Raw genomic sequence first — 57671 nt, forward strand, 5'->3', positions numbered from 1 at the left:
ACCTTGGTTTCTCTCTTCTTCCAATGTAAGTGATATCCGAAACCCAAACCTGATTTGGTCTTTTTATATCAATATTTAGGATTAGATTATCATGCTTTTTAAACCGATGTTTAGAGTTTGTAGTTACATGATAACGGCGTCTTGGCTGAATAAAAAGATGATTTGCTTTCATTATCGCAAAGAATTTATCTCTGCCAATATCAAGACTTTGTAGCTCTTTATTTAAGATATAGTATAACTTTTTGCCACCAATCATTGGCATCGTTTTTCTAACTTCTAATATCATATCCACAACTACTTCGGCTTTAAAAATCTTGACCTCCTTTCTTTTTATACTCCTGTAATACACCTGTCTATCAATCCCGAACAAATGACAGGCAAAACTCAAGGTTTGGTTTTCTTCTTGTCTAAATTGATCGATTGTTCGGGTGAGGAGTTTTTTCGGATATCAATTTGATATTCTTTTTCAGCTAAATTTATCATCATATCAAAGATGATTGCTTTTTTATCTGAAACATTGGCTAAATGTTCATAATAAGCTCTTTGTTTTTCTAAAAGCTTAACCTTAGCCTCAAGCTCCATTATTCTTTGCTCAGGTGTTTTCGGCATATGAGATGGCGTTTGATTTTCCCAATCAAAGTTACCGTATTTTCGCAGCCAAACTGTAATTGTCGCTCTACCTTGTATCCCATATTTCCTTTGAGCTCCACGAATTGAAATTTCTCCACGTTCAACTTCATGAACTATCTGAAGCTTTAAACTCATACTGTAATCTTTTTGACTACGCTTAACATAATTTACTCGTTCTTCCATTTTGATACTTTTTTGTGTATCGCTATTTCAGGACAAGACATTTTACCCAAAAAAAGAGGCTGCCTACTTATCAGTCAACCTCTTTTTGAATGTTTCACAGGAAACCTACTATGTTTATCCTTTTCTAGCGGCTAGAAAACCGCCTTCTCCATCAAATGTCACAAAATAAAGGTCAGTACCAAGTTTGATAATCACCTGATAACTAACCAGTTTTTCAGCAACAACAGACTTTGTACCTTTTTGATAAACATATCCCGAATATTTTTTATCTAGATATTCCTTTGCCTTAGCGGGAAGGTCTGTCACTTTTATCTCTTTTATAGAAATCATAGTATCATTTATTCCCGTACTATTTACTTTAACGGTTTTGGCTTTATCATCCATAACATATTCGTAAAGCATATTGTCGGCTGAAATGAGTATAGTAAAAGTTTTACCTTCACTTTGTGTTTTAATGAGCACCTTAAGCACCTTGTACTCTTTATGTTTGGTAGCTAGGTAAGTTACTATTTCTTTAGTCAGATCTTTTTCATCACCTACTTTAGTGGTAGCGGCGTCAGCTATAACAGTACCCAATTCAGATTTAGCAATTAATTTAAACTTGTCGTCAAATTTTAAATTTAGAACTTTGCCATTGTGTTTAACTATTATTTGATAATAAGCAATCTTTCCATCTTTTTTATAAACGGTTCCTTTTTGGTAGAGATATCCGGCAAATTCTTTAGTTAATAAAGATTTGATGTCTGCTGGAAGATCTTTTTCGGCTATTTCAACTATTTGATTACTACTGTCTTTTTGACCTGAGCTAGACTCCTTTATTAATGTACCATCTTCATTGTAAACCAACTCATAAACAGTCAAGTCTTTGCTTACGACAACCGTATATGTTTTTTTGGTGTCTTGCTTTAGGAGTAATGCCTTGATAAATTTATAATCTCCCAATTTGGTTTTAATGGCCGTTTTAATAGCAGTTGGAAGATCCGCTTCCGAAACCATAACCGCCTTGTTTGCATTGTCTTTTGAAGTATTTACTTCCTTAGCGTCTTTAGGCAGCACCATAAGAAGCACCAAAGTTCCTTTGGCATCAAAAACCAAAGTTATATATGAACCCTCTTTGGTTAATATCAGTATTTTATGACCATCAGATGCCTTGTTTTTGTCGAGGTTTTCAATAACTGACTTTACCGTACTTCCGGGATAGTTTTTATCAATAAACTCTTTAGCAGAGGCTGGAAGCTCGGCATTGGTTAGAAATTTAGAATATTCAGATATTATTCCCGAATTATTAATAACAAGACCCATGTCTTTGGCTTTCCATTTGAATCGGTATTCCCAAAGTTTTTGTTTTTCAATTTCTTCATATTTTCCATCAGTAGCATCTGGAAATTCAGTTTTCACTATGTTAGAGACTAAATCTGGTACCGATACTGAATCTGTAGGTGTTAAGGTTTCAGTTTTTGTGCAGGCAAAAATTACTAGAGTTAAAAATAGACTTAAGTATTTCATTTTAATAAGTTTTATGATGTTTAAAGCCGCAAAAATCTTTCCAGAAAACGAATTTTTTTAAACAATATTTAAAAAAATAAGAATTGGAAATTTTTTAAACTTCTCAGCTTTTGATTTCTGAGTGTCATAAACTTAATTCAGGAGCTATTTTAATCCGAATTTCCTGTTTTTTATCCATAAATCCACCATAATCCTTTCTATCAAAAACAACGTTTTTATCAACATTTCTTTCAAACTTTCCGATGGTTTGGCTCGGCATTAAAAGTACTTCTATTTCTGCATGTTTGTTATTAACTTTATTTTTAAGATTGGATAAAATCTAAAGGATTATTTCTTTCTGTATACCCGACACTCGTGCTCCGCCACAAAATCAACAGAAGAATAGACAAGCTCGAAATTATCCTTTTCAGAAAAAGAAAGCATTTCTACAGGATGAAAATTAACCATAAAGCAATAATTCCCAACGCTCCATTCAGCCACAAAATTGGTTTTAGACGGCTTTGAAATCCACTTAAAATCTGCAAATTGGGTTTCTTTTTGGATGGTTTCGAATAGAAGCTTCATTTTTTCTAATTCAGCAAAAAGGCCGTAGTTTTTGCCCCAAATAAAAGGTCCGTGGGTCACTTTATCGGTTTCGGCGTCGTCGTTTATCTGAAAAACGTAGAGTTTGGTATATTCTTCGTTCAGACCACGTTCGAGGTGTGCGTTGCGACATTCAAAGCCCAAAGACATGTAGGAAGGAAGAATAGGTAAGAAAAGCCCTACAAAAAATCTCAAATGATTGCCTTTTTTGTAAAATTCATCAAATCTGGGGTCGTCTTTGTCGGCCGTAATCATCGTGAAATTTGGTGCGAATTTTCTATTTTCGGCCAACGAAATATATTCCTCTAACTGAGTCATAAACACATCTGAACCTACCGGCGAGGCTTGAAGGTCCCCAAGCGTACTGTCGGCTTCTATGGCTTCTAGGTGGTCTATTTCGTTACCATAACCCATGGTGTCGGGTGGAGCGATGAAGGTCTCTGCAAAAAATCCGAAATGCTTTACGCCATTGGCTACTATATAGTTTTTGATTGCTTTCAGCGGGTCATAAAACTCACCTATTTCGCTTGGAACACCTCCTGACCTTGGCTGCACATGTGCCATATCGCCACGCATAAAATCAAAGTTATAAGCTTGTTGGCATTCGTAATATTTCTGACATACGTATTCCCAAGCGGGTACGTTTGGATTGTCAAATTCTAGCTCTTGATTATGTTCTGCATGATAAAACTTGTATCTGGCCAGTGGCCCAAACACCCTAGACATGGCTTCGGGCCTATCAAATTGGTAGTTGTACCATTTGTTGCCCATTTTGTCATAAATGAAGTCTTTCTCTACCAAATGCAGTCCTCTGTAGGGCGGTGCCATCGTTACAGGTAGGGTTTCTAGGCCATGGTAGAGCAACTGTTGCATCATCTCAAGTCTCCTGCTTAGTCTTTTATCTCGCTCATCAACCCGCCCAAACAGAATTTCGAGCCTTTGTTGTTCGCTAAGAATCGGATTCTTGAAATCAAAAAATACCGATTTGCTGTAAGAAATCAAACTGCCATTAGCTGTGCCATTTTGGTTTAAATATGCCCAAATAATATCTTCTACTTCAAGCCCATTTTGGGTATTTACTGCTAAAATGGTATGCTCTTTTCGTTTTACCCACTCAAACATTTGTGGATGCAAAAACACCAACTCCGAGAACCTATCGGTATGCGGAATTACATCCAATCCCACCGATTTTCCCATCATGTGGATTAAGTTCGTCACCACTTTCAGTTGTTTTTCTACAGTATCGAGGCTTGGGATGGCATTTTTTAATTCTTCGCTAAAAAATTCGGGGTTGATATTCCAGCTTATTTTACCATACAAACTGGACACTACGCCAGGCTCCCAAATGGGCAAAATATGAATGGAATCGTGGCCGCTGCCTGTAGTTAGTAAATATTTTATAAGGTTAAAGAAATTGCCAATTGTCCGAATATTCACACCAACCATATTGCTGGTTTTTAGCCAGTCGCCGTTTTGTTGGCCTTTTAGCGGACTAGGATAGGTAACACTCGGGTTAAGAGCTTGTCCAAGTTTATCAGTTCCGAATCTCGATTGAAGAATTTGAAATATGTCGAACACATTCAGTCCTACCGCAATTTCGGGAATGAGCTGCTTTACAAAACTTGTTTCATGATTAGAATAGGCAATCTTATATACAGAATGGCCATTTCTCCACACATCAAAGGGACTTTGAATGGGGTTGTTTTCCATCGTTTCTTTATTATCATAGGTATTTAATAACAAAACTATCAATTATTGAGAAAATCTGACACATATTTTGATTTTTTTGACTTTCTATCGACTGAGAAAATCGGGTTGAGGGACAATAAATCTAAAGATTCAGGTAGAGATTCAGCTAATATTTTGTGCTTTTTTTTGATTACATAAAACAAAAACTACCTTTGAATATTATTTTATCTAGAAATTTCGTTTCTCTCCAATACTTATAAATTCTATAAATGAAGGCCATTCTCACAGGTTTGCTTTTTGCAGTAGTTTCACATTTTTCATTTGCCCAAAACAATTCCGAAATTATAGTCGGTAAAAACTATTATGGCCAAGCTATAAACGAGCGTGAAATTTGTAACTGGGTGGCGTTTTCGACTCGACCAGAGGTTAGCAAAGCCATAGAAAACATTGTGAGACGTTCGGGCTTAAAGCAGAATTTTTATGTGATGGAATGCCCGAATACCGATAATTGCTTTGCCGCAACCCGAAATGGCGAGCGTTTGATAGTTTATGACCCCAAGTTTATTAACAAACTCAGCAACGTAACAAAAACAGACTGGGGGGCTTTGAGTATTTTGGCACACGAAATAGGGCATCATTTGCAAGGACATACCATCAAACAAGGCGGTTCAGAGCATGAAAAAGAATTGGAGGCGGATGAGTTTTCGGGCTTTGTGATGTATCAAATGGGTGCAAAACTGAAGGAAGCCCAATCGGCTATAGCGAGTTTAACCACCGAATATACCACCTCAACACATCCTCCGAGAAGTTTGAGGCTGAAGTCAATAGAGAAGGGCTACATGAATGCTCGTGAGTTATACCCTGACATTCAAGGGAATAAATCAGAAAGAAAGCCAGAGGTTCCGGCTGAAAAAGTCATGGATGAAATTATAATTGAAACTACAGTATCCAACGACCCGGAGACGTTGCCAGTTCGTAAAAAGGGCTGCGTTGATGGCAATTGCCTTGAGGGATTTGGTGTAGCTATTAATTCTAAAACGTCTGAAAAATTTGAGGGGAATTGGCACATGGGTAAACGTCATGGTCAGGGTGTAGAATATTACAAAGACGGTAAAAAGAAATACGAAGGCTCGTTTGCTAACAGTTTATATAATGGAAAAGGCACACTTTTCTTTAAAAATGGGGATAAATACATTGGAGGATTTTACCAAGGTAAAATGCACGGCTACCAAAGTACCTACATTTATAGAAACGGCGATAGATTAACAGTTGACTACATTGCTGGCCAAAAACAAGGAAAAGCCAAGGTGATTTATTATGGCGGGGTAGAGGGCACAAAATACTTCAAAAACGACGAAGAAATTTTCTAAATTAATTTGGTAATCAATACTTTTTGCAGATTATTTTTCTTCTAAAATATTATTAAGAGCTTCAGTGGTTTTCAAATAAAAAACCAGCTTTCTGCATTTCGAGCATAAAATTTCTTTTATATTTGCCCCTCCAAAATCTTACCATTTTATGTCTTGGTTTAGAAGAACTGAAAAAGGGATTAACACTCCTACTGAGCTCAAACGCGAAACTCCTGACGGACTTTGGTATCAATGTCCTGAGTGTAAAAACGTAATGCATACCCGTGAACACAAGCAAAATGCCTTTACATGTGTTCATTGCAACTATCACGACAAAATTGGTTCAGAGGCATATTTTAACCTCTTGTTTGACGAAGGGGCTTTCACGGAATTAGACAAAGATATGATTTCGGGCGATCCCTTGAAGTTTGTGGATACCAAGGCTTATCCTGATCGTATTAAGACTACCGTAGAAAAATCGGGACTTAAAGATGCTTGTCGAACTGCATATGGCAAAATGCATGGGAAGGAGGTAACTATTTCCTGTATGGATTTCGGCTTTATTGGCGGCTCAATGGGCTCGGTGGTTGGTGAAAAAATTGCCCGCGGAATTAGCCACGCCATTAAGACCAAAACGCCATTTTTGATGATTTCAAAGTCTGGCGGAGCCAGAATGATGGAGGCTGGATTTTCATTGATGCAAATGGCCAAAACTTCAGCAAAATTGGCCCTATTAGAAGAAGCAAAACTTCCTTACATATCACTTTTGACCGACCCAACTACCGGTGGTGTAACGGCATCCTTTGCTATGTTAGGCGACTTCAATGTAGCCGAACCCGGCTCATTGATTGGCTTTGCTGGTCCAAGAATCATTAAAGAAACCATTGGAAAAGACCTCCCGAAAGGATTCCAGACGGCCGAGTTTATTCTCGAACACGGTTTTCTAGACTTTATCGTTGACCGCAAAGACCTTAAAGATAAATTAGCCAGTCTTTTAGCTTTATTGGCAAAGAAATAAGTTGCTTGACCTCGGTTCTTACTGCTTCGGTCTAGCCTTACTTTTGTCTATCACAGTTTCAAAGGTGCTTACTTTTGAAACAAAAAAGGCACCCAAAGCTTTTTTTGTTGACTTGCTGTTCAGATTAATAATGTTGGTAGGTATGTTACTCAACGGCGTAGCAAATATTCCTCCATTAGAAGATTCCTGCCTTAGTTGCAGCAGAAAGTAGTAAGCCTCTGTAGGAATAGAAAACAATTCTACTTTCAGTTTATCCTTGTCCGAAAACAAAGTTTGGTTCAGCGATTGTCGGATAGGCAAAATAAACATCAGACCATCGGACTTTGAACCTGGCGAAAATCCAGCATCGTAGGCCAGTGTAATATCTGTAGGTTTAAACCTCAAAGTATCGTTTTTGTAAGACCTTACCAGATAAGTATCTCCTTCACCCACGGGGTCATTGGCATAAAATTGTGCAAGAAAACCATCCTTCGGGCCGCCATTCGGGGGTGCAATTGGGAAACTAAATACCTCATACGCAATAGAATCTATTTTTGGGACCCTTTTGAGCTGGGAGAGGGAATAATACTGCTCATTTTCATATTTTACAGCTAATGCCACTTGCTCGTTTTCTTTTAAAAACTTTCCAGCTTTTGGTTTATAGGTATAAACACCGTCGTTGTTTGGGTCGGTAAAGACATGGGCGGTGCTGTCTTGGTTATATACGATTACCTCTGCACCCAACGCTGGTTTGGGGGCAGCATCCTCAAAATAGGGCTGCGAAATAGTTAGTTTCACGCTTTGTTCTTTGTCTTCGTCAGTAAGCCAAGCATCTACTACTAGCTGATTTACTCCGTCCTTTACTTCTAAATCTATTACTTCTTCACAAGAAAATAGAGCAGCGGAGACTATAAGTATTGATAATATTTTTTTCATGATTTTTTAGAATTTGAAATTGTATGTAACTGCAGGAATAATAGCGGCAAAAACCGAGTATTTTACTGCCTCAGTTTTGGAAGGGTCATCAGGATTTTGACGCACATACACCGAAAAAGGATTTTTTCTGTTATAAACATTATATACCGAAAACACCCACTCACTTTCGCCTTTGCCAAACAAAGCATGTTTATTTTTACGGGTAGCTGAGTAGTCCAGTCTATGGCTGTTTGGAATTCTATAAGTATTTCTATCATCGGTATAATTGTGAGGAAGTGCAATTCCTTGCCACGCAAACTTATTGGTCGGGAAACTTGCCGGGGTGCCACTGGAGAAGGATAACGTTGTACCCATAGACCATTTTTTGGTCAAGTCAAGAATTCCAACCACCGATATATTATGGGCTTTGTCAATTCTGCTGGCGTACCAATCGTTGTTATTTAGCCCATCAATTTTTCTTTCTGTTCGTGCTAGCGTATAACTCACCCAACCATTAAGTTTGCCTTTATTTTTTTTCACAAAAAACTCCGCACCATAAGCTCTACCGATACCGTACATGAGGTCGCCCTCAACTGCTGGATTAAGTAACAAATCCGCATTTCTTATGTAATCAATCTGGTTTTTTAGAGTTTTGTAATAAACTTCTACGGAACTTTCGTAAAGGTTTTCAGAAAAATTCTTGAATAAGCCCAAAGCTACTTGATCGGAGAGTTGCGGCTTGATGTTGTTACTGCTTGGTGTCCAAACGTCAAGAGGTGACGAAGCCACGGTGTTAGAGAGCAAATGAATGTACTGTGCCAATCTATTGTACCCTAGTTTTATAGAGGTGCTGTTGTTTATTCCTAAATTCAGGGCAATTCTTGGCTCCAAGTTGCCATAGTTTTTGATGGCTTCTCCTTTTTCAGACGTTCGAGTTGAGGTTATTGCTTTTCTCTCTCCAGGTGTAGTATTTTCATTAAAAGTGTAAACCGTTCCAGGTCCCATGTAGCTGTAGAAAGAATACCTCAGGCCATAGTTAAGAGTAAGTTTGTCAGTCAGTTTTTGCTCATTACCAACATACAGAGCCGATTCCATGGCATATTTACTATCTAAGCCAATGGAGCGAGATTGCCCACCCGAAACCGCAGTGGCTTGTCCAGGATTAAAAGTGTAATAGATTGCTTGTCCTCCAAAGGATATGGTGTTTTTGGAGTTTAGATAATAATTAAAATCAGGTTTTATGCTGTAATTCAATATGTTGGACTTCCATTCAAAAGAATCTTGGTCATTTTCATTTGACAAATCAGAGTCGAGTGAGTAGTCATAGTTTGAGTAAAAGACGGTTGTGTTCAGGAACAATTTATTGTTGAAAACATGGTTCCATCGAAAAGAAGTGGTGGAGTTTCCCCAGTTGAATCCAAAGTCAGCTCCGAACACATCCCGACCGAAGTAGCCAGAAAGAAAAATAGTATTTTTGTCGTTTATTTTGTAATTGGTTTTGGCCGTAAAATCATAGAAGTAGAATCTTGACCCTTTCAAGTCGGAGTTTAGAAATGGCTTTGCCAGAATGTCGATATATGATCTTCGCAAGGCGACTATAAAACTTCCTTTTTCTTTTAGGAATGGTCTTTCATAAGCAAATCTTGAGAAAATTGTTCCCAATCCACCCGAGAATTCAGGTTTTTTCGAATTTCCCTCCTTCATTCTTACGTCTAATATAGAAGAAACTCTTCCTCCGTAGGTGGCAGGTATTCCTCCTTTTATCAGTTTAACGTCTTTCACTACATCGGGGTTAAAAACCGAGAAGAATCCGAACAGGTGGGAGGAATTATAGACAGGGGCCTCGTCCAGTAAAACTAAGTTTTGATCTATTCCGCCACCTCTCACATTAAAGCCAGATGATCCCTCTCCAACGGAGCTTACACCGGGTAGAAACTGTATGCTCCTTATAACATCTACTTCCCCAAGAAATGCGGGCATCTTTTTGATGGTTTTCATTTCCACTTTATTCACCGACATCTCCACATTTTTCACATTGTCATCCTCTCGTTTTCCTGTCACTACTACTTCATCAAGAAGCTTTCCTTCTTCAGTGAGCTCGAAGTTCAGTGTTTGATTATTGTCTAGCGTATATTCTTTTGAAACAGAGTTGTAGCCTATGTAGCTTACAACAAGTGTGTATTTTCCTTGTGGTGCCGTGATGGAGTAAAAACCGTAAACATTGGTACTTGCACCTATTTTAAGTTCTTTCAAAAACACGTTTACCCCTATCATGCCTTCGCCATTTTTGGCATCACTTACTTTACCGCTTATTGTAAAATTAGTTTGAGCATTGCATGGATTAGCTGTGGCAAAAACGAAAAGGAAAAATAGAAAGTGCTTAAAATTAAAAGGTTTTGTAAAGTATGACATCTTTAAATATTTGGATTCTTTATAATCGCTGAGGAATGTATTTCTAACGTTTAACTTAAATAAATAGTTTTTGAATCTATTTTTTATAAAATTGTCACTATAAAATCTTTCTATTGTTCTAAATTGATTAATCACTTTTTAAATTATTTTAATAAGTGTGCCTGTTTAATTAATAATTGCTTTATTTTTGTAAAAAAAACACCTAATTGATTCATCATGAGTAGTCCTCTTTTCAAAGAACCCATTGCATACGAAAAAATACCAACTAGGATTTTTACTGATCCTCGTGAAGCTTCAAAATCTGTTGCTCATGAAATCGCGGAATTGATAAAATTAAAGCAAAGGGAAGGTAAAAGCTGTGTTTTGGGTTTAGCCACTGGGTCTTCGCCAAAGACGGTTTATGCCGAGCTTATTCGTTTACACCGGGAGGAAGGCTTGAGTTTCAAAAACGTGGTGTCGTTTAATCTCGACGAATATTACCCGATGGAGCCAGATGCCATTCAAAGTTATTGGCGGTTCATGAAAGAGCAATTGTTTGACCATGTGGATATTCCAAAAGAGAACTATTTTATTCCGCTCGGAGATATTCCTCAGAGCCAAATAGAGGATTTTTGTAAAAGTTACGAGGCAAAAATCGACAGTTTGGGCGGCTTAGATTTTCAGCTTTTGGGTATAGGTGGTAACGGTCACATAGGTTTTAACGAACCTGGCTCACTGATAAACTCCAAAACTCGTTTGATGATGTTAGATCATTCCACAAGAGCTGCTGCCGTTATGGATTTTGGAGGAGAACTCATAAAAGTACCAAAGAAGGCTATTACAATGGGTGTGTCTAAAATACTTCAGGCTAAAAGAGTGGTATTGCTCGCCTGGGGAGAGAGAAAAGCAGGAATGATAGCTGACGCCGTGGAGGGATCGGTTTCGGAGCATAATCCATCTTCATATTTACAAAGTCATGGCAATGTGCTTTTTGTTGTAGATACCGCGGCTGCTTCAGAACTTAAAAGAATGAAGTCACCATGGCTAGTTGAAGACGTCACTTGGGACAGTCAAATGACCAAGAAGGCTGTTTGCAGTTTGGCTTTAGATCTTAAGAAACCGATTCTTAAACTGACCAACAAAGATTATAACGACAATGGTTTGTCAGACCTTTTGGCAGGTTACGGCCAAGCGTATGAAATAAATATTGAGGTATTTAACCAATTGCAGCATTCTATTTCGGGTTGGCCAGGTGGCAAACCGAATGCTGATGATACCAATAGACCAGAGCGTGCATTACCAGAAAGGAAAAGAGTAATTATCTTCAGTCCGCACCCTGACGACGATATCATCTCTATGGGTGGAACTTTCCAACGCTTGGTAGATCAAGGCCATGAAGTACATGTGGCGTACCAGACCTCTGGAAATATCGCCGTTTCTGATGATGAGGCCATCAGGTTTATAGATTTTGTGGTTGACTTTAATCGTCAGTTTGGTATTAATAACGACGAGACCACCAAGATTTTTGAAGATGCGAAATCATTTCTTTTAAACAAAAAAGATAGTGAATTGGATACAGCGGAAGTTAGACATGTGAAAGGTTTAATCCGAAAAGGAGAAGCCAAAAACACTTGTAGATTTGTTGGAATTCCGGTCGAAAACGCACATTTCATGAATATGCCGTTTTATGAAACTGGTCAAGTACAGAAAGCACCGCTCGGTAAAAAAGACATAGAAATAACCAAAGAGTTGATTGAAAAAATCAAACCTCATCAAATATACGCAGCAGGAGATTTGGCCGACCCACATGGAACTCACAAAGTGTGTCTAGACGCCATTATGGATGCAGTGAAGGAACTCAAGCACAAAAACTTCATGAAGGATTGTTGGGTTTGGCTATACAGGGGTGCATGGGCTGAGTGGGAAATTCATGAGATAGAAATGGCGGTACCGATGAGTCCCGACCAGGTTATTCAGAAACGCTTGGGTATATTCAAGCATCAATCTCAAAAAGATGGCGTGGTTTTCCAAGGTTCAGATGCCCGTGAGTTTTGGCAAAGAGCAGAGGAGCGAAACGCTACCACAGCAGAACTTTATAACAAACTAGGTCTAGCCGAATATCAAGCTATGGAGGCCTTTGTTAGGTGGAAATATTAAATCAATTTATTTAACCCTAGATATACAAGTCTACTTCTTTTGAGGTAGACTTTTTTGCTTATGGTTATTCCATGGAAATATATCCGTCCAACTGGCTGATGGAAAACTTACGAGTCGTCGGGTTGATTTCGGTTAAGGCATCCTTATTCAATAAAAAAATTTTTAATTTGCCAGAAATACTAAATCTTTTTATTAATATTGGTAAAAGAATCAACCCTTAAGTGTTTAAAATCTAGATAAATAGGTTTTATTGAACTTGATTTCTAAAAAATTTATAATTTTTTTGATACCAAGCAACAACAAATTAGGATTATTCAAATAATTTATTTTACTTTACTGACATATGGTACGTTTTTTGTAATAAGTTCCTTGTGCTTTCAAATATAAGCGTACCTAACCAACCATTATGAAGAAAATAAATTTTTTTATGACCGTTCAATGGCTAATTTTTATGCCATTGATACTTCCATTAGGAATTATTACTGGTGCTTTCGAGGGTGTTAAGAAAACATTTGAGCAGGCTTCGTCAGACATTCTTGAGAAACAAGAAGTTGTTTCTTAATGAACAAAGCCGAGGTTTCCTAATTTGATTTCTTCGTCGTCGAGACTCAGGAACTCTTCCCAGAACGGCTGCTCAGGAACGGCCGCTCTACAAATTATTGGCTCGTTTTTTACGGGATGTATGAAATATATACGTCTTGCATGAAGATTTATCGATCCATCTTGATTTCCTCTTGGCGAACCGTACTTCACATCACCTTTGATGGCACACCCTAGAGATGCCAGCTGAACCCTTATTTGATGCGGTCTGCCAGTAATTGGGCTCACTTCTATCAAATGATATTTATTAATGTTACCCATGTATCGGTAAGTAAGTTCGGCTTTTTGTGAGTCAGGTACTTCTGTGTCGTAAGCTGTTACGGTGTTAGAGGAGCTATCTTTCTTTAACCAATGTACCAGTTTGCCTGCTTTTTTTTCAGGTTTTTTGTAGGTAATTGCCCAATAGGTTTTTTGAACCAGTCTTTTTCTAAAAATCTCATTCATTCTTGTAAGAGCCTTAGAGGTTTTTGCAAAAACCACAATTCCACTTACAGGCCTGTCGAGTCTGTGAATAGTACCCAAGAAAACATCGCCTGGTTTATTATGAGTTACTTTTATGTATTCTTTTACATAATCCTCTAGGGTTTTATCTTTGGTGATGTCTTCATGCACCAACACACCCGCAGCTTTGTTAACTATTATCAGGTGGTTATCTTCATATATTACGTGAAAAGGTTCTTTTGTCTTCATGTTATTTTATTTTGTTTAAAGCTGCTTGTCTTGTTGATTTGTCGGTTTCTATGTAATCTTCCAGAGAAGGCTTTTCTATAAAATTAATCGTCTGCATGCAGAACTCTATGACGTCTGACATTTCTAAAAACCCTATTTTATCTCTCAAAAACGCATCCACCGCAACTTCATTGGCGGCGTTTAGTATGCAGGGCATGTTTCCACCTTTTTTGAGTGCTTCAAAAGCAAGGCTTAAGTTTCTAAATGTCTCTAAGTCTGGTTTTTCGAAAGTCAGATTTGGGTAATTTATAAAATCAAACCTCGGAAAGTCAGACTTTAATCTTCTCGGAAAACCGAGTGCATATTGAATCGGTAACTTCATATCTGGCAGACCTAATTGTGCTTTTATGCTACCGTCCTCGAACTGCACCAAGGAATGGACTATACTTTGTGGATGGACTATGACTTCAATTTGTTCTGGCTTAAGGTCAAAAAGCCATTTGGCCTCTATAACCTCCAAACCTTTGTTCATCATGCTAGCTGAGTCGATGGTTATTTTTGCCCCCATATCCCAGTTGGGATGTTTTAAGGCTTGTTCTTTTTTTACATTTTTAAGAAAAGATCTATCTTTTCCTCTAAATGGTCCACCTGATGCCGTTAGTATAATCTTTTCGATAGGATTTATATATTCACCAACCAAACATTGGAAAATAGCTGAATGCTCAGAATCTACCGGTAAAATATCGATTTTATTTTCAATGGCCAGTTTTGTAACTATCTCTCCAGCAACCACCAAGGTTTCTTTGTTAGCCAAAGCGATGTGTTTTCCTGCTTTTATGGCGTTGATGGTTGGTATTAGTCCAGAATAGCCCACCAAGGCTGTTAAAACGGTATGTATATTTTCATTTTCTACCACCGAAGCCAAGGATTTTTGACCACAATACACCTTAATATCTAATGGTTCAAGGGCTGCGTTCACTTTGTCGTAAAGCGTTTCTTCACCAATAACCACCACGTTTGGTTTGAATTTAACGGCCTGCTCAATGAGTAAATCGGCATTTGACTGAGCGGTCAAAACTTCTACTTCGAAGATATCGCTATTGGCAGCTATTACATCTAAGGCTTGTGTTCCGATAGAACCCGTTGAACCCAATATGGCAATTTTTTTCTTCATCAAAAATCCTTAAAACTAAAATGGTTTGCAAAAGTAGTGGTTTTGTAGCTAAAAGTGGCTAGTTGTTAGGAATATGTGATAATGATTGGTTTGATGGCCCACAGATGACATTCCGATAGCTATCGGAACAAGTAACGCTGATTAACACGGATTAGATTGAAAAATGTGTATGTTCAATGAGTAATTTTATGGTTTTAATCTTGAAAATCCATCATCACAATATTCCAATTACTTTCTGTAAAACTGTCATAAAACGTATGAATCACTTCAAACCCACTTTTTTGGTGGGCTTTTAGTGAACGGGGATTATGTTCGCTTATGTCGGTTACGGCAAAATCGTATTTAGACTTTAGCTCTTCTTTATAAAATGCGTAGAGTTTTTCTACCAAACCTTGGCCTCTGTAGTTTTTGTCGATACAAAGTTGACCGACGAAAATGTAATTGTACCCGGTCATGGGGCGGTTTTTGTAGGTTAAACTTGCCACGGTAGAGAACAATTCATTAAAAACGGGCATGTCTTGGGCAGCACTTTCGACCATAGCTATGGCATAGGCGACAACTATATTATTATCAGTAATTACAACACATGGCTCAGAGAGATTGATTTTTTTCAATTGCTCAAAAGTATGCTCGGCCGTTACAAATCCCTGAGATTCTTTTTCGGTCTCTGACAAATATTTCTTGAGATTTCGCTTTTGTAAATCTAGAATTTGATTCAGACTTTCGTCTGTGAGTGCTCGCTCGAATTTCAACATAAAATAAAAAAACCATCCTCACCAAAAGTAAGGATGGTTCGTCTAAAAAACAATATTTATTAGTATCTGTACATTTCTGACTTGAAAGGTCCTTCAACATTAACGCCTATGTAATCAGCTTGTTCTTTTGAAAGCGTATCCAATTTGGCACCCACGTGAGCCAAGTGGAAAGCAGCAACTTTCTCGTCCAATGCTTTTGGCAACACATAAACTTTTTTGTCATAAGCCGCAGTATTGGTCCAAAGTTCTATTTGAGCAAGAGTTTGGTTTGAGAATGAGCAAGACATCACAAATGATGGGTGACCCATTGCACAACCCAAGTTCACCAATCTACCTTCTGCCAATATGATAATGTCTTTACCTTCTACTGTATACATATCTACTTGTGGCTTAATTACATTCTTGGTGCTGCCATAGTTTTGGTTTAACCAAGCCATGTCGATCTCATTGTCGAAGTGGCCGATGTTACAAACGATGGCTTTGTCACGCATTTTCAAGAAATGCTCGCTTCTGATGATTTTGTAATTACCTGTTGCTGTTACAAATATTTGAGCTCTTGTACAAGCCTCGTCCATGGTTACAACTTCGTAGCCATCCATTGCTGCTTGCAAAGCACATATTGGATCAATTTCCGTCACCAATACTCTACAACCTGCACCTCTTAGTGAATCAGCTGAGCCTTTGCCTACGTCGCCGTATCCAGCCACAGCAGCAACTTTACCAGCCAACATCAAGTCAGTAGCACGACGGATAGCATCTACCAATGACTCTTTACAGCCATATTTATTATCGAATTTCGATTTTGTAACCGAGTCGTTAACGTTGATAGCTGGCAACAATAAAGTACCATTTTTCATTCTTTCGTAAAGACGGTGAACTCCGGTAGTAGTTTCTTCAGAAAGACCTTTGATGCCACTTACTAACTCAGGATAAACATCAAAAACCATATTAGTCAAATCACCGCCATCGTCAAGAATCATGTTCAATGGTTGTTTTTCTTCGCCAAAGAACAAGGTTTGCTCAATACACCAGTCAAATTCTTCGGCTGTTTGACCTTTCCAAGCGTAAACCTGAATACCAGCGGCAGCTATGGCAGCGGCAGCGTGGTCTTGTGTAGAGAAGATGTTACATGAAGACCAAGTAACCTCGGCTCCTAGTTCTACCAATGTTTCTATCAAAACGGCCGTCTGGATAGTCATGTGTAGACATCCGGCTACTCTTGCACCTGCTAATGGCTTAGATGGGCCGTATTCTTTTCTGATTTCCATCAAACCTGGCATTTCTGCTTCGGCCAATTGTATTTCTTTACGACCCCACTCGGCCAAAGAGATGTCCTTCACTTTGTAAGGAACGTATGCATTTTCTGATTTCATAAAAAGGTATTTTATCTATAAATACTTATTAATTTGTTGCTATTGTCTAATAACTGTGCAAAATTAATATAAAATATCTGCAAAATAAAAGAATTTTAGTAAAAATGACTACTCGGGCTTCGAGTTGTTATTTTTTATGCTTAAAATCTGGGTTTTCGAATAACCAAAAACAAAAAAGACCCGGCCAAGCCGAGTCTTTTTCAGTGTTTAAATTAAATACAAAGACTACTTCCCGTTTACGGTAAGTACTTCTATATCAAATATCAATGGGGTATAAGGCGGTATGGAACCACTTCCGTTGGTGCCATAACCTATAGAAGAAGGGAAAATAATTCTAGCCTTTTCACCTTTTCTAAGTTTTGAAATCCCTCGGTAAATCCCGCTATGGCCGAAGAGGAGCCTATAACCACACCGAATGTTCCGCTATCAAAGCTGGTTTCATTTAGGAACATTCCGTTGTATTTCACAGTTACATTATCACCCGTTTTCAGAGAATCGTTAGTGGTTTTTGCATTCGTTCGAATAAAACGTAAGCCAGAGCTTGTTTTTTCGGTAACTGTTAGGCCTTTCTTTTTTACGTAATTATTGATTTTATCGTCCTCCGACAGCAAGTCTATTAGTTCTATTTCGGCCACGATAACTGCGTATTTCTCAATTCCAGCGGGAGGGTTTTCGTAGTAAGCCTGATAAGAAGGAATCAGGAATGTACCCTTTTCTCCTTCTTTTAACAGCAATAAGGCATATTTGAATCCGTCGAAAGCCTGAGTAGTGTAGAAATTGAACATGGCCGAGTCAGCGGCTGTTTTTTTTACGATTTCTTTGCCTTCAATAGTTTTTAAAGAATAAGCCACATGCAAGTCATAAGCCGACGAAACGGCCAAGCCTGCACTGTTGGTTTTTGAGATGTTGTAATATATACCTGTAGACGCGTTTTTGGTAAGTGTCAAAGAGTTGGTCTGACCATATTCTACCATCTTCAACTCCTCGTTTTTTGCCAAAACGTCAAGGTCAGTTTCGACGTACTTTCCTAAACAAGAGGACAATAAAACACTTGATACTATTAAAACCGCGAACCTTTTCAATAAAAACATTTCAAATACTATTTAAAAATAAAGAACGATAAACTCAAGTTATTATTTCTTGATATCATTTAATGTAATATCAAAAACTAGAGGTGTGTTAGGAGGAATTGGACCACCACCTTGCTCACCATAGGCCAATGCCGAAGGAATAACAAATGTGCTTTTGCCTCCTTTTTTCATTGTTTTCAGAGCAAGTTCCCAACCTGGAATCACTTTGCTTTGACCTAGTGGCACCTCAAAAGGCTGACCATTTGACTGGTCGAATATTTTGCCATCCATAAACTTACCTACATATTCTACTACTACGGTTTGTCCATCTACTGGCGTTGCCCCGGCACCCACACTATTTTCTGTGTAGTATATTCCTTCGGCAGTTTTTAGAGCGTTTTTCATGCTTTTGGCCGCAAAATCCGCAATAGTTTTTGGTTCAAGAGATTTTTTATCTGCCAATTCTTTGTCAAATTCGGCTCTTGTTTGCACTTTGTGCATTTTCACGATAAACTTCAAATCGCTTCCTTTTGCAATTCCCGGCGAAAGTGGTTGTCCCATTAGCTTAAACAATGAGTCAGCGTTTACTAACACCGTGGTGCTATCACCTTCGCCAATGTGATAAAGTGCATTCTCAAAAGAACCTTTAAACGCTCCTTTTTGAATAGGAACAATGAAGGCTTGTCCTTCTTTGTAACTGTCTTTAATCACAGAGTCAGTTGCGGTTTTGATAATTAAATCAAAAGAAATAATATCTCCGTCTTTACCAACTTTGCCCGATTTCCCTTTTTCGTGGATTTGCAATCTGTCACCGTCTTTGGTGGTGGTTACCTTGAACTTGTCACAAGAAACCAAGCCTAAAACAGCGAGGATTGTCAAAACGCTAAATGTAAATTTCATCTGTTTGTATTTTATGATTATAAAAATGTTAATTTGGTTGTAATTCTAATTGAGATTTTAAATAAGGGAGCAAAGTTAAGAATTTTTGGACAGTTTCTTCAAGAGATAGATTTGACCTACCTCCGGCAGCATTTTTATGACCACCACCTTCGAAGTAATCTCGGGCTAAATCAGCCACCGAAAAATCATGGACAGATCTAAATGAAATCTTTATGAGTCCTTCTTTTTCAATAAAAATGGCAGACATTACTGAGCCCGCGATGGACAAACCGTAATTTACAATTCCCTCGGTGTCGCCGTTTTTGGAATTGTATTTTTTTAATTCTTTTTCTGAGATAGAAGTATAGCAAACTCTGTACTCAGGCAAATAAGTCATTTTTTTGCTCAACACATAGCCAAGAAATTGGAGCTTCTCGAAATCGTTTTGGTCAAAAAGACTCCTATTTATAGATGAAGGTACCACGCCTTTGGCCAAAAGTTTTCCCGCAATATTGTGCACTTCGGGCGTAGTGGCCGGATATTTAAAAGAGCCGGTGTCTGTCAAAAGGCCTGTATATAAGCATGTGGCTACATCAAGGTCAATCATAGACTCATGCCCTAGTTTAACAATCATTTGATATATAAGCTCGCAAGTGGACGAAGCGTGCTCGTTCCAATATAGTAAATCTCCAAAGCTTTCAGGTTGTTCGTGGTGGTCTATGATTATTTTCTTGGAAAAAGAATTCAAGACTGCGTCTTTCATATCTTTCATTCGAGAACCCGACGAAAAGTCTGTACAAAAAATTAAGTCTGCTTCGGCAATGAGTTCGTTGGCAAGTGCTTTGTTTTTATTATCATAAACCACGATAGCCGGAACACCAGGCATCCACGCTATGAAATCGGCATAATCTGTAGGGCTGATGAAAGTTACTTTCTCGATATCAAATTGTTTGAGATAGTTCCAAAGTCCCAAAGCCGAACCAAAGGCATCGCCGTCAGGATTTTGGTGACTCGTGATTACAATATTTTTAGCTTTTTTGGTCCAATCTAAATATAAATCCAGCTTCTGTTTGTCGTCCGTAAAATACTCTACCATATTATTTTTCAATTCGTTCGCAATTTACGAAGCTATTTCTTTAAAAACTCTAGTTGCTACAAATAATAGAACTTGTAAAAACACAGCTAAAATGTATTATTTTTGCAAAAAAATAAATTAACATGCCGAATAATAGAACATACTCCATGGTAAAACCACACGCGGTGGCAGATAACCATGTAGGAGGAATTTTGAAAATGATAGAAGAGGGTGGATTTAGAATTGTGGCCCTGAAAAAAACGCAACTGACAGCAGCTCAGGCTGGAAAATTTTATGAAGTTCATGCCGAGCGTCCTTTTTACGGTGAACTGTGCCAAATGATGTCTGAAGGTCCTATCGTAGCTATGATTTTGGAAAAGGAAAATGCCGTTGCAGACTTCAGAGCCTTGATAGGTTCTACAGACCCAGCAGAGGCAGCTGAAGGAACAGTAAGAAAAGCCTACGCCAAATCAAAAGGTGAAAACGCTGTTCACGGTTCGGACTCTGACGAAAATGCGGCTATAGAAAGTGCGTTTTTCTTTAGTGGATTAGAGAGATATTAAAATTTTAGGAAATATCAGAAAATGGCATCTTTGTACACTAGAGATGCCATTTTTTATGAATAAATGATTCAAGATGAGACTTTTATTGTGTTTCGGGTTGGTTTTTTTACTTATTTCATGTGGCGAAACGGTTACTAAAAAAGAGTATCAAGCTCCCGATAAGAAATGGGGAGAGCTTTTTGTGGAGGTTCAAAAACAAAAAATCTTTGAGGATTCTAAAGTTTTTGCCGATGCCACTCCAAAGTTTAAGGCAGACAGTATTTTGCTAAAATTTGAAAAGCAAATGTCAACAGAAGGATTTGATTTAAAGAAATTTGTAATCGAAAATTTCAATTTGCCGAACTATGCTTTTGACGAAAAAAAGTCGACCTTAGACTTTGAGAAATACCTTGAAACCACCTTATTGTCACTAAAAAGAGAGCCAAATGATGACAATGGTTCACTTATTCCGACCCGAAAAAACTACTTTGTTGGAGGAGGTAAATTCGAAGAGTCAAATTATTTCCGTAGTTATGTGATAATAAGAGCTTTACAGTCAATAAAGGAAGATACACTGGCCGTAAATCAGGCTATAAACAATGCCCAATTTATCCAAGATTTTGGACATGTGCCTGCAGGAAATCGAACTTATTATATGTCGAGAAGCAATCCGCCAGTGTTTGCATTGATGATAAAAAAACTTGCCGAAAAGGACCCTAAACAATTGGAGATTTTTGGTACACAACTTATGCGGGAATACCAATATTGGATGTCTTCGGAGTCAAAGGAAGAAGTTTCGAAACAAAAAGAAGCACAAGGTAGGGGCGAAAAGTCGTTTCAAAAAGTAGCATTTTTGCCCAACAATAATCTTTTGAATAGATATTACGACAAGGAAAATGTTCCAATGGCTGAAATTTCTATTTCAGGAAAAACCACAAAGGGTTTTTACGAAAACCTGCGAGCAACTCATGAATCCGAATGGACCGAAGGGAAAAGATGGCTTTCAAATTCCGGTCTTACCCAAACCGCCGATATTTTACCAGTTGAGCTGAATGCCCTCTTATATTTCATGGAAACTACTTTGAGCGAGGTATATAAAGCCAAAGGAAAAGATGATTATGCGAAAAGCTTTGCTTTGTTAGCCGAAAAACGAAAAGCTATTTTCAACGAATATTTTTGGAACGAAAGCAAGGGTTTTTATTTTGATTATGATTTCATGACTCAAAAACAAAGGGAATCTTCAACTTTGGCGGGTGTTTTTCCGCTTTTGGTCGGGTTGTCAGATCAGAAACAAGCTGATAAGGTAGCTCAAAAACTTGAGAAGGACTTTTTGAAAACAGCGGGATTGGTAAATGAGTTAAATGGCTCAGAAATAGGCACTGCCGAGTTTCAGTTTTTTGCCATAGAAGCTCTAAAAAAGTACGGTAAAGCGGATTTAGCTCAAAAAATTAAAGACAAATGGTTGAAAACCAATCGAGAATATTTTGCAAAATTTGGGAAGATTGAGAGCAATTATAATTTACTTGAACCTTTAAGCCCACAAAAAAACTCCCATCAACAAAGAATTGACGGGAGCTTAAGTGTTTTACTAATACTTTTGAAGGAGTGATTAACGCAAATCCACCACTTCCACTCCGGGATATTTTGCCTTGTCGAAAGTGAAAAGGGCATCGGCTGCAGGTACGTTTGGCACAAATTTGTCGATTCTAAAAACCGTCTTTTTACCAGATTTATCCCAAACTTTCCAAGTTTTTATACTCTTATCGCTCTTGTTTACAGATATTTGTATTTTGGCCACATTAGACTTGCCTGATGTTGGCGAGAGCTCAACTACTTCGTATGATGCTGCTCCTTCTTTCTTTTCTTCTTTGAAAATGTACTTATAGCCTTTTTTGTAGATACTATATATTTTGGTAGGAGAAAAATCGCTGTCATCGTTAGGGTTGAAGTCCGAAATATTCACTTCATTGGTTTCCTTAACATATGTATAAATGTCTTTACCGTTGTTGAATATCTCCTGTCCTGCGGTTTTTAGCTTGAATTTATTGCCTTTTACGGTAACATTTCCAGTAAAAACATTGCTGAGCTTCATGTTGGCACCCTCTACACCATAAGTAAAGTTGGCGTTGAAAGTCTTCAGAGCTTTATATTTTGCACTCATGGCGTCTAATATGGCCTCGGCTTTTTTGTCTTGTGCCATAGCACTCCATACAAAAAACAGTGCTGTTATTATCAAAAATCCTTTTTTCATTATTGTTTGGTATGTTTATAGGTTAGACTCATTCTAAAGCCGATAGTTTATTTCAACTTACGTAAATCAAATTAGCTTCGCTGCAAATTTCGTAAAATTTCTTCTAAATGTTCTAAATCTTTAATCAAAACTTCTCTGGCTTTGCTACCCTCAAAAGGCCCTACAATTCCAGCTCCTTCAAGCTGGTCAATGATACGCCCAGCACGGTTGTAGCCCAGCTTCATTTTTCGCTGAATGAGTGAAGTGCTTCCTTGCTGATGAATAACCAATAACCTGGCGGCATCATCAAACAATGGATCAAGCTCTTTCGGGTCAAAATCCAAGGCGTCTGGTTCGTCATCGCCATAGAATTCGGGTAGCAGGTAGGCCGATTCAAAGGCTCTTTGCTCGCCAATATATTCACAGATACTTTCTACTTCTGGGGTATCTACAAACGGGCATTGGATACGGATAATCTCTGAACCCGTTGATAGCAACATGTCTCCGTTTCCTACCAATTGCTCCGCTCCACCGGTATCCATAATGGTTCTAGAGTCTACTTTGGCAGTAACTTTGAAAGAAAGCCTTGCAGGGAAGTTGGCTTTTATTAGACCCGTAATTACGTTTACCGAAGGTCTCTGTGTAGCCACAATCAAGTGAATACCAATGGCCCTGGCCAACTGTGCCAAACGGGCAATGGGTTGCTCGACCTCTTTCCCAGCCGTCATCATTAAGTCGGCCAATTCGTCAATTACCAACACGATGTATGGTAAAAATTTGTGCCCTTTCTCAGGATTTAGTCTGCGTTTGATAAACTTGGCGTTGTATTCTTTTATATTCCTTACCCCTGCATCTTTCAAAAGATTGTATCGGTTGTCCATCTCGATACACAATGAATTAAGTGTATTGATAACCTTCTTGGTGTCCGTAATGATGGCTTCTTCTGCATTTGGTAGCATGGCTAAAAAATGCCTTTCTATTTTGTTGAAAAGCGTAAGTTCCACTTTCTTAGGGTCTACCAATATGAATTTTACTTCCGATGGATGTTTTTTGTAAAGAAGTGAGGTAAGAATAACGTTCAAACCGACAGACTTTCCTTGTCCCGTGGCCCCGGCCATCAATAAGTGAGGCATTTTAGCCAAGTCAGCAATGAATATTTCGTTTGATATGGTTTTGCCTAAAATAATGGGCAATTCATAACCCGACTTTTGAAATTTATCAGAGGCCAAAACCGATTTTATCGAAACCATTTCTCGGTTTTTGTTCGGTACTTCTATACCAATTGTGCCTTTTCCGGGCATAGGGGCAATGATACGAATGCCCAAAGCTGCAAGGTTCAGAGCAATATCGTCTTCAAGGTTTTTGATTTTAGAAATTCTCACGCCGGCTTCGGGTACAATTTCATAAAGCGTAACTGTAGGTCCGATAGTGGCTTTTATGGAAGCAATACCAATTGCAAAATTGTTAATGGTCTCCACAATCTTGTTTTTGTTGGCTTCGAGTTCTTCGTTGCTCACCTTTGGGCCATTGTTGCCATAATCCAACAACAGCGAAAGTGGCGGATATTGATAATTTGAAAGGTCGAGTTTGGGGTCATATTCTCCAAATTCTTTCAATAGTTCATCAGAATCTTCTTCTAATTGAATTTTTGACAAAATACTATCTTTGATTTCTTCCACAGAAGTTTTTTCCTCCTCTGGAGCTTCTACCGTAAAAGCTATATTTCCACCCTTAAAAGGTTCCTTTGCTAAGGAAGAAGGCTCAAAAACCACTTCTTTTTCATCGTTACTAACTGTTGACTCGGCTTTTTGATTCGGTTTTATTTTATCAAAAAACTTATCGGCTAGCGAAGTTGACTTTGCATCTTCTTCATGGTCCTCAATTTCCTCAAAATCCTCTTCATCGTCATTTCCGAAGGTAAACTTTCTCTTTTTTGGGAAATACCTACTCAAAACATAGTCGTCGATTTTGGTAAATCCATGAAAAAACACCAACCAAATAAATAAAGATAACAGAATAACCAAGATGCCGCCATAGCCAAACATGGCAAAAAGGAATTCATTGGTATGATAACCCAAGTTGCCAGTAAGTGTAAGTGTTTTTATTTCAAACACATAAACAAAATAGCCAAAGAAAATAGAAATAAAAAACAAGTAGAAAACCGAGCCAATGGTGTATCTGTTGAGGTTAAAACGGAACAAATCTTCCTTAAAAACAAGACGAAAACCCGAGAAAAAGATAATAGGAATTAGCAAAAACGCCGAAATACCGAACCAGATATAAATAAACCAGTGGGCGATATTCGCTCCAAACCAGCCCAGGGTGTTATTGGTTTTTTTGTCCAGTTTGGATATCACATTTTCCATACTTTCTTGCAGCACGTCTTGGTCGGCCGATCCCGTGAAAACATAAGATACAAATGCTATCAACAAAAAGACCGACAACAAAATAAGGAAAACCCCAGCTATAAATGGCAACTGGCCATTTTGAGGTATAATATTTCCCGGAATTGGGGAAGACGGACGCTTTTCAGACGGCTTGGTGGCCTTCTTTTTAGCTCGAAAAGAATTGGACATCGTAGTATTTTTATGGGAAAGCGAATGTTCAACAAAATTAAAACATTTTAAACGAACATCAGCTAAACTTCTTTTTCTTTTTGGGTAAAATTTGTTTAAAACTAAGTATAATAATCTGAATGTCACAAAAGACTTTGAACTAAATAATTATCAATCAGATTTTTGTGATGCACAGTTTCCACCTGATATTTTTAAATTACGGCAAGGTTTAAAGAATAAATCTAGGCTTGGTCATTATTAATTTTTTTTATTAAAACCTATTGACTAAATTTATTGGACAATATTCAACCATAAAAAATGCAGAAATTAATCCTTCTTTTTGGGCTATTCATTGGCCTATCATTTTCAGAAAATTTGTTGGCTCAAAAAAAACCTTTGATTGTGTTCGTTTGTGGCGATCATGAGTACAGTGGCGAAGAAACCTTACCCATTTTGGCGAAAGAATTGGAGAAAAACTATGGTTTTGACGTAAAAGTTTTAAAATCGTATCCCAATCAAAACGCTGAAAAAAATATACCAGGTTTAGAAATTTTGAAAGAGGCTGATTTGGCAGTTTTTTATTTGCGTTGGAGGCAGTTGGTTCCCGAACAACTCGCAATGATTGATGATTATTTGAAATCAGGCAAACCGATAATGGGTTTTAGAACCACAACCCATGCTTTTAATTTCCCGAAGGGTCATGAGTCAGAAAAATGGAATGCATTTGGGGAGTTTGCTCTTAACTCACCTCCAGGATGGGGTGGTAAAGCGGCCCACACGCATTATGGACACAACAGCACCACTGATGTTTCTGTAATTCCGAAGGCAAAAAAACACCCTATTCTTAAGGGTGTATCTCCAAATTTTCATGTTAGTTCGTGGTTATATAGAGTTTTGCCTGACTATCCAACCAAAGGTTCGGAATGGCTTTTAATGGGCAAATCAGTTAATCCAGACAAAGCGGCCATCGATAATCCAGTGGCTTGGGTTGGAACAAATTCTTTCGGTGCCAAAGTTTTCACTACTACGCTCGGTCATCCAGAAGATTTTTCAGTCGAAGCATTTCAAAGGCTGCTAATCAACGCCATTCACTGGGAACTTGGGCTTAGAGTACCTAAAAAATGGAAAGGAAAAATAGATATCAATGTGCCTTATAGAGGCATGGTTAATTAATGTTTCAAAATATTATCAATTTATATCATGGCCTTTAGCTTAAAATTTATTCTCCTTTTTTTTGTTTTTACTTTTTCAAATTTTGACTCATTTCATTGGTTCAAACCTAGCGTCATAGAACTAAAAAACGACAATCACATTTCTATGGTTGGTGGAAATTTGGGCTCTAGAATGATGAATTATGGGCATTTCGAGACAGAAATATATGTTCGAAATCCAGACAAAAATCTCACCATCAGAAATATGTGTGATGGCGGCGACACGCCAGGTTTTAGACCACATGCCAGTAGAAATTTACCTTGGGCCTTCCCAGGTGCAGAGAAATTCCAGACCGAATACGCTAAGAATTCGGAAAGCGAAGGTCATTTTGAAACTCCTGATCAATGGCTTACCCGTCTGAAAACAGACGTAATAATTGGATTTTTTGGTTACAGTGAGTCTTTTCAAGGACCAGCTGGCTTACAAAACTTTAAAAACGAGTTGGACGCATTTATAAAACATACCAAGAGCCAAAAATATAATGGAAGTGAGGCTCCAAAACTAGCCATTGTTTCTCCAATTGCCTTCGAGGATTTGTCTGCCCAGTTCGATTTGCCAAATGGAGTAAAGGAAAACGCAAATCTATGGTTGTACACGCAAGGGATGAAAGAAATTTGTGCAAAAAATGATATTCTATTTGTAGACGCCTTTACTCCTTCAAAAAAATGGTATGACACTACAAAGGAGGCACTAACCATAGATGGCTCGCAATTAAATGAGGAAGGATATAAAAAATTCTCACTCCTAATTACGGATTCTATTTTTGGCAACTTTGAACCAATGAAGGATCAAAATAGAAGACTAATCCATGCCGCCGTGATGGAAAAAAACTGGATGTGGCACAACGACTACAAAATACCGAACGGAGTGCACGCTTATGGAAGAAGATACAATCCCTTTGGACCAGACAACTATCCTGACGAAATAGCCAAAATCAGAGAGATGACGGATATCAGAGACAGAGCGATTTGGCTTGCAGCCTCCAAAGGAGAAAAACTTGATGTGGCAGCAGAAGACAAGAAAACAAGGACTTTGCCTCCAGTAAAAACCAATTTTAACCCAGAAAAAAACGGGAGTCTTGAATATTTATACGGTCAAGATGCATTGGATAAACTCAAAGTGCCAGCTGGATATAAAATTGAGCTATTTGCCTCGGAGAAAGAATTTACTGATTTGGCCAACCCTGTTCAGATGTCTTTTGATGGAAAAGGACGTCTATGGGTGGCTACTATGCCCAGCTATCCGCATTATAAACCTGGTGATACTAAGCCAAATGATAAAATTCTGATTTTGGAAGACACCAACAACGACGGTAAAGCCGACAAGCAAACGATTTTTGTGGAAGGGCTTCACTTACCTTTAGGTTTTGAAATCGCTCCAGAGGGTGTTTATGTTTCTCAAGGGACTAACTTAAAACTTTTTACGGACACCAATGGCGACGATAAAGCTGACAAAATGGATATTATTCTGAGCGGCTTTGACGATCACGACACGCACCATAACAGCAGTGCATTTTGTGCGGATCCTTCTGGGGCTATTTATTCGGGTGAAGGAGTGTTTCTACATACCAATGTTGAAACTTCTTATGGAACAGTGAGAGCCACAAATGGTGGATTTTACAGATATAGCCCACAATTAAAAAAATTGGAAAGAACTGCACAGCTCGCCATTCCTAATCCATGGGGAATAGCTTTTGATCATTGGGGCCAGCCATTTTTTGCTGAAACTTCGAGCCCAGACGTGCGGTGGATGATGCCCGGAACGGTTTTGCCCCGTTATGGCGAAGCTACTCATAAAGGCTTTCAGTTGATAGAAAAAGACCACATGGTACGTCCAACTTCTGGTTTGGAATTTCTCTGGAGTAGACATTTTCCTGACGAAGTACAGGGCGACATGCTGATAAACAACACGATTGGATTTTTAGGAACAAAACAGCATAGTGTCGTAGATGACGGCACGGGTTATAAAACCAAGCACCGTCAAGATTTGATTGTGAGCGAAGACCGTAACTTCAGACCTGTAGATATGGAAATAGCTCCTGATGGCTCATTATATGTTATTGATTGGCACAATATTCTTATTGGACACATGCAGCACAATGCCCGCGATCCACTGCGTGACCATGTGCATGGAAGAGTTTACAGAGTTACCTATCCTTCAAGACCATTAGTTACCCCGGCCAAAATAGACGGTGCAAGTATTGAAACGCTACTGGATAATCTCAAACTGCCAGAATACCGCACCAGATATCGCACTCGCAGAGAGCTGAGAGGAAGAAACCTCAAAGAAGTTTTACCAAAAGTGACAGCTTGGGTGGCTGGCTTAGACAAAAATGATCCGAAATATGAACATCATGTCTTAGAAGCACTTTGGGTTACTTGGGGCTTGGGCAAAGTTGATCAGAAATTGTTAAAACAAATGCTGAAGGCCAAGGATTATCATGCACGGGCAGCAGCTGTCGAGGTTTTGAGATTCACCACTCACCAAGTGCCAGATCATGCTCAATTATTGACTCAAGCTGCTCAAGATGAAAATAGTAGGGTGAGATTGGATGCCATAGTGGCCGCTTCATGGATTGGAAAAACGAAGGGTTTACCTGTATTAGCAGCAGCCGAAAAAAAACCTTTAGATGAATGGATGATTCATGCACATAAAACGGCAGTGGCTCATTTAAGTGGAAAAGCCGTAGTTAAAGAAAAGGCAGCCGTAGTTGCCAGTGTTTTAAAAGGCAAAGACCTAGAAATGTTTAACTTAGGAAGAGAGATTTACAACAAAGAAGGCTACTGTGGTACCTGTCACCAGGCAGATGGTAAAGGACTTCCGGCATCAGGTTTTCCACCTTTGTCGGGAACAAACTGGGTCCAAGGAAGCGAAGAAAGACTAATAAAAATAGTTCTGAATGGTTTGATGGGAGAGATTGAGGTGAATGGTAAAAAATTCCCTGGTCAAGTACCCATGACTCCTTACAGTGGTTTATTGAATGATAAGGAAGTAGCGGCAGTAACTACTTATGTAAGAAATTCATTTGGAAATCAAGCTTCGCCAGTTCAACCCGAAAAAGTGAAGCAGGTAAGGGCTGCAACTGTAAAAAAGAAAGATTTTTATAGCCCAAGACAGCTTTTGGAAATGCATCCAATGGAAAAATGACGTAGTTTTGTGCATGAAAAAATTTAGCATACTTGTTTTAATGTCATTTTGTTTAGGAACATTGGCTTGCGGAACAAAAAAAGTAAAAGAAAATAAAATGCAAGAATCAGAAGAAGTACAGATAGAAAATTACATCAAGAAGAATGCTATAAAGGTGGACTTCAAGTCTAACAGTGGCTTAAGGTTTATTCTTAATCAGGAAGCAAAAGATGGAATGTCTTTAAAACAAGGGCAGTCGGTAAAAGTAAAATATTCAGGTAGTTTGCTTAATGATAAGCAGTTTGATGCCGGTTCTTTTAATTTTATATTGGGTGTTGGGCAGGTGATTACAGGCTTCGACGAAGGCATAGCCAAACTGAAAGTTGGAGAAAAAGGAACGCTGATTTTCCCATCGTCTATAGGTTATGGAGCGGCGGGAGCGGGTAGCGATATTCCACCAAATTCGCCTTTGATTTTTGAAATAGAAGTTTTAGCAGCTCGGTAAAACGATTTTCCTAAATTGTTATACATATCGATTTTTTTATATTCTTGAAAATCGTACAGCAATTTAGGAAAATTGCTCTACAGTTGCTCTTTTTTGAGCCACTTTTCGGCATATTTTGGTGTGTAGTTTTCCATTTTTTGAAGTAGTTGATCAATGTCTTCATCTACTACCACGAGGTCTCTATTTTCCTTTTTCAAGAAACCCTCTTCTACCATTACATCCATTTGCTTGAGGAGGTGGTCATAAAATCCGTTTACGTTCAAAATACCCACTGGTTTTTGATGCAGGCCCAATTGTCCCCAGGTGAGAATCTCAAAAAGTTCGTCCATACTGCCAAATCCACCCGGCATAGTGATAATCCCGTCCGAAATTTCCTCCATTTTAGCTTTCCTTTGGTGCATGGTTTCCACCACGATTATTTCTGTGAGGTTCGGGTTCGCTACTTCCATCTTTACCAAAAAATCAGGTATGATGCCGATGGCTTTTCCCCCGTTTTCCATCACGGTTCTCGATATTACGCCCATAAGTCCTACATTTCCAGCTCCGTAGATGAGAGTTATGTTTCTTTTGTTGAGGGCCAAACCTAGTTCTTTGGCAGTTTCTACATAAATTTCTTTGTTGCCCGAGTTGGCACCACAATACACCAAAATTGAATTCATCGTAAGCTCTAAAATATTCTGTTTATGTTCCAAAAGTACATTTATTTCTTCTTTCGCGTAAATAATAGGTACAAATTAATCATTTGGCTTTGTATTTGCTTTATTACAGTTTTAATCGATAATTAAGTCTATAAAATTGCTCTCCAAAGCAAAATGATGGTTTTTTTATTTACTTTTATTGATACTTAGGATTTATTAAACATAATTAACAAAAATGAAATTCTTAAAACTTCGGTCTGTTGCTTTGGTAGCAGTATTACTCATTGGATTGGGTGGTTGTAAAAAAGAGGATGTTGGACCAAACTCCAAAATTGTTGGTACCTGGAAAATAAGTAGTGCTGTTTTCAAAGATTCCTCAGGTTCTTTAGACTTTTGGGCTCTTTATAATGCTTTTTACGCTTGTACCAAGGAAATTACGATGTCATTTACCGAAGACGGGAAGTATTCGGTTTCAGAGCCGGCTAATTGTGTTGATGAAGACGGTCTATCATTGTTTTTGTTTACCAAAACGGGCACATTTACACTTACTGACGATATTTCTTTAGATATTATAGAGAGCGACGCCACTCCTTATAAGGGCAAGGTTGTGTTTGCAGACGGTAAATTTACCTGGACTTACGACGAGGTATTTCAGGGGGAAGCCACTACACTAACAGTCACATTTACAAAGGTAAAATAAATGAGTAATGTAGAAAATGGTGATTCGTTTATACGACGAATCACCATTTTTTTATTTTCTGCCGCTATAAGTTATCTTGAATATAGTACCCCCAAGGTCATCGCTAACGTACAGTGCCCCATCTGGACCTTGAGCCAAACCGCAAGGGCGATGTTGAATAGGACCAGTTGGCTTCACCAAGTCAGTTCCAGCAAAATTATCTGCAAAAATCTCCCATTTACCTGTTGGTTTTCCATTGACAAATGGCACAAAAGCCACCAAATAACCTTTTTTCAATTCTGGTGATTGACCATGAAAGGCAATGAATGCCCCATTTCGATATTTGGCAGGAAACATTTTTCCTGTATAAAACAGCAAGTCATTTGGGCCTAAATGTGCAGGAAAAGCTACCAAGGGATCAATGGCTTTTTCGCCTCCTGTCATTTTTCCGTCTCCGCCATATTCAGGAGCCACGATTTTCTTCTTCTGAAATTGATCATAATATATATACGGCCAGCCAGCGTCATCTCCTTCTTTCATCTCGTAAAGGGTTTCTGCCGGAAGTTCTTGGCTTTGTTTTGGGGTATAATATTGCGGATAAAAATCATGAAATTGTCCTCGGCCATGGATGGTTACAAAAAGGGAATTGGTTTTGTTGTTCCAAGCAGTACCAACGGCATTTTTTACACCTGTAGCAAAACGTTTTCCGTCTGCATAGGTTTGATTCAGTTTATCAGCATTAAACTTCCAAATACCACCAGCAGAATCTAGAATAGTGCATGGCATCATTCCTTTTCCTGTGCCTTTTTCTCTACATGGGTCATTGTAAGACCCTACCGTCACGTATATGTTGTTGGCATTGTCCAATACGAATGGTTTGGCATTGTCTCGGCCTTTATCTACCAAGCCTTCAACAATTTCCTCTGGGGCATCAATATTGATGATTTCTTCCTTTTCATTGAGTTTGTACCTCATAACTCCAGTATTGGATGAAGCGTACAAGTAACCGTTTTTTATGGTAATTCCGGTTCCAGGATAGTTTCCGAACATTTCGGTCTTTTCTATTTTGCCGTCTTTATTGTCATCTCTGAGTACTACTATTCCTTTTCCTTCCTTCAGTTTAGAAAGTTTTGCGTAGATTACGCCGTTCTTAGAGACCGTCAGATGGCGAGTAGAACCCAGTTCTGTTCCGAGAATGGTAGCCTTAAAGCCAGTAGGAACCGTGATTTCACTTTTGGGAACATCAGGTGGAGTTTTCTTTCGGATTATTTCAGAAGGCTTAAAGGAGATAATAACAAACGATGCCAAAGTGGCCAAAATCAAAGTTTTTTTCATGTTTTTAAGGAAGAATAAATGTTTTATAAATGTAAATGGATTTTTTGTAAAACCCACACATAATTCTTCCAAAACGGACTTTAGTCTTTAAAAAAACGAAACTCCCTCCAAGTTTTCTTTTACAGAATTGGGTATTTCGATGTTTAAAAATTTACAAACTGATGGAAAAATATCAACCACAGCCAAGCCATTTTTGAATCTTGGATTTTTGGGCTTTTTATTTGTGGCAATCCAAGTTTCACGCTCTCTGTCTGATTGTCCACCGTGATTTTTGCCAGTTTGTGCGTCACGACCATGGTCGGTAGTTACTATCAATAGCCAGTCTTCTTTGAACTTCTTCTCTCTAAGACTTACTGCCTCATATACTTGACCAATCAATTGGTCTGCGTGTTCAACAGATTCGTAGAAAGTTTTACTGTCACCATGTCTATGGCCCATGTCATCGGTAAATTCCAAATATAACCAAGATACATCTGGGCCCTTTGATTTTATGGTTTCTGCAGCTTTTTCGGTTACAAGTTTGTCAATATTTTTGATGTAAATCTTATTTTTATCGTGTGGGAATGCCACTGTATCCAATTCATAACCATCATATTTATAGTCTATAGTCAAGTTGTTAGTAGCTGTAAGCCCTTCGCCCAAAAGCTTGGTGCGGTTGTCGAGCCAAGTAGAGAAAACCCCTAGCTTAAAGTTTGGATTTGCTTCTTTTGCGACTTTGAAAAAAGTGGGATAGTTATAATTCGGGGCCTCTATACCATTTCCCCAAACATTGTGTTTGTTGGCCCAAGTGCCGGTTAGCATGGAATTATAGCCAACGGCCGATATGGTCGGCGATTCAGTTTTTCCACCTTTTTCGCCACCAACATATGCTTTACCAAAACCACCTTTGGAGGTAAGTTTATCTAAATGAGGAGTATTTACTTTGGTAATAACATCGTAAGGAATGCCATCAACTAATATTACCAATACCTTTTTTTGTTGGGCGAAGGAAAGTGTTAAAAAGAAAAGATTGAATATAAATAAAAAGATTCCTGTTTTCATTTTGGAATTAAAAGTTTTGTCAAATTAAAATTAAAAAAAAGACAAAAACCTAAAACCAAAAACATTTAATATAAAAATAACAGGTCGGGAAATTGATTTCGGACTTGATTGAATAAAAAAAGGAGGTCAAAGACCTCCTTGAGTAGCGGGAACAGTGCTAACACCTACTTAATTTGATACTTTCTCAAACCTTTGTAAAATGTCATAAAAACACTATTCTTAATGCTTTTGAAGGCTATTTTGTCTTTTAGATTGTTTAACTACATTAATCTAAATATTGTATTTATTAACAAAAATGCGTAACCATTTGCGTAACCAATTAATCTAATCATTATCTTTGAATAGCAATTAAAAAAGATACTATTATGGCAAATGCCTTTTTTAGATTACGAAAAGCCAAAGATAACAAAGAACAATTGATTTATGTAGGTTATAGATTTGGACAAGACCAGTTAATTCATTCAACAGGCATCAAAGTTTTGCCTAAACATTGGGATTTTAAAAAGTCACGTGTCAAAAACATAGTGGAGTTTTTCCCTAAAGACGAAGTGAATGCTTTTCTTACTGACTTAGCAAATTTTATAAATACTACCGCAACGATTTATAAAACTCAAAAACAGGAGTTAAGCAAAGAAGTACTTAAAAACGAAATAGACCTTTTTATAAATCCTGAAAAGGCATTGAAAGATAAGCCTAAAAACTTATTTGCTTTTATCGAAAAGTTTATTCTTGATTCAAAAGAAGGGAGGAGGCAAATTGACGGCAAAGAGGTCAATGAGCGTACAATTAAAAGATATAGCACCACCTTTTCAATAATTAAAGACTTTCAGTGCCAATATGAAAGGGTTATTGATTTCAACAACATAGATATTGATTTCTATAAGGATTTCAACAACTACATGACCAAAGTAAAAAACTATGCACCAGCGACAATGGGCAAGCATATCTCCACACTAAAGACTTTTCTAAAGGAAGCAACAGAGGAAGGTATAAATACGAATTTGAAGTTTCAAAGTAAGGCTTTTAAAGTGGTTGAAACAGAATCAGATACGATTGCACTTTCTGAAAATGAACTACTTGAAATGTACCAGTTAGATTTGTCTCAAAACGCTAGATTGGAAAAAGTAAGGGATTTATTTATCATAGGTGCAAATACAGGACTTAGATTCTCAGATTTTACAGATATTCAAGCAGAAAACATTAAAAAGGACGCTAACGGTTATTCCTTGGATATTATCCAATTCAAGACCAAAAATAGGGTTATAGTGCCATTAAATGATATAGCGTTAGAGATACTTCAAAAATACAATTTCAAGCTTCCTCCTGCCATAAGTAACCAAAAATTCAATGGTTACATTAAAGAGGTTGCAATTTTAGTTGAAAGCTTACACGACAAATACACCAAAGTTGTAACTAAGGGAGGAAAAACAGAGGAGATTGTACTTTGCAAGTGGGAAATGGTGTCAAGCCATACAGGCAGAAGAAGCTATTGTACTAATGCTTATGAACGTGGAACACCTGCAATTTCATTAATACAGATTTCAGGACATAAGACCGAAAAAAGCTTTTTGAAGTACATTAAGACATCAAAAGCAAAACACGCTGAAATAGTTAGAAAACATCAATAAAATATGGGAAAGGAATTTACACCAAACATTGAGCATTTTAAAAATTTTGAAAGCTTAAATTTTAAAGAAAGAATTGAACTATGCTTTGTGAAAAACAATCTTGATACCTTCAATATTGGTATAGATGAAAATAATGTGTACGCAATTTCAGGAATAAAATATTTAGATTTGTATCAAGTGCCTGAGGGTAAAAAATATTATTATTTACACCCTAAAAGCGAAGAAGAAGAAAATATAATAATTAGCATTTTTGAGGATAATGATTTCTTTATAGGTAGAAATTTCGGCTCATTTGATTCGAAAGTTGACCAAGTATTATCATTTGACTTTTTAAAAGAAAATTGGCGAATTAGGTTTGAAAAAGCCCCACTAAAAGACGAATTTCTATCTGAAGAAATCATACAAATCAAATATAGAATTGAGCATAGCAATGGTATATTAAACCATTTTAAAGAGTTTTATGACTTAGGTGTAAGAAAAGGGAAAAATGGAGGTATGATAAATCATTATTTCTGGCAATTGTATTTTAAATATTATGAAGCCTATAGCATTTTTTCAAGTTTTCATACTTTGGTTAGTTGTTTGAAAACATATTATAATGGTTATTTTATGTTTGAATATTATGCCTTTTTAAGAAAAGGAGGTATTGAGGAATTAAATCTCAGTTATAAAGCAAAAACAGATTCTAAAATAATTAAATCTCCGACAAAAACAGAAAAACTTTTAATTCCTAATTTAGTAAAAGAGACAACTAAAAATCCAAATATTTCAAAAACTGATTTAGCCCAATCGATGGAAAGGAGCGGAGTATGTAGAGAGAGAACGGTTTTTGCATTTTTCAAAAAAATAGACATGGGAAAAGTTAAGATTAATGACTTTACTGCAATTTACCTAGAAAAATACTCTTCAATCAACTAGCTTATATTCAAACACTTAGACTGTCTATTCTACTGAAAATTTTCAGTTTACTTCATTAATTTTCAGTGGATTACTATTTTTTTTGCATATTAATTTGTGTTCAAGTTTAATAAAAACAAGAATACAATGGGCAATCCTTTCGAAATTATTGAAGCTAAGCTTTCTTCAATTGAAATCTATCTACAAAAGCTTAAACCAGTTGAATTGCCTCCACTAAAAGAGGACGAACGATTCCTAGACACCAAACAAGTAGCAGAACTTTACGGAGTTTCTTCTGTAAGTATTTGGCAATGGGAAAAGGCTAATATTCTAAAGTCTTACAGAATCGGGAATCTTAAAAGATTCAAATATTCAGAATTGTTAGAATCTCCAAAACTTATTCAAAGAAGAAAATGAGAAATATAGATTCTTTTTTGCAGAAAAGTTCGGGAGAGGACAAGGCAAACGAAAACCACTTTATTGCTCAATTTAACAAAGTGTATTTGGAGTATTTTGAAGAGCCACAATCAATGAAGTCAGTTGCTAAAAAGCTAGAAATTGATAGGAGTAGTGTTTGTTGGTACAATAGACTAATGAGATTAAATGGTAGAATTTGGGTTGCAAAAAAAGCTAGGTGTCCATACTCTAAAAGAATAGTATTTTACTATACTACAAATCCAAGATTAGTACCTCCTTCAAGTCAATTAAGTCTATTTGACCAATGATAGATTTTATCAAAATTGAAAGGCTAAAAAGTGGTGTTAGGGGAAACCCACTTTTAAATGGAAAATGGATTCTTACAAGTAACGAGGATGCAGTTTTTTTAAAAGAGGAGGCTATTTACAACAAGCTAACGTTTGAAACCAAAAAGGCCAAAGAGTCCGATAAATACTATTCAAAAGTTAGTGGGAGTATTCATTATTATTTCAATGGAGGTTTACACAATTACAATGATTTTTCATTTACTAACATTGTGGAGGTTGTTGATGAAATCAGCGAACAGTTCGAAATTGACCATGCTAACGAGTTGAATAACCTTGAATTTGGGGTAAACGTTAAATTACCATTTGAGCCAAAACTTATTCTTGATAACCTAGTGACCCATAAGGGGAAAAAATTTTCTCATATTACCAATCAAGGTAAAAATTACCATCAGTGCGAACACACTCAATTTATTATCAAAATGTATCACAAAAGTTTGCAGTTTGGTTTAGCTGAAAACATACTCAGGTTTGAAATTAAGGTTTTCAAAATGCAGTACCTCCACCGAAATGGAATAGATATAAAGAGCCTAAAATGCTTAAAAAACAAAGCCATTTATGAGCCGCTAGGGAGGCTTTTATTAAAGGTCTTTGATGAAATCTTAATTGATTGTGAGAATCTTGATACAAGCGTATTAACGGATGCCGAAAAGGCTACTTACCTATTGGCAACGAAACCAAATACTTGGAAAAGAAATAATAGACTAGATTCAAAAGGGCAAAAACAACTCCAAAGGTTATTAGAAAAGTATCATAAACTAATAAATCGGCATACTAAAGGAACAACCAATAAACACAAAGTTGAAGAATTGATAGAAGAAAAATGGAATGAATTGTCCGAAATTTACCACTCCGCAAAAACAATAATTCAGGATAACATTGTCCAATATTTACTATTTAAGTATAATGTAAGTTTCGGACATAAGCCATTTATCCACTACCAAAGGCCAAGTATTTACAACAGAGATTTTTGAAAAGAACAGAGATTTACAAAAAGTAGAAATGAAAGGATTTACAAATAATATTCATGGACGACCTAAAGGTGTACCAAACAAAGTGACCGCTGAATTACGGTCTTTGCTTCACGATTTTGTGACGGAGGAATGGGAGGCTATAAAAAGTGATTTTAGACAATTACAGCCAAAGGAACGCCTTATCTATTACGAAAAGATTTTGCAGTATTGTATCCCTAAGAATAGCAAATCAGGACTTGATTCAGAGGAGGCAAAGATTGAACAACCCATTTTTGAGACAATCCACTGTTATGAGATTGATTTGGAAAAAATCCAATATCAAGACTTAAAAGAAATGATTCAGGATTCTGAAATATTTATGAGTACTAGGCATAAGGCACAATTTCGATTAGAACTGCCTGACAATCACAGACAATATGAAGCAGATTAGAATAAAAAAAGTTGTAATTGGCGTTTACAATTTCATTGTTGAATACTTATCAGAATTGCTAATATTAGCAGTTTTAATTTTTGGTTGATAATCTTTTAAGATAAAGATAAAATTGAGCCATAACCACCAAAAGGAAAATAATGGAGGGGTACTTCAAATCCTTAAATCAAAACACTTTGGTTACTGTAGACTCAGCAAAACAAAACCGATTCCTAATTTCGAAGGTAGGGGGTCATTTACTTAAAATGGCTAAGTACTTTGTATTTTATTAAGGTATTCGTGGCTGAAAGTATTTCAATTTTTAATCCTTTAAATCCCACTAACGTACTTTCGTTCAAATCATATTGAATATCTTGTGTAAAGCTCGGTCTAGCAAGGTCATTTGAGAACTCTCGGTAAATAAATTTAATTGAATTCCCAACTTTTCCATTGTAAATAAATTCCTGTTTAAACGATAACTCTTTATTCAAAACAACTTTTTTTTGCTTTATATCAATTAATTCTTTGGATTTAGTTGCCCTAATCAAAGCGGGGTCGGTTAGTTCTATATTCAAATCTACAGGTACTAAACTTGGTACAATTTTATAGTACTTTAAATCAGGAGAAATCATTAGAATAGAATATAAATTTTGAACATAAGATTTAACTAACTTATCTTGTTGAACATAACATTTATCTACACAAACATAATAATTCCATTTAGCAGATTTCTGAACCAAATATAAATCAGTTGGTTCTATGCTAACAAATGCACCAAATGTACTTTTTTCTAATGACTTATTTAAATGGATACCATCATAAACCTCCTGAATAGTTTTATCGACCAATGTAGAACCAATTTCACCTTCTGATTCACTACCAATTTCAGGAAAGAAAATCATTTCTTTGGAAGGTTTTAGAATTTGGGCAATCAAGAAATTAGTATTCGATAGAATGAGGAATAAAGAAAAAGCGAGGATTAGTCTTTTTATCATGTTTATTTTAGTTTTATGCTAAGGTCTAAAAAAAAAGCAAATTTATAAAGTAACAGACAAAAAAGATTGGCAATTTATTTAAATGCGTAACCGTTTGCGTAACCAAGAGCAATAAAAAAAGTCGTAACTAATTGATAAGCAATTGATTACGACCTTTAAAGAGTAGCGGGAACAGGACTCGAACCTGTGACCTTCGGGTTATGAGCCCGACGAGCTGCCAACTGCTCCATCCCGCGATATTGGACTGCAAAGGTAAGATAAATTTTTCTATTATCAAGAATATTTGTAAAAAAATGCGAATTTGATATTTAAATTGCAATTTGTTTAAATAAAAGACTCATAGAAATTCTCCATACTTTAAAAGTGAATTAGTAAAAAATAGTACATTTAGAAAATGTAAAATTATTAATCCAGGGGTTTCAATTTTTAAATTATCTCATTAAAAACATATGTTAAATAATTTTTCGAAAGCGATCTTTTTTTTATTAATTTATCTTTTTTTGGTCACTACAATTCATGCACAAAAATTAAATCCTGGAATTCATGAAACAGCCTATAAGCTTATTTTAAGCGATAAATTTAAAGATGCTGAGAACTTAATATTGAAAAAAGCTATTGACGGGGATATTGAAGCTCAATATTTAATTTCAATATTGTACAAATACGCGGTTAGTTCTTCTGATAAAATTGGAAAAAAAGCTTGGGCTAATTTTGAGTTTTGGCTGTCGAAGGCAAATAGTAATAAATGGATTCCTAGTGTAACAACAACAAACATCGATACCCTTGGTATACAGTATTTATCGTCTACAACAAATAATTGGGATTTGGTAAAATACAACCTTAAATCTAAAGTTGGTTTTATTGAATTTGGAGAAAGCAAACGTGATAATATTATTAAACATGCAGCAAAAAATAATATTTATGATTCACAAGTTTATTATTATAAGAATATTCAAAAGGTGGTAAAGGATTCTTCAGATTTATTTATCAGTTTATTGAAAACAGCAGCCAATAATGACCATTATATAGCTAAAGCTGACTTGGCATTATTTTATCATAATGGATATTATATGGAAAAGAACATAGATTCCTCTATACATTGGTATGGGAAATATTTGGAATCAGGAATAAATGAATATAATCAGGATTTATATTCTCTTTATGAAATAGGAAAAGACTTTGAAAATGATTTGGAGAAGGGGCTTACTACTTATAAGAGATTTCTTAGTATATCAAGGAAGAATAGTCAAGAAATGCAAGAAGAGAACTTTCTAGCAAATATAGGAGAACTTTACTTGAAAAAAGAAGAGCCCAAAATTGCTATTAAATATTACAAAAAAGCTCTTAAAGTAAACCCCTTTACTAGGAGAACTTACTATTACTACAAATTAGGGTTTTTATATTCAAAATTGAAAAAATATAACAAGTCATATTATTATTTACAAAGATCAGATTTCGAGGAAGCAAGAAATCTAATTAGAGAATTGAATAAGAGGTAACTCTTTTAAACGTATCCATTTTGATTATGTTATCTTTATTCAATAGGTTTCTCAAATATACACCTTCAGTCCTTATCATCAAGATATTAGCTGTTTTAGTTTTGTTTTCCTTATCTCGAATACACTTCTATTTTTCCAATCTTGATTTTTTCCATAATATAAGCTTTCAAGAGTTCACAAAGATTTTACAGGGCGGTGTTAGATATGATATAGTTAGTGTTCTTTACCTAAATCTACCTTTTATTTTAATTTATATTTTCCCAGGAAATCATCTGCAGGGTAAGAAATTCAGAGTTTTTACAGATGTTTTGTTTTTTATGACCAATGCTATTGGCCTTCTGGCCAATTGTATCGATGGGGTTTACTATCAATTTAATCTTCGACGGTCTATTTACTCCAGTTTGGTGGAGCTTCAAGATATCAATAATTTGGGCGTTTTGTTGCTTAGCTTTTTTACACGCTACTGGTCTGTTTGGGTAGTTTGGGTATTTTTTTTGGTTAGTATTTGGTTGATTATCAAACATATAAAACCTTCAAGAGGTTTTAAAAACAAACATACCCAATTTGATTTTGCTTTCATTTCGGTCTTTTTTATTGTGGCAGGCCTGCGTGGAGGTGATCTGTATCATTCCACAAGGCCTTTGGGGCTCAATCATGCCGGAGAGTATGTAAAACAGCCGCATCATACGGCATTGGTTTACAATACACCTTTTACCATTTTCAAAACCTTGGGAGGTGGTAAAATTAAGAAGCTAACTTTTTTTCAAAATGAAATTGAGCTTGAGAAAGCGTTCAATCCTATTCATTTGCCCGATTCAAGTAATACTTTCAGGCCTTACAATGTTGTTGTTATAGTTATTGAAAGCTACAGCGAAGAAGCTTCAGGTGTAGTAAATAAAGATAAAACAACTGGCGGATTCACCCCTTTTTTGGATTCTTTGCGACAAAAGTCATTCTACTCGGAGTATAGTTTGGCCAACGGTAAAAAGTCTATTGAGGCACTTCCGGCTATTTGGTGCAGTCTACCAAGCTTTAAGCAACCTTTTGTGCTTTCTTCGTTTTCAACCAATAAGTTAAATAGCTTACCAAGTATGCTGAAAAGCAAAGGATACCACACATCGTTTTTTCATGGAGCCCCGAACGGCTCAATGGGTTTTCAGTCGTTTGCCAATTTGGTAGGCATAGATCATTATTTTGGAAAAAAGGAATACGCTAATGAATCGGACTCTGATGGTATTTGGGGTATCTGGGACGAGCCATTTTTGCAGTTTTTTGGCAAAAAACTCGACCAATTTCCTCAGCCTTTTTTTAGTACGGTTTTTACGCTGTCGTCTCACGATCCGTTCAAAATACCGAGGCATCTAGAAGGCAAATTTAAAAAAGGCCCACATCCGATTTATGAAACACTCAGCTATACAGATTATGCCTTAAAACGTTTTTTTGAATCTATAAAAAATAAGCCGTGGTTCGGAAATACTGTATTTGTCATAACCGCAGACCACACTAGCTCTCATGCTACTATACCAACTTTCAGCAATAACGCAGGGCGATTTCGGATACCTATTTTCATTTATTTTCCAGAAATAATAAAGCCCACAAAAACAGAAAAAATGATCCAGCAGATCGATATATTTCCGAGTTTGATGGGTTTATTGAAAGTTGAAAAACCATTTTTGGCATTTGGGAGAAATGTATTTGATTCATCAAAAGACGACTACGCCATCAATTATTTTGAAAACTACCAATGGCACTCTGGAAAATATGTTATGCTCTTTGACGGTGAAAAACCGCAGGGATTATTTAATTTTGCAAATGATGGATTGCTGAAAAATAATTTATCGAAAAAAGAGCCTCAAAGATTGGGTGAAATGCAATTACAAGCGAAAGGATTTCTCCAACAATATCAAAACAGATTGATAGAAAACAGATTAACAGTAGAATGAAAGAGCACAAGGCGGGATTTATTAGTATTGTTGGCAAGCCAAATGTAGGAAAATCTACCTTGATGAATCAGCTAGTGGGCGAGAAATTGTCTATCATCACCTCCAAGGCTCAGACTACTCGCCACAGAATAATGGGAATCGTTAATGGCGAAACGGAAGACTTTGATTTTCAGTTGGTTTACAGTGACACTCCTGGTATCATAAAGCCACTTTATGAGCTTCATAACGCCATGATGGAGTTTGTACACGGTTCTATCGAAGACGGGGATGTAATACTTTTTGTGACGGACATTTATGAGAAATACGACGAAGAAGATGTCATTCAGAAATTGCAAAAATGTCAAAGTCCGATAATATTGATTATCAATAAGATAGATTTATCAACCCCAGAAATTGTTCAAGAAAAAATAGATCATTGGAAAGCGGTTCTGAATCCAAGTTTAATTCTTTCGATTTCGGCACTCCAAAAAGTAGGTATTGACGGACTTCTGGAAAATATCATCAATTTAATGCCTGTTCATCCGCCATACTTTCCAAAAGAAGAGCTTACCGATAAGCCCGAAAGGTTCTTTGCGGCTGAAATCATCAGGGAAAAAATATTTTTGAATTATAAAAAAGAAGTACCTTATAGTTGCGAGGTGGTAATCACGGCCTTTAAAGAATCTGACGATATCATTAAGGTTTCTAGCGAAATTTATGTAGAAAGAGCTACTCAAAGAGCAATTTTACTAGGCCATAAGGGAGAGCGAATCAAGGTTGTCGGTACTGAGGCGAGAAAGGAAATGGAACAGTTTTTTGGTAAAAAAGTGTTTCTCGAGCAGTATATTAAAGTAGAGCCCGATTGGCGTCAGCAAAAAAACAAATTGGAACGCTTTGGGTATTAAATTTTTAAGAATTGCTTTAATACACCGTTTAATAGGATTAATAAGCAAGTTGGTTAACACCAATATTTCGGCATGGTAGTTGGTTCTAAAAATGAAGAAAAACAAAATATAATTATTACTTTAGAGTTTTAAAACATTCCTAATAAAAAATGAAATTAGAACAAAAAAATAGCAAAGAACTGGTTTTTGAATCTATTGCAGAATTTATAACAAATGAAGGATTCTCAGTTATTTCGAAGGATCAAAATCGCCCTTGGGGAGGTTTTTTTGTGATTGATGAATCTCAGGCACCAGCGTTTATAAACAAATTTTTTTCACATCTGAGTCTAGAGGATTTCGCAGGTTTCGAGAAACTCAGCCCAAAAATATTGGTAGTAGCACCACAAATGCGGCTTTCGTGGCAGTATCACCACCGTAGAGCCGAAATATGGAAGCTGATTGGTGGCGTGGCTGGCGTAGTGATATCAGACACCGACCAAGAAACCATACCGCAGCCATTACAAATAGGGCAGGTAATAAACCTGAAGTGTGGCGAAAGACACAGACTTTTGGGAGCAGATGGTTGGGGAGTTGTAGCGGAAATATGGCAACACACCGATAAAGAAAATCCTTCTAATGAAGATGATATTGTTAGAGTTCAAGACGATTTTGGAAGGTGAGAAATTTTTTTAAACGTTAGACCATAACCGTAAAGAGTTTTGGTCTTTTTTTTGCTACAAATTCTTGAAACCACATTTAAATGAATTCTTATTTTAAGAGCATTATTTATTCCACAATCAGTTGTTTTATTTTTTCATCTTCTTTTTCTCAAGACAGGATTCTTACTAAAAAAGGGGATACCTTAAGTGTTTTTGTGAAAAATATTGAAGCTTTAAAGGTTTTTTATGTCAAAACAAACACTCAGTTATCTGAAACATTAGAAATTTCAAAATCCACTCTTCATAAAATAATATGGAGAACTGGTAAGGAATATATCATAGATCAGGAATACGAAAATTTAGTATTATCGTCAGCTCTGAAAAATCAGAATTTGGGGACTCCTAGCAATCAAAAGGCTACTAAGGATGTCCTTTCAAAGGATGTATTAACAACTAAACAAAATATTTTATTTCCAGAAATAAAAATTGATACTTTGCCTCCTGCTCCAATTTTGAAGCGAGGATATAGGTTTTTTTACTACGTCTATAAGGTAAATGGTCAACGTGTTAAGGCTAAGAAGATGGAAGAGGTCATGAGGAAGTATGACCAACAAAGTCATTTTATATTTTCAGATGGCCTTTATGATGTTAAAATCCATAGGAGGAATTTTTGGATAGGAACAGCCGCTAGATTAGCAAGTATACCGTTGGTTTATGTAAGCCCTGAATTACAAGGTGGAGTGAGTTTTGGACTTAGTATTTACAATTTTGTGCAAGAATTGAAAGTCTGGAAAGGCCGCAGAGCCATGAAAAACGCCATTAATTTATACAATAATAAGCGGAAGTCAAATATCTTAAAACCTGTGAATGCAGTCATAAGGCCACGTTAATCTTGATCTCAATTCACCCCTTTCACATTCATATCTAAAGTGTAAACAGAATCAGAAGCCGTAATAAACAACATTTTACGGTTTTTACCACCAAAACAAATATTGGCCGTCCAACCTGATGGAACAGGAATTTTGGCAATTTGCTTGCCAGTTTTGTCAAAAACTGTAACGCCTCTGCCTGTTAAATAAAGATTTCCTTCTGAGTCGGTCGTCATTCCGTCTGATCCCATACTAGCAAAAAGGGTCCGATTGGTTAATTTCCCTTCACCGCTGATTTCATATCTGTAGGTTTTACTTGCTCCAATATCTGCCACGTAGAGTAATTTGCCATCTCCACTACCAACAATTCCATTCGGTTGTTTAAAGTCTTCATCCATAATAATGGCAGTTTTGGCATCTTTTGGCAAATAATAGAGCCTTCTTTTGTCTATTTCCTGAGTCTTTCTTGTCCAATATTCTCTCGGATAAAAAGGGTCTGTGAAATAAATTCCGCCATTGCTATCTTGCCAAAGGTCGTTTGGTCCATTCAATAGTTTTCCTTCGAAATTATCAAGCAAAACGGTGTGATTTCCCTTTTTGTCAATTGACCACAACTGATTTTTCTCATCAGCACACGACAAAATATTTCCTTTTTTGTCAAAATATAGACCGTTTGAGCGACCCGCATTTTCCAAGAAAACACTCAGTTGGCCTTTGGTATCATATTTCCAAATCCTATTATTGGGCTGATCGGTAAAAAACACATTTCCTTTTTTGTCGACAGCGGGTCCTTCAGTGAATTTAAATTGGTTTGAAACTTTAATGAGTTTGGCACCTTTTTTAACAATATTTAAGGTGTCAAAATCTTGTGCAAAAGCACTCCAACTTGCTAGAGATAAAAGAATTATGAACTTAAATTGTATTTTTTTCATGAAATTAAGCTTTGTTCAGTTTACTGTTTTTGTATCCGTAAAGAAAATAAATGGCGATACCTATTACTACCCAAATAAGGAACATTCTCCAGTTTGACCAACCCAACTCCGTCATTAAATAAAGATTGGTAAGGATGCCCATCACAGGCAGGAGCGAAAATTTGTATTTCAAAGCCATAATTGAAATGGCCAACCAAGCTAGCCAAAAAACAATTATAAGAGGTTTTTCACCTATGTGAGCGAAGACGCCATCTGTATTGTATTTTGTCCAAAATAATGCAGCAAGAAAAGTTATTCCAATGATAAATTTCCCATTGATGTATGGAACCCTGAATTTAGAATTTTTGCTAAGCCCCGTGTGGTCCATGTAAAGTATGCCACAACATACCAAGATAAATGCAAAGAAGGTACCAACGCTGGTAAGGTCAATAAAAAACTGCATGTTCATAAAAAGCGAAGGGATTCCCACAAAAAGGCCGGTGATGATAGTTGCAAAACTTGGGGTCTTATATTTTTTATGAATTTTGGAAAATTTCTTTGGCAACAGACCATCTCTACTCATTACCATCCAGATACGAGGTTGGCCAACTTGATAAGCCAACAAAGCACTAGTGATGGCAACTACGGCACTTACGGATATAATGCCAGCCATCCAATCGAAATTTACCTTTTCGAAAACATAGGCCAATGGATCATTAACTCCCAATTCTTTATAATTTACCATACCAGTCAGCACCAAGGTAATTACGACGTATAATATTGTACAAATCGCCAAAGTAATCAACATCGCTTTGGGCAAATCTCTTTGTGGATCTTTACACTCTTCGGCAGTAGTGGAGATGGAGTCAAAACCTATAAAGGCAAAAAATACAGAAGCTACACTCATCATAACACCCTTCATGCCATTGGGGGCAAAGGGTTTCCAGTTGGCAGTGTCTATGTAAAATACACCTCCGACTATAACCAGTAATATGACTGCCAACTTAATAACCACTAAAATATTTGAGGCATTGCGAGACTCTTTGATGCCGGTATATATCAATGCCGTAATAAGGCCAGTTATAGCTCCAGCAGGTAGGTTGAATATGATTTTTATCCCCGCAAAAGTCGGAGCATCAACGTATGCTTGTGCCAATGCTTTCATATTTGAAGCTATTTCTCCCAAGGTACCATTTGCTGTTGCTTTCTGTACGTCTTGATACGCTAACTTTGCTGTGCCGGCATCAATAGCAAGCCAACGAGGAAAATGTATTCGGAAAATATTTTCCAACATACTCACAAAATATTCGGACCATGAAATGGCCACAACCATGTTAGAAACCGCATATTCAAGAACCAATGCCCAGCCTATAATCCATGCGAAAAGTTCGCCAAAAGACACATAAGCATAGGTATATGCACTGCCGCTCACGGGAACTGTGGAGGCAAATTGAGCATAACTCAAAGCTGTAAAAACACATGCGATGGCAGTAAATACGAATAAAAGCGAAACTGCTGGGCCTCCGTTGAAACTAGCTCGACCAATGGTACTGAAAATACCAGCACCTATGATGGCCGCTATTCCGAACATGGTTAAGTCTCTGACGCCAAGCACTTTTGCTAGGCCGCTACCATGTTCTACAGAATTGACATCTTTGATGGCTTGGTCAATATTTTTTCTACGAAAAAGTGATTTTAACATAGCAATTAGGGTTTATTATTTTGTTGATTTACCAAAAACTAGGGGTTTTTGTTGTAAAAGAATTCATGTAAAATTATTAAAAAAATGCCGCTATGCTAATTTAAAGGTCATTTTATTACAAGTGGTGCGATTTTCCAAAAGTCACAATAAGTTTATCCGGGATTTGAAAAATCGATCTACATTAGCCGTTTAACTTAAAAAGCCGTACTTTTGCACAAAATTTCAAAAAATCAATATGTCAAAGAAAATTGAGTCGGCACTCATTTCGGTGTTTTATAAAGATGGTTTAGACAAGATAGTTAAACTTTTACACGACAATGACGTAAAAATCTATTCAACTGGAGGTACGCAAAGCTTCATTGAAGAAATGGGAATTCCAGTTATTGCAGTTGAAGACTTGACTTCTTATCCTTCTATTTTTGGAGGAAGAGTAAAAACCCTTCACCCTAAAGTTTTTGGAGGGATTTTGCACCGTAGAGACAACGAAGATGACGTAAAAACAGCTGCAGAACTCGAAATCCCGGCTATTGATTTAGTAATTGTTGACCTTTATCCTTTTGAAGAAACAGTAGCTTCGGGTGCTTCCGAGGATGATATTATTGAGAAGATAGACATTGGTGGAATAGCTTTGATTCGTGGAGCAGCTAAAAACTTCCAAGACGTACTCATAGTTTCTTCAAGAACTCAATACGACGATGTTTTTGAAATTCTTTCTGCCAAAAACTGTGGAACTGATTTCGAAGATAGAAAGAGATATGCCAAGTTAGCATTTGGTACAAGCTCACATTACGACTCGGCTATTCATGCCTATTTCGCTGGTATCGAGGACGGCGGAAATTTCAGAGCTTCACAACAAATTCCATTAAGATATGGAGAAAACCCGCATCAATCCGCTAGTTTTTATGGAAATCTAGACGAAATGTTTACGCAATTGCACGGAAAAGAACTTTCGTACAACAACCTTATGGATGTGGATGCCTGCGTGCGTTTGATAGAAGAGTTTGAAGATTTGACATATGTAATAGTAAAACATAACAATGCTTGTGGAGTGGCTACTGCCACAACTTCGAAGCAAGCTTATCTAAATGCTCTATCGTGCGATCCGGTCTCGGCTTTCGGAGGAGTAATTATTACCAACGGCAATGTTGATTTAGCTACGGCGGAGGAGTTACATAAACTTTTCTTCGAAATTCTGATTGCTCCGTCTTTTGATGCCGATGCTTTAGAGATTTTGAAAAAGAAAAAAGACCGCAGATTATTAATCAAAAAAGAAGTAAAAACGTCGAAAAAGCAATTTAGGACTCTTCTGAATGGTGTTTTGGAGCAAGACAAAGACCTTTCGACTGAAAAAACGGCTGACTTTAAAGTCGTAACCAAAAGGGTTCCGACAGATGACCAAAATAAGGCATTAGAGTTTGCATTGAAAATATGTAAACATCTAAAATCCAATAATGTTGTTCTCGCCAAAGACGGTCAATTGCTGGCTAGTGGAGTAGGTCAAACCTCTAGAGTAGATGCCCTAAAACAAGCAATAGACAAAGCCAAAGAATTTGGATTTGATTTAAACGGTTCGGTAATGGCTTCTGAAGCCTTTTTCCCTTTTCCTGACTGTGTAGAAATTGCAGGAAATGTTGGCGTAACAGCAGTTGTTCAACCTGGAGGCTCTATAAAAGATCAGCTGTCAATCGATTACTGTGATGAAAACAACATCGCGATGGTTATGACTGGGGTAAGACATTTTTTACATTGATAAAGTATGGTCAGACCACAGGTAGGACCTGAAGAATGCCAAAACATCTAGAATCGTAAAGCAGAAATTCGAATTCGGATTTCTGCTTTTTTGTATTCATCAAAAACAGATTTTCAGACATGAAATGTCAAATCACCAAACAAATGCTTATTTTGCACAAAAAAGCTGATAGCTAAATGCTAAAAGCCAAAAGCTATAAACAATGAAACTACAATTTTACGGAGCGGCTCAACAAGTTACAGGTAGCAAACATCTTTTAACGACCTCAAAAGGCTCAAAAATACTTTTGGATTGTGGGATGTTTCAAGGTATCGATACTAGCGAAATGAATCTCAATTTTGGGTTTAATCCTGCTGAGGTAGACTATTTGCTGCTTTCTCATGCACACATAGACCACACAGGATTGGTACCAAGGTTGGTAAAAAAGGGTTTTAAAGGCCAGATTTTTTGTACTGCAGCCACCAAAAGTCTCTGCGAAATTATGCTGATGGATTCAGCAAGAATTCAGGAGCGTGACTTAGAGCGTGTAAACAAGCGAAGAAAGAATAGGGGAGAAGACGAATTAGAACTCCTTTATGAAGAAGAAGATGTCAATGAAGCCTTGGCATTATTTAATATCGTGAAATTGAATCAGGCCTTCTACTTGGAATCAGGCGTTAGAATAGAATATTTTAATGCTGGACATATTTTGGGAAGTGCAGGTATTTTGATTCATCTGGAGGAAGAAAATGAAACCAAGAAAATATATTTCACTGGTGATATTGGCCGACCTAACGATAAAATCTTAAGAAGTCCGTCAAGTTTTCCGCAGGTAGATTATTTAATTTGTGAATCAACTTATGGCGATCGTTTGCACGAACCAGAGCTGGATATGAAAGCTCATTTATTAGATTTGGTTCACAAAACTTGCGTAGTAAAGCGTGGCAAACTAATCATTCCGGCCTTTGCGGTGGATAGAACGCAAGAATTGGTCTTTGCATTAGACCAACTTGAGTCTGAAGGTAAATTACCAAGAATCCCCGTTTATGTAGATAGCCCATTGGCTGTTAATGCCACCATGGTCATGAAAAAACATAGGGAAGACTTTAACCCTGATATTCTTAAATACATAGAAAGAGACGGTGATGCATTTGGTTTTGACAATCTCCATTATGTTACCGAAGTAGAGGATTCAAAAGCACTAAATGAGTCGAAAGAACCTTGTATAATTATCTCAGCATCAGGCATGGCCGAGGCAGGAAGAATTAAACATCACATAGCCAATAATGTTGAAGATCCCGATAATACTATCCTGATGGTGGGGTATTGTTCGCCAAATTCTTTGGGTGCTATGCTAAAGACTGGTCAGCCAACTGTCAAAATTTTCGGACAGGAAAAAATCGTAAAGGCCGAAATTGCAGTGATGGATTCTTTTTCGGCTCACGCCGATTATTCAGAGATAATTGAATTGTTGAAGTGCCAAGATCCCTCAAAAGTTAAAAATCTATTTTTAGTTCATGGAGAATACAAAACTCAGCAGGCTTTCAAAGAAAAGCTAAAAGCTGAGGGTTTTAAAAATGTAATAATACCAAGTCAAGCTGAAAGCTTCGCTTTTTAAACAATGTAAAAATAATGCAAAGAGTATTTCTAATAATCGTGACATTGAGTTTCTTTGGTTTTACATCCTTAGAAATTGTAAAACCTGTAAAATGGAGCTTTTCCAGCAATCCTACCAAGGCAAGCGTTGGACAGACGGTCGATTTAATTTTTACTGGAAAAATAGACAAAGGCTGGTATTTGTACAGCTCAGAACTAAAAGTTGAAGGCCCAATGCCCACAGAAGTAGAATTTACGTCCAACGGAACCTTTCAAAAAGTGGGTAAATTGGTACCCGTGAATCCAAAGGAGAAATATGATGAAATTTGGGCTGGAAAAGTAAATTACTTCGTAAAAGAGGCTAAATTTATCCAGAAAGTTAAGATTCTAAAAACTGGTGCGGTGATTGAAGGAAAGATAGTTTGTCAAACTTGTACCGAAAAAGATGGGAAATGTGTGCCAAACAAAGACAAGTTTAGCTTTAAGCTTTAATTGATTCTTTAGGAATTTCCGAGACCAATTACTTTTTGAAGAGTAGCATTGATTTTATCGTATTCCAAAGTCCATCCAAAATTTGTTTCGAGAGATTCTGTGGCTTTATTGTAGGCCAATTGCATTCTAAATTCTCTTATTTTGGTAAGAACAAGCTTAGAATGTTCTTTATCGTTTTTGGAAATAGCCAACTTGGCTTCTTTTACCAAAACTTTGTTTGCTTTATCAATTTTCGGTATTTGGCAAGATTTCATTTTATACTTGAAGGAAAAATTTCTAAATCCTTTACCAATTCTGGGGAAGTCCATTTGCTTCTATCTAGTACCAAAGATTGTATGGCACCACCAGTTGTTTTATATTCATTTTCGGTGGTTTGTGCCACTTCGCTTTCGAAAACCAGAGCCGTTTTTCCTTCTTTTAGTACAATTTTATAAACGTCGTATTTGGCCGAATGGCTGATAATTGGTAGACCAAATTTCTGTTCCAAATCCAAATCGATATATGTACGAATCTCATCAATTTTTGCCCAAAAAGGAGTAAATAAGGAAGGGCCGGCATTTCCTTTTGGAATAATTTTATATAATGTATAACCGCTATTTGCGACTATTTTCTTTGGAATTGAGCTACCACTGATTACTATAGATTCCACAAATTGCGGTGCAGCTGCTTCAGTTTTCATATCTTCAATTATACTTTTTTTCAAATCCGAAGGATTTATCCCGAAGGTTTTGAAGGAGGAAGAATTGCCTAGGCTATCAAAATTAAACCTTAAACTATCGGCCCACCAAGTACGCTTTAAAAATACGATATTTTTATAATTTGTATCGCCGTTTATTTCATTTTTGAGATAGTTAAATCTACTTGGATTTCTGTTTAAAAATGCGGCTGTTTTTCGTAACACCATTGCCATTTTTCTTAAACTATCATCGGCAATACAAACTCTCCAAGCATTCACTAATCCTTTTTCGCCAAAAAAATTCTCCAAAGAGCTTGTAGAGAAATCATTTTTAAAAGTTACTTTTTCTAAAGAATCTCGTAAGTTTTTATCAATTAAATAATTAAGAGAATCAAGGTGGTTGGATGCGTAGTCAAAGCTATCTGTTTTGGAAACTGATATTTTCGAAGTTACCTCAAATACTGCATTTTGACCGGTAACAAATAAACATACTGAAAAATAGGTACTTAATAATAGAATTGCTTTTCGCATTGAATTTTATAAAATGGCTATACGTCAAAATTAGCACATTTCTTACAAATCCCTCACAGATTTAAGAATGTTAGACATGGCTTTAAATTAAGTGCTTATGGTTAGTTCTATTTTTAAAAGGGGATTTAATTAGTGCAATTGCTCTATAAATATAAGGATTTTGCCTTATAAGTTTATACTCTTTTAGGTTCCAATTCCCTCCCCTCAAATAAATCTAACCGCATGTTCACGCAGGCCGGAATTTCGTCCTCATAATGGGTAACAAAAACCAAGGTTTTATTTTGATGAACGGCAATTTCATTCAGAACTGTCCTAAAAAAGACCATTTGGTTATAATCTAAGCCTTGACACGGTTCGTCGAGAATTAGCAATGCGGGATTTTTCACTAAGGCCCTAGCCAAAAATACCAGTCTTTGTTGTCCAAAAGACAATTGATTGAGTTTTCTGTCTTTTACTTCAGCGAGATTAACCAACCTCAAGTATAGTTCGGTTAGCTCCATCTGTTGTTCGGTGAGTTTTTGAAACAGTCCGGCCGAATCAAAAAATCCAGATGCCACCACTTTCCAAACCGTACAGTTTTTGTTGAAATAAAGATGAAGCTCGGGCGACACAAAGCCCATTTTTTTCTTTAAATCCCATATACTTTCACCACTGCCTCGTTTTTTGTCAAAAAGAAACAATTGGTTTTGGTAACATTGTGGATTGTCTCCCGTTATGAGCGATAAGAGCGAGCTTTTTCCCGACCCATTTGACCCCATCAGTGCCCATTTCTCACCGTTTTTAACTTCCCAATTAATATCTTGCAGTACTAGTTTACTGCCGTATTTCACATGGCCATCATTGATTTTTATGGCCGTTTCAAAACTATCAAATTGACGAATAGATAAACTTTCTATTTTCTTCAGAACTTCACCGTCTATACTATAAGATTTGGAGGATTTTGGGACAAAATCAGTTAGTTTTCCTGAAAATAACACTCTGCCTTTTTCCAAAAATAGTGCTTTTTCAAATTTTTCTGGAATATCATGAGCATTCGCGACCAGTATAATTTGAGTTTCTGTAAAGTCCGATAGTAACAACTTTAACTCTGCCCGACTTTTTATGTCTAATCCTGTAAACGGGTTGTCTAAAAGCAATATGTCTGGTTTCTTCAAAAGGGCACTGGCTATTAATGTCCTGCGAGTTTCTCCATTAGATAGTGAAGTGAGTTTTTGATGAAGTAAGTGTTCTAGCTTTAACTTTTGTACAATTAATGCCAGCCAATCCTCCGAATACAGAGGCAGTTTTGTTTCGACAGAGTTTTCATTTATAGTACCGATTGGCACGACCTGATTTTGCAGAACTTCATAGACGGTCGGCCCCAATTCTGCATCTTGAGAATTGAATCTTTGTTGATAATATTGATAAACAGGCCCAACCAATCTGTGAAAACTATAGTCTCGATTTACACTTACTATTTTCTTTGATTTGTCTTTTTCTATTTTGCCTTTACTTGGAAAAACAGAACCAGCTATGGCATCCAAAAATGTACTTTTGCCTGAACCGCTTTCGCCTAAAACCACTAGATTTTCATTGTTTTCACTTTGAAAATTGAAGTCAGAAAGAATGGTAAAGTTGTTTTTAGAAATTTCTACATTTTTGAAAACGACGGACATAATTTATGGTTTTTCGGGGCAAATTAAGAGATTTTTCAATTTTTTCTTTCTCGATGAAGCTTTAAAATTGCTTTAAAGCTACATTTGTTCAATTTTTATCAAGCGTATAACAAGAAATGAAGCATTTTATAAATCTCAATGACGTTTCAGACGTAACCGAACTCGTAAAACTAGGATTAGAACAAAAAGCTAATCCGTTTGCCAATAAACATTTGGGATTAAACAAAACTATAGGGCTTTTGTTTTTCAACTCAAGCTTACGCACGCGTATTTCTACCCAAAAAGCGGCGATGAATCTTGGAATGAACGTCATAGTGATGAATGTTGGGTCGGATTCGTGGCAACTGGAGTTTGAGGATGGCGTCATAATGGATCAGGGAAAAGCCGAACATATCAAAGAAGCGGCAGCGGTTTTGGGTCAATATTGTGATATTATTGCCGTAAGGGCTTTTGCAGAGTTGAAAGACCGTAATGATGACTACAAAGAAACAGTTTTGGAGAGTTTTAGGAAATATGCTGGAGTGCCAATCATCAATTTGGAGTCTGCTACACGACATCCTTGTCAATCTTTGGCCGATTTGATTACCATCGAAGAGCTTAAAACCAAGGAAAAACCGAAAGTAGTACTCACTTGGGCACCGCATTTTAAACCACTTCCTCAGGCGGTGGGCAATTCGTTTGCTGAATGGGTTCTTATGACTGATTATGAATTCGTGATAGCCAATCCTGAAGGATATGATTTATCGCCAGAAATCAGAAAAAATGCTAAAGTCGTCCACTCTCAAGAGGAAGCCTTTGCTGGTGCAGATTTTATTTATGCCAAAAACTGGTCGTCGTATGAGCAATACGGACAAGTACTCACACAAGACCCTTCTTGGAAAATTACGCCAGAAAAAATGGCTCTGACCAACAATGCCAAGTTCATGCATTGTTTGCCTGTTAGACGTGGCCTAAAGGTATCTGACGAAGTTTTGGATGCTGATTACTCAGCTGTTATCCAACAAGCAGGAAACCGCGTTTGGTCTGTACAGGCAGTTATTAAGCAGATTTTGGAGGGATTGGCCGTTTAAATGGCACGCAGATGACGCAGATGCATGCAACACTGATTTTTAAGGATTTTTTATTCCTTTTAGTAGTGTATAAGGGGCTCTACAAGAAGGTATGAGTTTTAAAAAAAATTTCTCATAAAGCTACAGTCTGCCTTAATGTTTTGGGAAGTTTCAGTTGGGACGTGGCTTCGACAGGCTCAGCCTGACAGCGGTTGTCTCCCTGAGCTTGTCGAAGTGTCTCCCTGAGCTTGTCGAAGGGGCGTTTTGTTATATATTTGACATTTTTTATTAGATTGGTTACCCAAAAGTGCCATTGAGTTAGCAAGAGTTGACAACTTTCTAAAAGTTGTCAACTCTTAATATCTAAAACTCCGTTTACCCTATACAATCAACCATTAGCGGAACTTCATTTGGAATTTTTTATATTTGTTCTTTATTCAACCTAATTTAATACAATGTCAAAGAAAGGAAAAATTCTTATTATTACTGGTGATGCTGGCGAAGGTTACGAGTGTTTATATGGCAAACACCGCTTTGAAGAAGCTGGTTATGAGTCTGTTATTGCTGCACCAAGTGTAAAAAGGCTCAATTTGGTCATCCATGATTTTGAGCCGGGCTGGGATACTTATGTTGAAAAACCTGGGTATTTGGTGGAGTCTGACATTGCGTTTGATGATGTAAAAGTTGAAGAATATTTGGCCGTTTTGATTTTGGGTGGAAGAGCACCCGAGTTTTTACGACACAATGATAAAGTGATAGAAATTGTAAGAGCATTTGACAAAGCCGATAAATTTATCTTCTCTATTTGCCATGGAATTCAGATTCTCACGGCCGCTGGTTTGGTTAAAGGCAAAACTGTTACTTGCTACGAAAACGTACGTTTCGAAGTAGAAGCCTGTGGAGGCAATTTTGTAGGTAAAAACGAAGCTGTTAGAGACGGAAGATACGTTTCTGGTCAAACGTGGCAATCGCACCCAGATTTTTATAGAATGGTTTTTGAGTGTTTGGGGGAGGGGTGATAATAATAATAGGTAGTTGATTAGAAGGCCGATGGCATCCAATTCAAAGTCGGAAGACTAAGCATAGTTGAACTAACTTAATATAAGTAAGTGTTATTTATTGGTACCTTTTGCAAGGATATTTGCTTAATGTAAGAATTTTCGATTACCATCAGTTTTCTTTTTACAGCATCGAAAACCAAAACTTTGGCATCACTACTTTTTGCAATATAGTTGTTGGCTGAAATTACAATTATTTTATTGTCTAAAAGTTCAATTTGTCCATTAAACGTTCTTTTGTCAAAGAAATTTAATATTGCAATAGTTAATAAAAACATTGTTGTAGCTACTACGATTACATGCGTATTGAAAACTTTATGCTTCTTATTAGAAAGCCATTTAAAATACACTTTGTCTAAAACTAAGATACCAATTAGTAAAAGCCCGATGATGAACCACAAAACTAAAGAATGAGATATATTAATCACTTTAATAAATATCCATCCGGTACAAAAATATATACCCATGTAGTTATAAGACTTGTCCTCTGATAATTGGTATTTATGAAATCTTTCAATTATGAACATTATCAGTAAAATTATGAATATAAAATCACTGAAAAGCAAGCCCAAGGATTCTCCAATTATATCTTGAATTCCAAAGTACAACCAAATGTCTATTCCTTCAAAAGAATATAAATTCATTATGATAAATGACATTAATATGGTTATTAGAAATGAATACTCTGATAATTTTTTGATAATTTTGGCAATTTCTAGATGCTCCATTGAGATTTTCAGGTTTATTTACTAGCTATTCAGGTCCACACTTTGACCTATTCCCTACTTCAAAATAAGATAAAGAGGATTTTCAATTCGAAATTACAAACTTCTTCACTTCCCAACCGCCACAGCAGGGTTTCCAAAAACAGTTGCTTCTTCTTTTACGTCTTCAATGACAACAGAACCGGCACCAATT

General features: G+C 36.9%; 51 protein-coding genes, 1 tRNA gene and 2 pseudogenes (1 of these 54 running past the window's edge). 26 read left to right on the forward strand and 28 right to left on the reverse strand.

The genetic code is table 11. The features are described 5' to 3' along the window. The 5 genes and pseudogenes from EGI31_RS22470 to EGI31_RS22485 all read right to left on the reverse strand — a co-directional run. Positions 1 to 388: pseudogene (locus tag EGI31_RS22470) on the reverse strand (IS3 family transposase); the annotation flags it as partial. Next, positions 385 to 813, reverse strand: a complete 429-nt coding sequence (locus EGI31_RS22475) for a helix-turn-helix domain-containing protein (RefSeq protein ID WP_255037341.1) — start codon at positions 811 to 813, stop codon at positions 385 to 387. The gene EGI31_RS22475 and the pseudogene EGI31_RS22470, both read right to left, overlap by 4 nt. A gap of 114 nt (positions 814 to 927) precedes the next feature. Then, positions 928 to 2319 (reverse strand): PepSY-like domain-containing protein, encoded by a 1392-nt coding sequence (locus EGI31_RS22480; RefSeq protein WP_255039438.1) that lies wholly within the window; start codon positions 2317 to 2319, stop codon positions 928 to 930. Between the two features lie 124 nt (positions 2320 to 2443). Next, positions 2444 to 2638 carry an Rdx family protein gene (locus EGI31_RS25510; RefSeq protein ID WP_374760709.1) on the reverse strand — a complete coding sequence of 65 codons (195 nt, stop codon included), beginning with the start codon at positions 2636 to 2638 and terminating at the stop codon, positions 2444 to 2446. An 8-nt stretch (positions 2639 to 2646) separates the two neighbouring features. Further along, entirely contained in the window at positions 2647 to 4611 is a 1965-nt protein-coding gene (locus EGI31_RS22485) for an alpha-amylase family protein (RefSeq protein WP_255039439.1), read from the reverse strand. Between the two features lie 248 nt (positions 4612 to 4859). On the opposite strand from EGI31_RS22485, the gene EGI31_RS22490 reads away from it, so the two are divergent. Beyond that, positions 4860 to 5960 (forward strand): M48 family metalloprotease, encoded by a 1101-nt coding sequence (locus tag EGI31_RS22490; RefSeq protein ID WP_255039440.1) that lies wholly within the window; start codon positions 4860 to 4862, stop codon positions 5958 to 5960. A gap of 148 nt (positions 5961 to 6108) precedes the next feature. Beyond that, on the forward strand, positions 6109 to 6957 hold the full coding sequence (gene accD, locus EGI31_RS22495; RefSeq protein WP_255039441.1) for an acetyl-CoA carboxylase, carboxyltransferase subunit beta: 849 nt from the start codon (positions 6109 to 6111) through the stop codon (positions 6955 to 6957). Positions 6958 to 6975: 18 nt separating this feature from the next. On the opposite strand, the gene EGI31_RS22500 is transcribed toward accD, so the two are convergent. Together EGI31_RS22500 and EGI31_RS22505 are read right to left on the reverse strand one after the other, a co-directional pair. After that, complete coding sequence (locus tag EGI31_RS22500; RefSeq protein WP_255039442.1) at positions 6976 to 7872, reverse strand: DUF4249 domain-containing protein; 897 nt, start codon at positions 7870 to 7872, stop codon at positions 6976 to 6978. A 6-nt stretch (positions 7873 to 7878) separates the two neighbouring features. Next, positions 7879 to 10263 (reverse strand): TonB-dependent receptor, encoded by a 2385-nt coding sequence (locus EGI31_RS22505; protein WP_255039443.1) that lies wholly within the window; start codon positions 10261 to 10263, stop codon positions 7879 to 7881. 216 nt (positions 10264 to 10479) lie between these two features. On the opposite strand from EGI31_RS22505, the gene nagB reads away from it, so the two are divergent. Together nagB and EGI31_RS22515 are read left to right on the forward strand one after the other, a co-directional pair. Next, positions 10480 to 12399 carry a glucosamine-6-phosphate deaminase gene (gene nagB, locus EGI31_RS22510; RefSeq protein WP_255039444.1) on the forward strand — a complete coding sequence of 640 codons (1920 nt, stop codon included), beginning with the start codon at positions 10480 to 10482 and terminating at the stop codon, positions 12397 to 12399. Positions 12400 to 12805: 406 nt separating this feature from the next. Next, the gene (locus EGI31_RS22515) at positions 12806 to 12961 is read left to right on the forward strand and encodes a hypothetical protein (RefSeq protein ID WP_255039445.1); all 156 of its coding nucleotides are present in this window, start codon (positions 12806 to 12808) and stop codon (positions 12959 to 12961) included. Here the strand turns inward: EGI31_RS22515 and EGI31_RS22520 are convergent. The 7 genes and pseudogenes from EGI31_RS22520 to EGI31_RS22550 form a co-directional block, all read right to left on the reverse strand. Next, a complete protein-coding gene (locus tag EGI31_RS22520; RefSeq protein ID WP_255039446.1) occupies positions 12958 to 13689 on the reverse strand; it encodes an RluA family pseudouridine synthase in 732 nt (243 codons plus the stop codon). The genes EGI31_RS22515 and EGI31_RS22520 overlap by 4 nt on opposite strands. 1 nt (position 13690) lies before the next feature. Beyond that, complete coding sequence (locus EGI31_RS22525) at positions 13691 to 14842, reverse strand: 1-deoxy-D-xylulose-5-phosphate reductoisomerase (protein WP_255039447.1); 1152 nt, start codon at positions 14840 to 14842, stop codon at positions 13691 to 13693. Positions 14843 to 15036: 194 nt separating this feature from the next. Then, positions 15037 to 15597, reverse strand: coding sequence for a GNAT family N-acetyltransferase (locus EGI31_RS22530; RefSeq protein ID WP_255039448.1), 561 nt, complete (start codon positions 15595 to 15597; stop codon positions 15037 to 15039). A 59-nt stretch (positions 15598 to 15656) separates the two neighbouring features. Then, a complete protein-coding gene (ahcY, locus tag EGI31_RS22535; RefSeq protein WP_255039449.1) occupies positions 15657 to 16970 on the reverse strand; it encodes an adenosylhomocysteinase in 1314 nt (437 codons plus the stop codon). Positions 16971 to 17195: 225 nt separating this feature from the next. Continuing rightward, positions 17196 to 18061 (reverse strand): annotated as a pseudogene (locus EGI31_RS22540) (FKBP-type peptidyl-prolyl cis-trans isomerase). 42 nt (positions 18062 to 18103) lie between these two features. Then, positions 18104 to 18940, reverse strand: a complete 837-nt coding sequence (locus EGI31_RS22545; protein WP_255039451.1) for an FKBP-type peptidyl-prolyl cis-trans isomerase — start codon at positions 18938 to 18940, stop codon at positions 18104 to 18106. 28 nt (positions 18941 to 18968) lie between these two features. Next, positions 18969 to 20027, reverse strand: coding sequence for a DHH family phosphoesterase (locus tag EGI31_RS22550; RefSeq protein WP_255039452.1), 1059 nt, complete (start codon positions 20025 to 20027; stop codon positions 18969 to 18971). 110 nt (positions 20028 to 20137) lie between these two features. Here EGI31_RS22550 and EGI31_RS22555 point away from each other — a divergent pair, with 110 nt between their 5' ends. Together EGI31_RS22555 and EGI31_RS22560 are read left to right on the forward strand one after the other, a co-directional pair. After that, positions 20138 to 20557 carry a nucleoside-diphosphate kinase gene (locus tag EGI31_RS22555; protein ID WP_255039453.1) on the forward strand — a complete coding sequence of 140 codons (420 nt, stop codon included), beginning with the start codon at positions 20138 to 20140 and terminating at the stop codon, positions 20555 to 20557. Between the two features lie 73 nt (positions 20558 to 20630). Then, positions 20631 to 22145, forward strand: coding sequence for a trehalase family glycosidase (locus EGI31_RS22560; RefSeq protein WP_255039454.1), 1515 nt, complete (start codon positions 20631 to 20633; stop codon positions 22143 to 22145). Here the strand turns inward: EGI31_RS22560 and lolA1 are convergent, their stop codons facing one another. Beyond that, the gene (lolA1, locus tag EGI31_RS22565; protein ID WP_255039455.1) at positions 22146 to 22787 is read right to left on the reverse strand and encodes an outer membrane lipoprotein periplasmic chaperone LolA1; all 642 of its coding nucleotides are present in this window, start codon (positions 22785 to 22787) and stop codon (positions 22146 to 22148) included. It abuts the gene before it with no gap. A 71-nt stretch (positions 22788 to 22858) separates the two neighbouring features. Continuing rightward, positions 22859 to 25342, reverse strand: a complete 2484-nt coding sequence (locus EGI31_RS22570; RefSeq protein ID WP_255039456.1) for an FtsK/SpoIIIE family DNA translocase — start codon at positions 25340 to 25342, stop codon at positions 22859 to 22861. 297 nt (positions 25343 to 25639) lie between these two features. Between EGI31_RS22570 and EGI31_RS22575 the strand changes: the two genes are divergently transcribed. From EGI31_RS22575 to EGI31_RS22585, 3 genes are read left to right on the forward strand one after another with little or no spacing between them, the layout of a single operon-like run. After that, a complete protein-coding gene (locus tag EGI31_RS22575; protein WP_255039457.1) occupies positions 25640 to 26494 on the forward strand; it encodes a ThuA domain-containing protein in 855 nt (284 codons plus the stop codon). Positions 26495 to 26521: 27 nt separating this feature from the next. After that, complete coding sequence (locus tag EGI31_RS22580; protein ID WP_255039458.1) at positions 26522 to 29680, forward strand: PVC-type heme-binding CxxCH protein; 3159 nt, start codon at positions 26522 to 26524, stop codon at positions 29678 to 29680. A gap of 40 nt (positions 29681 to 29720) precedes the next feature. Next, the gene (locus EGI31_RS22585; RefSeq protein WP_255039459.1) at positions 29721 to 30164 is read left to right on the forward strand and encodes an FKBP-type peptidyl-prolyl cis-trans isomerase; all 444 of its coding nucleotides are present in this window, start codon (positions 29721 to 29723) and stop codon (positions 30162 to 30164) included. A gap of 77 nt (positions 30165 to 30241) precedes the next feature. On the opposite strand, the gene EGI31_RS22590 is transcribed toward EGI31_RS22585, so the two are convergent. After that, on the reverse strand, positions 30242 to 30823 hold the full coding sequence (locus tag EGI31_RS22590) for an LOG family protein (RefSeq protein WP_255039460.1): 582 nt from the start codon (positions 30821 to 30823) through the stop codon (positions 30242 to 30244). Positions 30824 to 31037: 214 nt separating this feature from the next. Between EGI31_RS22590 and EGI31_RS22595 the strand changes: the two genes are divergently transcribed. Further along, a complete protein-coding gene (locus tag EGI31_RS22595; protein ID WP_255039461.1) occupies positions 31038 to 31502 on the forward strand; it encodes a DUF5004 domain-containing protein in 465 nt (154 codons plus the stop codon). Between the two features lie 51 nt (positions 31503 to 31553). On the opposite strand, the gene EGI31_RS22600 is transcribed toward EGI31_RS22595, so the two are convergent. Continuing rightward, positions 31554 to 32816: a PQQ-dependent sugar dehydrogenase gene (locus tag EGI31_RS22600; RefSeq protein WP_255039462.1), complete on the reverse strand. Its 1263-nt coding sequence runs from the start codon at positions 32814 to 32816 to the stop codon at positions 31554 to 31556. 87 nt (positions 32817 to 32903) lie between these two features. After that, complete coding sequence (locus tag EGI31_RS22605; protein WP_255039463.1) at positions 32904 to 33857, reverse strand: alkaline phosphatase family protein; 954 nt, start codon at positions 33855 to 33857, stop codon at positions 32904 to 32906. 365 nt (positions 33858 to 34222) lie between these two features. Between EGI31_RS22605 and EGI31_RS22610 the strand changes: the two genes are divergently transcribed. The 6 genes from EGI31_RS22610 (at position 34223) to EGI31_RS22635 (ending at position 38547) form a co-directional block, all read left to right on the forward strand. Continuing rightward, positions 34223 to 35485 carry a site-specific integrase gene (locus EGI31_RS22610; RefSeq protein ID WP_255039464.1) on the forward strand — a complete coding sequence of 421 codons (1263 nt, stop codon included), beginning with the start codon at positions 34223 to 34225 and terminating at the stop codon, positions 35483 to 35485. 3 nt (positions 35486 to 35488) lie between these two features. Then, on the forward strand, positions 35489 to 36403 hold the full coding sequence (locus tag EGI31_RS22615) for a hypothetical protein (RefSeq protein WP_255039465.1): 915 nt from the start codon (positions 35489 to 35491) through the stop codon (positions 36401 to 36403). A gap of 126 nt (positions 36404 to 36529) precedes the next feature. Beyond that, entirely contained in the window at positions 36530 to 36799 is a 270-nt protein-coding gene (locus EGI31_RS22620; RefSeq protein ID WP_255039466.1) for a helix-turn-helix domain-containing protein, read from the forward strand. Further along, positions 36796 to 37107: a hypothetical protein gene (locus EGI31_RS22625; protein WP_255039467.1), complete on the forward strand. Its 312-nt coding sequence runs from the start codon at positions 36796 to 36798 to the stop codon at positions 37105 to 37107. Before EGI31_RS22620 ends, EGI31_RS22625 begins: the two co-directional genes overlap by 4 nt. Then, entirely contained in the window at positions 37104 to 38117 is a 1014-nt protein-coding gene (locus tag EGI31_RS22630; protein WP_255039468.1) for a hypothetical protein, read from the forward strand. Before EGI31_RS22625 ends, EGI31_RS22630 begins: the two co-directional genes overlap by 4 nt. A gap of 28 nt (positions 38118 to 38145) precedes the next feature. Next, positions 38146 to 38547, forward strand: coding sequence for a hypothetical protein (locus EGI31_RS22635; RefSeq protein WP_255039469.1), 402 nt, complete (start codon positions 38146 to 38148; stop codon positions 38545 to 38547). A 236-nt stretch (positions 38548 to 38783) separates the two neighbouring features. Here EGI31_RS22635 and EGI31_RS22640 read toward each other — a convergent pair whose 3' ends face one another. Both EGI31_RS22640 and EGI31_RS22645 read right to left on the reverse strand, forming a co-directional pair. Further along, a complete protein-coding gene (locus EGI31_RS22640) occupies positions 38784 to 39521 on the reverse strand; it encodes a hypothetical protein (RefSeq protein WP_255039470.1) in 738 nt (245 codons plus the stop codon). Positions 39522 to 39684: 163 nt separating this feature from the next. Next, positions 39685 to 39757: transfer RNA gene (locus EGI31_RS22645), tRNA-Met, on the reverse strand. A 264-nt stretch (positions 39758 to 40021) separates the two neighbouring features. Between EGI31_RS22645 and EGI31_RS22650 the strand changes: the two genes are divergently transcribed. From EGI31_RS22650 to EGI31_RS22670, 5 genes are all read left to right on the forward strand, one after another. Further along, positions 40022 to 41020, forward strand: a complete 999-nt coding sequence (locus EGI31_RS22650) for a tetratricopeptide repeat protein (protein WP_255039471.1) — start codon at positions 40022 to 40024, stop codon at positions 41018 to 41020. A gap of 317 nt (positions 41021 to 41337) precedes the next feature. Further along, entirely contained in the window at positions 41338 to 42963 is a 1626-nt protein-coding gene (locus tag EGI31_RS22655) for an LTA synthase family protein (protein WP_255039472.1), read from the forward strand. Continuing rightward, positions 42960 to 43847 (forward strand): GTPase Era, encoded by an 888-nt coding sequence (era, locus tag EGI31_RS22660; RefSeq protein WP_255039473.1) that lies wholly within the window; start codon positions 42960 to 42962, stop codon positions 43845 to 43847. Before EGI31_RS22655 ends, era begins: the two co-directional genes overlap by 4 nt. 149 nt (positions 43848 to 43996) lie before the next feature. Then, positions 43997 to 44506: a cupin domain-containing protein gene (locus tag EGI31_RS22665; protein ID WP_255039474.1), complete on the forward strand. Its 510-nt coding sequence runs from the start codon at positions 43997 to 43999 to the stop codon at positions 44504 to 44506. 80 nt (positions 44507 to 44586) lie between these two features. Next, positions 44587 to 45375 carry a hypothetical protein gene (locus EGI31_RS22670; RefSeq protein ID WP_255039475.1) on the forward strand — a complete coding sequence of 263 codons (789 nt, stop codon included), beginning with the start codon at positions 44587 to 44589 and terminating at the stop codon, positions 45373 to 45375. 8 nt (positions 45376 to 45383) lie between these two features. Here the strand turns inward: EGI31_RS22670 and EGI31_RS22675 are convergent, their stop codons facing one another. Next, entirely contained in the window at positions 45384 to 46286 is a 903-nt protein-coding gene (locus EGI31_RS22675) for an SMP-30/gluconolactonase/LRE family protein (protein ID WP_255039476.1), read from the reverse strand. A 4-nt stretch (positions 46287 to 46290) separates the two neighbouring features. Beyond that, the gene (locus EGI31_RS22680; protein WP_255039477.1) at positions 46291 to 47967 is read right to left on the reverse strand and encodes an amino acid permease; all 1677 of its coding nucleotides are present in this window, start codon (positions 47965 to 47967) and stop codon (positions 46291 to 46293) included. A 235-nt stretch (positions 47968 to 48202) separates the two neighbouring features. Here EGI31_RS22680 and purH point away from each other — a divergent pair, with 235 nt between their 5' ends. The 3 genes from purH to EGI31_RS22695 all read left to right on the forward strand — a co-directional run bounded on the left by purH (position 48203) and on the right by EGI31_RS22695 (position 51784). Beyond that, a complete protein-coding gene (gene purH, locus EGI31_RS22685; RefSeq protein ID WP_255039478.1) occupies positions 48203 to 49717 on the forward strand; it encodes a bifunctional phosphoribosylaminoimidazolecarboxamide formyltransferase/IMP cyclohydrolase in 1515 nt (504 codons plus the stop codon). Between the two features lie 202 nt (positions 49718 to 49919). Beyond that, positions 49920 to 51314 carry an MBL fold metallo-hydrolase RNA specificity domain-containing protein gene (locus EGI31_RS22690; RefSeq protein WP_255039479.1) on the forward strand — a complete coding sequence of 465 codons (1395 nt, stop codon included), beginning with the start codon at positions 49920 to 49922 and terminating at the stop codon, positions 51312 to 51314. 14 nt (positions 51315 to 51328) lie between these two features. Further along, a complete protein-coding gene (locus EGI31_RS22695) occupies positions 51329 to 51784 on the forward strand; it encodes a protein-disulfide reductase DsbD domain-containing protein (RefSeq protein ID WP_255039480.1) in 456 nt (151 codons plus the stop codon). A gap of 8 nt (positions 51785 to 51792) precedes the next feature. Here the strand turns inward: EGI31_RS22695 and EGI31_RS22700 are convergent, their stop codons facing one another. The 3 genes from EGI31_RS22700 to EGI31_RS22710 form a co-directional block, all read right to left on the reverse strand. Next, the gene (locus EGI31_RS22700) at positions 51793 to 52038 is read right to left on the reverse strand and encodes a hypothetical protein (RefSeq protein ID WP_255039481.1); all 246 of its coding nucleotides are present in this window, start codon (positions 52036 to 52038) and stop codon (positions 51793 to 51795) included. Further along, positions 52035 to 52991, reverse strand: coding sequence for a hypothetical protein (locus EGI31_RS22705; RefSeq protein ID WP_255039482.1), 957 nt, complete (start codon positions 52989 to 52991; stop codon positions 52035 to 52037). Before EGI31_RS22705 ends, EGI31_RS22700 begins: the two co-directional genes overlap by 4 nt. Positions 52992 to 53164: 173 nt before the next feature. Next, the gene (locus EGI31_RS22710) at positions 53165 to 54646 is read right to left on the reverse strand and encodes an ATP-binding cassette domain-containing protein (RefSeq protein ID WP_255039483.1); all 1482 of its coding nucleotides are present in this window, start codon (positions 54644 to 54646) and stop codon (positions 53165 to 53167) included. Positions 54647 to 54762: 116 nt separating this feature from the next. Here EGI31_RS22710 and EGI31_RS22715 point away from each other — a divergent pair, with 116 nt between their 5' ends. Both EGI31_RS22715 and EGI31_RS22720 read left to right on the forward strand, forming a co-directional pair. Then, positions 54763 to 55716, forward strand: a complete 954-nt coding sequence (locus EGI31_RS22715) for an N-acetylornithine carbamoyltransferase (RefSeq protein WP_255039484.1) — start codon at positions 54763 to 54765, stop codon at positions 55714 to 55716. Positions 55717 to 56150: 434 nt separating this feature from the next. After that, the gene (locus tag EGI31_RS22720; protein WP_255037962.1) at positions 56151 to 56714 is read left to right on the forward strand and encodes a DJ-1/PfpI family protein; all 564 of its coding nucleotides are present in this window, start codon (positions 56151 to 56153) and stop codon (positions 56712 to 56714) included. A 77-nt stretch (positions 56715 to 56791) separates the two neighbouring features. Here EGI31_RS22720 and EGI31_RS22725 read toward each other — a convergent pair whose 3' ends face one another. Together EGI31_RS22725 and EGI31_RS22730 are read right to left on the reverse strand one after the other, a co-directional pair. Then, on the reverse strand, positions 56792 to 57481 hold the full coding sequence (locus tag EGI31_RS22725) for a hypothetical protein (protein WP_255037963.1): 690 nt from the start codon (positions 57479 to 57481) through the stop codon (positions 56792 to 56794). 105 nt (positions 57482 to 57586) lie between these two features. Continuing rightward, on the reverse strand, positions 57587 to 57671 hold the end of the coding sequence (locus EGI31_RS22730; protein WP_255039485.1) for a NeuD/PglB/VioB family sugar acetyltransferase. 554 nt of this gene lie beyond the right edge of the window; the window shows 85 of its 639 coding nt (coding positions 555-639); its start codon lies off the right edge, out of view; the stop codon is at positions 57587 to 57589.

Source organism: Lacihabitans soyangensis (assembly GCF_024343775.1).
Classification (GTDB): domain Bacteria; phylum Bacteroidota; class Bacteroidia; order Cytophagales; family Spirosomataceae; genus Leadbetterella; species Leadbetterella soyangensis.

What these genes read in the sequence shown, in the direction of transcription:
- EGI31_RS22475 (WP_255037341.1), bottom strand. Translation starts at nt 813, where the DNA reads ATGGAAGAACGAGTAAATTATGTTAAGCGTAGTCAAAAAGATTACAGT.
- EGI31_RS22480 (WP_255039438.1), bottom strand. Translation starts at nt 2,319, where the DNA reads ATGAAATACTTAAGTCTATTTTTAACTCTAGTAATTTTTGCCTGCACA.
- EGI31_RS22485 (WP_255039439.1), bottom strand. Translation starts at nt 4,611, where the DNA reads ATGGAAAACAACCCCATTCAAAGTCCCTTTGATGTGTGGAGAAATGGC.
- EGI31_RS22490 (WP_255039440.1), top strand. Translation starts at nt 4,860, where the DNA reads ATGAAGGCCATTCTCACAGGTTTGCTTTTTGCAGTAGTTTCACATTTT.
- accD (WP_255039441.1), top strand. Translation starts at nt 6,109, where the DNA reads ATGTCTTGGTTTAGAAGAACTGAAAAAGGGATTAACACTCCTACTGAG.
- EGI31_RS22500 (WP_255039442.1), bottom strand. Translation starts at nt 7,872, where the DNA reads ATGAAAAAAATATTATCAATACTTATAGTCTCCGCTGCTCTATTTTCT.
- EGI31_RS22505 (WP_255039443.1), bottom strand. Translation starts at nt 10,263, where the DNA reads ATGTCATACTTTACAAAACCTTTTAATTTTAAGCACTTTCTATTTTTC.
- nagB (WP_255039444.1), top strand. Translation starts at nt 10,480, where the DNA reads ATGAGTAGTCCTCTTTTCAAAGAACCCATTGCATACGAAAAAATACCA.
- EGI31_RS22515 (WP_255039445.1), top strand. Translation starts at nt 12,806, where the DNA reads ATGAAGAAAATAAATTTTTTTATGACCGTTCAATGGCTAATTTTTATG.
- EGI31_RS22520 (WP_255039446.1), bottom strand. Translation starts at nt 13,689, where the DNA reads ATGAAGACAAAAGAACCTTTTCACGTAATATATGAAGATAACCACCTG.
- EGI31_RS22525 (WP_255039447.1), bottom strand. Translation starts at nt 14,842, where the DNA reads ATGAAGAAAAAAATTGCCATATTGGGTTCAACGGGTTCTATCGGAACA.
- EGI31_RS22530 (WP_255039448.1), bottom strand. Translation starts at nt 15,597, where the DNA reads ATGTTGAAATTCGAGCGAGCACTCACAGACGAAAGTCTGAATCAAATT.
- ahcY (WP_255039449.1), bottom strand. Translation starts at nt 16,970, where the DNA reads ATGAAATCAGAAAATGCATACGTTCCTTACAAAGTGAAGGACATCTCT.
- EGI31_RS22545 (WP_255039451.1), bottom strand. Translation starts at nt 18,940, where the DNA reads ATGAAATTTACATTTAGCGTTTTGACAATCCTCGCTGTTTTAGGCTTG.
- EGI31_RS22555 (WP_255039453.1), top strand. Translation starts at nt 20,138, where the DNA reads ATGCCGAATAATAGAACATACTCCATGGTAAAACCACACGCGGTGGCA.
- EGI31_RS22560 (WP_255039454.1), top strand. Translation starts at nt 20,631, where the DNA reads ATGAGACTTTTATTGTGTTTCGGGTTGGTTTTTTTACTTATTTCATGT.
- lolA1 (WP_255039455.1), bottom strand. Translation starts at nt 22,787, where the DNA reads ATGAAAAAAGGATTTTTGATAATAACAGCACTGTTTTTTGTATGGAGT.
- EGI31_RS22570 (WP_255039456.1), bottom strand. Translation starts at nt 25,342, where the DNA reads ATGTCCAATTCTTTTCGAGCTAAAAAGAAGGCCACCAAGCCGTCTGAA.
- EGI31_RS22575 (WP_255039457.1), top strand. Translation starts at nt 25,640, where the DNA reads ATGCAGAAATTAATCCTTCTTTTTGGGCTATTCATTGGCCTATCATTT.
- EGI31_RS22580 (WP_255039458.1), top strand. Translation starts at nt 26,522, where the DNA reads ATGGCCTTTAGCTTAAAATTTATTCTCCTTTTTTTTGTTTTTACTTTT.
- EGI31_RS22585 (WP_255039459.1), top strand. Translation starts at nt 29,721, where the DNA reads ATGTCATTTTGTTTAGGAACATTGGCTTGCGGAACAAAAAAAGTAAAA.
- EGI31_RS22590 (WP_255039460.1), bottom strand. Translation starts at nt 30,823, where the DNA reads ATGAATTCAATTTTGGTGTATTGTGGTGCCAACTCGGGCAACAAAGAA.
- EGI31_RS22595 (WP_255039461.1), top strand. Translation starts at nt 31,038, where the DNA reads ATGAAATTCTTAAAACTTCGGTCTGTTGCTTTGGTAGCAGTATTACTC.
- EGI31_RS22600 (WP_255039462.1), bottom strand. Translation starts at nt 32,816, where the DNA reads ATGAAAAAAACTTTGATTTTGGCCACTTTGGCATCGTTTGTTATTATC.
- EGI31_RS22605 (WP_255039463.1), bottom strand. Translation starts at nt 33,857, where the DNA reads ATGAAAACAGGAATCTTTTTATTTATATTCAATCTTTTCTTTTTAACA.
- EGI31_RS22610 (WP_255039464.1), top strand. Translation starts at nt 34,223, where the DNA reads ATGGCAAATGCCTTTTTTAGATTACGAAAAGCCAAAGATAACAAAGAA.
- EGI31_RS22615 (WP_255039465.1), top strand. Translation starts at nt 35,489, where the DNA reads ATGGGAAAGGAATTTACACCAAACATTGAGCATTTTAAAAATTTTGAA.
- EGI31_RS22620 (WP_255039466.1), top strand. Translation starts at nt 36,530, where the DNA reads ATGGGCAATCCTTTCGAAATTATTGAAGCTAAGCTTTCTTCAATTGAA.
- EGI31_RS22625 (WP_255039467.1), top strand. Translation starts at nt 36,796, where the DNA reads ATGAGAAATATAGATTCTTTTTTGCAGAAAAGTTCGGGAGAGGACAAG.
- EGI31_RS22630 (WP_255039468.1), top strand. Translation starts at nt 37,104, where the DNA reads ATGATAGATTTTATCAAAATTGAAAGGCTAAAAAGTGGTGTTAGGGGA.
- EGI31_RS22635 (WP_255039469.1), top strand. Translation starts at nt 38,146, where the DNA reads ATGAAAGGATTTACAAATAATATTCATGGACGACCTAAAGGTGTACCA.
- EGI31_RS22640 (WP_255039470.1), bottom strand. Translation starts at nt 39,521, where the DNA reads ATGATAAAAAGACTAATCCTCGCTTTTTCTTTATTCCTCATTCTATCG.
- EGI31_RS22655 (WP_255039472.1), top strand. Translation starts at nt 41,338, where the DNA reads ATGACCAATGCTATTGGCCTTCTGGCCAATTGTATCGATGGGGTTTAC.
- era (WP_255039473.1), top strand. Translation starts at nt 42,960, where the DNA reads ATGAAAGAGCACAAGGCGGGATTTATTAGTATTGTTGGCAAGCCAAAT.
- EGI31_RS22665 (WP_255039474.1), top strand. Translation starts at nt 43,997, where the DNA reads ATGAAATTAGAACAAAAAAATAGCAAAGAACTGGTTTTTGAATCTATT.
- EGI31_RS22670 (WP_255039475.1), top strand. Translation starts at nt 44,587, where the DNA reads ATGAATTCTTATTTTAAGAGCATTATTTATTCCACAATCAGTTGTTTT.
- EGI31_RS22675 (WP_255039476.1), bottom strand. Translation starts at nt 46,286, where the DNA reads ATGAAAAAAATACAATTTAAGTTCATAATTCTTTTATCTCTAGCAAGT.
- EGI31_RS22680 (WP_255039477.1), bottom strand. Translation starts at nt 47,967, where the DNA reads ATGTTAAAATCACTTTTTCGTAGAAAAAATATTGACCAAGCCATCAAA.
- purH (WP_255039478.1), top strand. Translation starts at nt 48,203, where the DNA reads ATGTCAAAGAAAATTGAGTCGGCACTCATTTCGGTGTTTTATAAAGAT.
- EGI31_RS22690 (WP_255039479.1), top strand. Translation starts at nt 49,920, where the DNA reads ATGAAACTACAATTTTACGGAGCGGCTCAACAAGTTACAGGTAGCAAA.
- EGI31_RS22695 (WP_255039480.1), top strand. Translation starts at nt 51,329, where the DNA reads ATGCAAAGAGTATTTCTAATAATCGTGACATTGAGTTTCTTTGGTTTT.
- EGI31_RS22700 (WP_255039481.1), bottom strand. Translation starts at nt 52,038, where the DNA reads ATGAAATCTTGCCAAATACCGAAAATTGATAAAGCAAACAAAGTTTTG.
- EGI31_RS22705 (WP_255039482.1), bottom strand. Translation starts at nt 52,991, where the DNA reads ATGCGAAAAGCAATTCTATTATTAAGTACCTATTTTTCAGTATGTTTA.
- EGI31_RS22710 (WP_255039483.1), bottom strand. Translation starts at nt 54,646, where the DNA reads ATGTCCGTCGTTTTCAAAAATGTAGAAATTTCTAAAAACAACTTTACC.
- EGI31_RS22715 (WP_255039484.1), top strand. Translation starts at nt 54,763, where the DNA reads ATGAAGCATTTTATAAATCTCAATGACGTTTCAGACGTAACCGAACTC.
- EGI31_RS22720 (WP_255037962.1), top strand. Translation starts at nt 56,151, where the DNA reads ATGTCAAAGAAAGGAAAAATTCTTATTATTACTGGTGATGCTGGCGAA.
- EGI31_RS22725 (WP_255037963.1), bottom strand. Translation starts at nt 57,481, where the DNA reads ATGGAGCATCTAGAAATTGCCAAAATTATCAAAAAATTATCAGAGTAT.